This is a genomic window from Citrobacter sp. Cpo037 (assembly GCF_030332945.1).
GTDB classification, from domain to species: Bacteria; Pseudomonadota; Gammaproteobacteria; order Enterobacterales; family Enterobacteriaceae; genus Citrobacter; species Citrobacter portucalensis.
Genome location: NZ_JAOWGW010000081.1, coordinates 212,947 through 258,199, shown reverse-complemented (window position 1 = coordinate 258,199; position 45,253 = coordinate 212,947). Strand labels below are relative to the sequence as shown.

Here is a 45,253-nt window from a genome sequence, read left to right as displayed (position 1 = left end):
ATCACACACAGCGCCATCCGAAAAATCGGAGGTGAGGCTATGACCAGAATGAGCACCATTTACAGCAGACTTTCATATGGATCAGGAACCACGCTTGCCGGCTGCGGTGTATCAGCGAAGGCATATGCCGAAACAGCTAAAACAGCAAAAGAGGTGTCCTGGATGTTGGCCGACAGAATTGCAGGGTTAAGCCTGAGCGACTGGGCAATTATTGTCGGTATCGCATGCACCGTTATCACCTGTGCAGTGAACTGGTATTTCCGCTGGAAAGAACGGGAGGATCGGCGCAATGGCTATGCCACCAAAGCTGAAGAATAAACTGAGTGCAGCGGTCGTTGGTTTAATTCTTGCGGGGGCTTCCGCGCCCGTGATTCTCGATCAGTTTCTGGATGAGAAAGAAGGCAACAGTCTGACCGCATACAAGGATGGCTCCGGCATCTGGACTATTTGCCGTGGCGCCACGATGGTTGATGGTAAGCCAGTAGTTCAGGGCATGAAGCTGTCTGCTGAGAAATGCGATCAGGTAAACGCCATTGAGCGTGATAAGGCACTGGCGTGGGTTGACCGAAATATCAAAGTACCACTGACCGAACCACAGAAAGCCGGGATCGCGTCTTTCTGCCCATATAACATCGGTCCCGGAAAATGTTTCCCATCTACGTTCTATAAGCGAATAAATGCTGGCGACCGTGAAGGTGCCTGTGAAGCGATCCGCTGGTGGATAAAAGACGGTGGTCGCGATTGTCGTCTGACCAAAGGGCAGAAGAACGGTTGCTATGGTCAGGTTGAACGGCGAGACCAGGAAAGCGCGTTGACGTGCTGGGGGATAGACCAGTGAGCCTGCGCTATCAGTTCATTGTTATTTTGTTGCTGGTGGCCGTTGCATTCTTCGCGGGTAGTGTATGGAGCAGCCGCGGTTGGGAAAAGAAGTGGGCCGAGCGTGACAGCGTAGAATCATCGCAAACAGCGAACGCACAGACCGCCGCTCGCATGATTGAACAAGGGCGTATTATTGCCCGTGATGAGGCTGTAAAAGATGCACAAGCACAAGCCGCTAAATCCGCTGCCACTGCTGCTGGCCTGTCTGCCACTGTTAACCAGCTGCGTACCGAAGCAACAAAGCTTGCCACTCGCCTGGACGCCGCAAAGCACACCGCAGATCTTGCCACTGCCGTCAGAAGCAAAACAGCCGGAGCCGACGCCGCAGTGCTCGCCGACATGCTCGGACGCCTTGCAGAAGAAGCTCGATATTATGCTGAGCGATCTGACGAAAGCTACCGGGCAGGAATGACGTGTGAGCGCATTTACGACTCAGTGAGGCAGTCAAACAACAACAGGGTTAGAAGATGAACGCAGAAAACCTAAGTGAAGCGTATTACCTCAATAACGATATAAAAGAACTACAACTTCAGAAAAGCATACTGGAAAGTGGTGCCGGACTTGGTGTGACAATCCAGTCTACCTATCAGGATAACGCCTTTCTTGATGCCATACGCCCGCATGCAGTGGCTGAACTTGATCGCCGTATTGTGGAGAAGAAAAAAAACCTCTCCACTCTGGGTGTTACATTCTCTTAAATGAGAACAACAATAAAAGGTTATGTCTGCTTTGCCACATTCTGAGAGTATGAGTTTTATTTGGTAGTCAATCAGTTACTTTATTGGTTTGCTTTCCGATGGAAGATAGATGTTTCCACAGAAGGGGCAAATTAACGTTATATTGTTTTTTATTCTCGACAGACTGTGCTTTGACTGGCGGGAGCAATGAGGACAAGTACTTTTCACATGGCGTAAAGTACGCATCTTGATATCTTTGAGTATCGACATGTTGATTGTCCTGGTGGGCGGTTAACAACCATACACCACATGTTGGCTAATAGCTTCTTTTATAACCGTTACGATGTAGTCGTTAGCCATAATCAATCAAGCCTCGCAATAGCGGGGCTTTTTAACAACTGAGGAATGAGCATTACAGTAGTTCTTACAGCTAAGCAGATTGAAGACCTGGCTGCCTTCGCAAAAGAAGATGGCCAGCCACAATATACCATCACTACCGGAACAATCCCTGAGTTCGAAGCGGATGATGGCGAGGTTATCCCTGAGTACACCGGGCTGATTGCCTATTCCGAGTCGCTAGAGCATAGCGTTCTACAGCTCGATAACTAACGAATCAACATAACTTTCCATCCGCCATGACACCACAATGCTCGTAGACATGCCAGGAAGCCTGGCAGAAGAAGCTCGATACCATGCTGAACGCGCTGATGAAAACTACCGAGCAGGAATGACATGTGAGCGGATTTATGAGTCCGTAAAAATACTAACAATGAACCGTAGAGGAAAAATAATAGCTCTATAAATTAAGATGTTGACGGTTTTCGTGGATAAATTTGTGAATTTTTACTATGAAGGAAATACGACTCTTCCTTGAGTCAAAATCCCTGACAACTTAGGGTGATAGATAAAGGTCTTACGCAGCATGACATAATTTTCGATTTAAGCTATTTAAATTAATTTTTAAGATCAAAACCCACTGAGATTTACTTACAAAACTAAACCTTGCTATGTCTGGTTAATCATGCGTTAATGAATGTCTGGTTTGTAACGAATTTATCTGAAGCAGTCGCTGTAATAATTTTATTCCTTGTTCCTGTTGAGATTTCCTTGTTAGCTTTTCTCTCTGATAATTTTTTTTCGGACCATTCTGCCCAAGGGCTTACTCAATAAAGGTAATGTTTATGTCTAATAAAATGACTGGTTTAGTTAAATGGTTTAATCCTGAAAAAGGTTTTGGTTTTATCACTCCAAAAGATGGTAGTAAAGATGTGTTTGTTCACTTCTCTGCTATCCAGAGTAATGATTTCAAGACGTTGAATGAGAATCAGGAAGTTGAATTTAGTGTTGAACAGGGACCTAAAGGCCCCACGGCAGTTAATGTCGTGGCTGTATAAGGTAACTGTTATTACTAATAATATTCACTTCAGATGTCCGTGTTGCCACGGATCTCAGTACCGAACGTCAAACTTTGATGTTACTGAAAAAAATCCTTTCGGAGCAAAATGTATTTTTTGCAAATCAACAATGATTACATTTGATAATATTGCACTGTACATTCGTTCTGGTCAGTCTTCGTTAGAATTCAGAAAATAAATTTCAGGCTCCTTATGGAGCCTTTTTTGTATGCTGAACCGACAATCTCTGTAAGAGACATCACGGTAAAATTATGAAAAAAGTCATCGTTTTTTTTAATGCAGAACCAGCAGTTGTTGTAACCGTAATGAAAGGTATTACTACGATAATGCGTGAGTTTCCCAATGGGGAAAAAGCACACCTACCCGTGATGTCAGCGGGATTTCCATCTCTGACAGGAGACCATAAAATAGTTTATGTAGCCTCTGATCGTGATGTCAGTTCAGAAGAGATCCTCGAGGCAGCCTCGAAGCTTTTGAAATGAGATCTGGTTGTTTCGTGACCGACCCGGATTTTAGTACAGTGGTTTGTGTGGTCGCGAGCTCTTTTGCATGAAGATTGTACTGCAAACTATTGATAATTGAGTCTTTCTATTCTATCTTTTAAACATATCAGCGCTTATACAAGTGCTCTACGGGGAATGTAACATGCCTGGCGTTGATACGTTAGAGATCAAGAGAGGTAAACAATGAACGTCGAAGATTTAAAAAGAAAAACTGAAGCGGATATTTCTGAATTCATCACAAAAAAAATTATTGAACTCAAAAAAAAGACAGGAAAAGAAGTTTCCGATATCCAGTTTAATGCTCGTGAAAAAATGACTGGGCTTGAAAGCTATGATATTAAAATCACATTAATCTAATTGTTATAAGACTCAGTTCGAGTGAAAAAGCATTATCTTGAAAGGTAATGCTTTTTTATTTCTGTCATAAAATTTAGAACGTTGTCAAAGCCTTCACTTCTAACCACAGATTTTCTGCTTACCTTTTAACGGGTCCTCCTTGACGATTCTGACCATCGAGGGGCAGCAGCGGCGCGGGATTTGGAGCATTTTTGATTCTTCACGCAACCATTTCAGCATTTGATGCTGATGACGGAACACTATCCCCGAATACACTGGGTTTGTTGCATTCTCTGATTCAAAAGAACACGGTGTGCTTCAACTTGGCTGAGCAGGCATTACAGCAGACATTCACTGAGTGCCTGCGACAAAGTTAAATGGCATCAAGCATGCGATGATGATTGATTAATAATTGAGCTATGCATGGTATAATAAGCCCCATTCATTGAAAGGTTAACCACCATGTCATTTTTCGATTATGCAATGCAGCGTGTTGGGCTTGCAGCCAATACGACTGTCATGTGCCCGATATGCGGACATAAATCCACACACTCGACCACGAAAGTACGCCAACAACAGGCGTTACTTTGCCCTAAATGTAAATCGCTGTTTGTCATTCACAGATAACATGCGACCTGCTGAATATAACCGCCTACGGGCGGTTTTTTATTGCCATCACAAAGGCCACTTTCGAGTGGCTTTTTTAATGGTCATCACGACGGGTATTACAGCAGGAATTACTGAGTGCCTGCGATAATGCTCAATATTTTTATCGGAGTGAATATGCCACCGCGCACACCGAAGGCCGGCCTGAAAGGGGCGATACAAAAAAGGGAAAAAATGAAAAGACATAAGCGAAATAAAAAAGCCACCACATCTGCAAATGTGATGGCTGGCATTCGGATTAATTCAGGTTGGCTGAATAAGTTAGCCGCAGATATTACTAAAATAATTAATGAAGCATGTCCCTAATCTCATCTGAGATATCTCTTGGCCCTGCAGGCTGAGGCGCAACCAACCGGGTCGGAAGTCTCTCGAAGAAACCACCACCACCATGATGATGAAAACCCCGGTTATTTTTATAACTATTGAAGTTACTGTCGGTAGTGAGAAGGATGTTGCACTGGTGCGAGCAGTCAACAACAACGACATCACCTGCATTCAGGTGCATTCGTTTGTGAAGAAATTGCATAAGTCTCCTTATCAAGAGGCAATCAGCACTCCTCTCAAGGCTGGTACGCCAACGTCCCACCGCTGACGGGCTGAGCCATTACCTTACCCAGACTCAACGATAAGTAACATCCTGATATTCAGACAGTAACTGTAATCGATAATGCTGAAGAATAGGCAGTAAATACAGGTGACTGATATGGCAACACTGAAGGATTTATCAAACCAGTTAAAGCAACTGCAAAAGCAAATCCCGTTTGCCACAGCTCAGGCGATGACAAAAGTTGTACGCCAGATTGAGTTGGCTCAGAAGACGGCATTCGAACGACATCTGGAGAGCCCCACGCCGTTTACCGTTAAATCAGTTGGTTCGGTGGCGGCAAGAAAGAACAATCTGACCGCAAAGGTTTTTGTCCGTGATACCGCTGCTGGTTATCTGGAACCATTCGAGTTTGGCGGAGAGCACAAGCTCAATAGCCAGGCTCTATTAAATCCCAAGAACGTTAAGCTAAACAAATACGGCAACATGCCGCGTAATAAGCTCTCACAGCTTAAAGCAAAGGAAAATGTATTCGTAGGTGAGGTTGATGGCGTTAACGCTGTCTGGCAGCGTAAGAAGCCGATGAAAGCTAAGAAGCGACGGGCCAAACGTTCCGCTAACGGGACGCGAAGACCGAAACGCAAACAGCGTTCTCCAAAGCTTTTGATCCGGTTTGGTGATGCGCTACCTGTGACTCCAGTGCTGGGGTATATGGATAGGGCCCGTACCATGGCGAACGCACTGCTACCGTCTGCTTTAAATCAGGCGATAGCAGAAGCCATCAGGACGGCAAAATAAAAGCAGTAACTTATAAGTTAATTTCGCAAGCTTTTATGAAGCTGTTTACTGCAGTTGTCGATCCAGAAACATTGGCTGACATGGAATGCTGGTTTCCGCCATCCTTTGTTTGCACACCAACTAACACTTTGGATTTCGCCCCCTGAAGCTGCTTAAGCACTGTTTTCAGTTGGTCCGTGTCATCCGATTGAATCTGGAGGCTCTGAACATTACGTCTTGAAAGGGTAGCATCGAGCTTCACTGCGGTATTCCCGTCGACCTTCATTATCAGGTCCATTGGTACCTCTGATAGTGATTCGGTGCTTTTATCCATTTCAACGTATGCCGCCGATAGCTTTTCTTTAGTGCAGTCAAACACAATGGCGCCATTGTCGGATGAAACCTCGCCAAGCATCATTGCTTTCTTACCACCAGAGAAAAGGTCATCTTCAGTATTAGTTACCCACTGGGCATGAGCAATTGGTGATGCCAGCACTGCGGCTACGAAAGTTATTTTGATTATATTGTTACCCATTACATTCTCCTTGTATTGAATAGGAATAATCATAGTCGGAGCGAATGGTCGAAGCCATTAAAAAAATGGGTCCTTCCTGAGACTTTTGTAAGGCACGGGCATTGCGCGCCGCGGTGTTTTCCTAGCTACAACTTTCAGATTTGTGTCCCATGTCCCACCTCTGGCGATCATTACGGACACCTCGCCAGCTCTGGCTATTCCAGTTTATTCCAGTGGGACATTCTGGTGGGACATGGCAAAAATGTCCCAGGCGAATGTCCCACCCCAGAAAATGTCCCAGGTGATGTCCCATGACCACGATGAACCAGAGTCAGTACGCACAACATTCAGGTGTGGATCGCAAAACAATTGGTCGGTGGATTAAAGCCGGGCGCTTCATTGTGATGGACGGAGACCTGATTGACGTAGAGGCCAGCGATGCGGCATTGAAGAAAAACCGCGATGGCAAAGACCCGCGCGCCTCGAACGCGAAGAAAAAGAAAACTCCCGTCGTTAGCGATAACGATGATGACGGTGATGAAATCAATAAAACTGTCCGCCAGATAATGCTCACTGAAGGGGCAGATCTTTCGAGAGAGGAAGCGGGACGTATCCGCGAGAATTACATGGCCCTGCAGGCAAAGCTGCAGTATGAAAAAGACAGCGGCCAGCTTATTGAGCTGACAGCAGCCGAGGAGGTTTTATTCAACGCCTTTCGCCAACAGCGTGATGCCTGGCTTAACTGGCCGTCCAGGGTGGCGCCGCTAATGGCTGCTGATCTGGATGTACCGGCGGACAGGATGACAGAGGTGCTGATTGAACATGTCCACAAACACATCTCAGTCCTCGGAGAGCCAGAGTTTAACCCGGCAGAAGATTGAGCGTCTTGAATTAAGCGTCCGCAAAGGCTGGACACCCCCGCCGCGTATCAGTGTGCCGCAGTGGGCAGATGACTATCGTAAGCTGGCAAAAGAGGCTGGGAGCACTTCGGGAAACTGGGAAACATCGACGGTAGAAATTGCCCGCGGACCGATGCTTGCCGCGACGGAGTCCGGGGTTCATATCATCACTGTAATGTGCTGTACCCAGTTGATGAAGACAGCACTGCTGGAAAACCTTTTTGGCTATTTTGCCCACCTCGATCCTTGTCCGATACTGCTGCTGCAGCCGAAAGAAGAAGCCGCTGAACAGTTTTCGAAAGAGCGTATTAGCCCGCTGGTAAGGGTGACGCCGGTACTGCGTAAAATCATCGGTGATTCGAAACAGAAAAGCTCGAAAGAAACCATTCTTTACAAGGCGTTCACTGGCGGATTTCTGGCGCTGGCGGGTGCTGGTAGCCCTGATAACCTTGCGCGTCGTCCGATTCGTGTCCTGCTGGCGGATGAAGTGGACAAGTACCCGATAACCCGCGAAGGCGATCCAATTGCGCTGGCCGAAGAGCGTACAGCGACATTTGGCCTGACCTGGCTGTCTGTACGCGCCTGTTCGCCGACGGTGGAGGATGAGAGCCGCATTGCTGACAGCTACGCCGACTCCGATCAGCGCCGGGCATCTGTGGTTTGCCCGCACTGTGGCCACCGCCAGTTCCCCGACTTTTTCAAACACGTTCAGTGGCCGAAAGAGGGAGATAAACACCTGACTAAATCGGCGATGCTCTATTGCGAATGCTGTGGTAGTGGCTGGTCCGAAGGACAGCGCCTCAGAGCTCTGCAAACTATTCGATGGCATCAGACGCGCCCATTTGAGTGCTGCGGGGAGCGGCACTCACCGCTGATGGATTATGACCTTGCCTGGCGGGCGGCAGACGAGGGCAGCGTTGAAAAGGTCTGGCAATGGTCAGAGTCGGAACGGCATGCGGTCTATCGCGCAATCTGCCCCTCCTGTGGAAAGGAGGCAGTCGATAACCACCACGCGGGGTACCAGGCATCCAAGCTTTTCAGCCCCTGGCAAAAAGATAAGCCGTCGGATATTGCGAAAAAATATATCGATGCGAAGGGCGATCCGGATAAGGAACAGGCGTGGTGGAATACCCAGATGGGGCTTCCGCACCGACCTAATCATGGGAAACAGCTCCCTGTTGATGTTCTGCTGGCGCGCCGGGAAATATTTCCGGCCGTCGTTCCGGACGGGGTGGCATTGTTAACAGCTGGAGTTGATACCCAGGACGATCGCTTCGAAATTACGATCACCGGCTGGGGGAGAGATGAAGAATCGTGGTCGGTCGCGCATGACGTTATTTATGGTGACCTTGAGACGGAAGAACCCTGGAAGCGACTGGATGCATACCTGAAACAGATCTGGCGACGTGGTGACGGGCGCGGCCTGAATATCATGGCAACGTGCATGGACTCCGGCGGCCACCATACGCAGAAGGTATACGAATTCGCCAAAGAGCGTCTTGGCCGTCGTGTCTGGGCAATTAAGGGGGAGTCTGCACAGGGAGGCAAACGCAATCCTGTCTGGCCGACCAAACGACCATCATCGAAAAGCAAAGCCAGTTTCCGCCCTGTCATTCTGGGGGTTAACTCAGCGAAAGACGTGATACGCGGTCGCCTGCATCTTGAGCCACCCAAACCTGGCGCCGCCGCTGCGGGTTATATGCATTTTCCTGACGATCGCGATCTCGGGTACTTCAATCAGCTGCTGGCGGAGCGACTGGTTTACAAAGTCATTTCCGGGCAGCGGTACAGTATCTGGGAAGCAATACCAGGACGAGCTAACGAAGCGCTTGACTGCCTCGTTTACAGCTATGCCGCGCTGTGCGGTCTCAAACATATGGGGTTAAAACTCAACGTCCGGGCCGCCAACCTCGAAGCCGATCCGGATAAGTTCCTGCCAGCGCCAGTTGGACAGGAAGAAAAAATCAATTACGAGCTGCCCGGTGCGGTTATTGAAGAACCAGCGCCGGTCAAACGTAAGCGAATATCGCAACTCCTGCCGAAATAAGGAAAATCATGTTCAACCGGAACACCAGCCTGCTTGCCGGCGCAATGACTGACGATCAGCTCAGGGATGCGCTTGCGAAAGCTCAGCAGGCGTACATTGATTTAGCAACCGGGAGCCACGGTGTTTCGTTTTCCTATACGCAGGGAGACGGGACGCGATCAGTGTCCTATCAGCAAAGCACCCTGGCTGATCTGCTGGCCCTGATTCAACTTCTGCAGGCGCAACTGGGGATTATCTCTCGTCCCCGGAAACCAGCGAGGTTTAGATTCTGATGAATAAAGTACAGATACTGGGCTCTGATGGGCAGCCGTTGCGACAGCAGCGTCCCTCTATGCTGGTGGGGGGGAGCCGCGTACCTTATGACGCAGCTGACTCTTTCAGCGATCAACTGGCGAACTGGCAACCCGCGCTGTGGTCCCCGGACAATGAAATTAACATTTACCGGGATCGCATCGTGTCCCGCGCACGCGATCTGGTCCGTAATGACGGCTGGGCAAACGGTGCGGTCACACGTCTGCTGGATAATGCGGTTGGTGCCAACTTCCGCCCCATCATGAAACCCGATTACCGTGTTCTCAGAATGATCACCGGAAACAAGGCGTTTGATGCGTCCTGGGCGGAAGAGTACGGAAAAGCACTGGACGGGCACTGGCGGACCTGGAGTAACGATCCTGGCCGGTATTGTGATGTTGAACGAAAACTCACCGTGTCGCAGATGTTACGCCTGGGATTTCGTCACAAGCTTATTGACGGGGATGCTCTGGCCATTCTCCAGTACAGAACTGACAGGCTTGGTCCCGGAAGAGGGCGTTACGCCACCACGGTACAGATTGTCGATCCTGACCGCCTCAGTAATCCTCAGCAGAATTTCGATATGCCAAATGTCCGTGGTGGCGTTGAAATTGATGCGGACGGTGCGCCGGTTGCTTACCACATCAGGGAGGCCCATATCGGTGACTGGTGGAGCGGGGCTAAAACCATGACGTGGCAGCGTATCCCGCGTGAAACTGACTGGGGCCGCCCGCATGTGGTTCACGATTTTGATCATGAGCGTGGCGCGCAGCACCGCGGTAACGGCATCCTGACTCCGGTTATTCAGCGTCTGAAAATGCTGGTGAAGTATGACCAGAGTGAGCTTGAGGCAGCAATTCTTAATGCCATATTTGCCGCTTACATTGAGTCACCCTATGACCCTGCGATGGTTCAGTCTGCCCTGGGCGAGACCTATGACGAGTCGGAGTTAGGCACTTATCAGGACGGGCGTGTTGAGTTCCATAACGATCGGCGTCTGACACTTCAGAATGGTGCCCGAATGCCCATTCTTTATCCTGGTGAGAAAATCACGACGGTTAACGCGGCGCGGCCCTACAGCAATTTTGAAGTCTTCGAATCTGCTGTTCTCCGTAATTTTTCTTCAGGAACAGGGTTGTCCCCACAGCAGGTCACCCAGGACTGGTCTGACGTTAACTACAGCTCTGCACGCTCCTCGTTGCTGGAGGCATGGAAAACACTGACTCGCCGCCGGGACGATTTTTCTACCGGCTTCGCTCAGCCCATTCTCACCGCCTTTGTTGAAGAAGTTCACGACAATGAGGATTTACCCCTGCCCGCAGGCGCACCTGATTTTGTTGACGCCAGAGCCGCGTATTCTCGCGCGCGCTGGATGGGGCCAGGGCGCGGCTGGGTGGATCCGGTTGCAGAGAAAAAAGGCGCCATTCTTGGTCTGGATGCCGGACTTTCCACCCTCGAGATTGAGGTGGGTGAAAACGTCGGTGAAGACTGGGAAGAAGTGCTTGATCAGCGCCAGAGAGAAATTGAGTCATGTCTTAAACGCAGATTACCGCTTCCGAGCTGGGCACAGGCTGACCAGTTTGCGAGCCAGACCATTACCGATCCGGAGGAAAAGTGAATCTACCCCATCTGGCCCAGCGATTATTTAACACCCCGCTGGCGCTGCACCCGAGTAAAGCCGAAGTCATCATGGCATCCGTAATGGACCGATTTGGTATCAGTAAAATCGAATCTTCTCTTGCCATGGAGGATGACTGGTACGGATATGACGATAACCGGGGACGTGAATCCCGTAGTGATCCGGGTTATGACAATGTGCTGGGTGTCGCCGTCATCCCGATATGCGGAACGCTGGTGCAAAAACTGGGCAGTCTGCGTCCGTACAGTGGAATGACAGGGTATGACGGCATTCGTCAGGCGTTTCTTACTGCGATGGAAGATCCCGACATTTCGGGCATTTGCCTGGATATCGACTCACCCGGTGGCGAGGTCGCTGGATGCTTCGATCTGGTTGATGTCATTTACGGCTCCCGGGGGAAAAAGCCTATCCATGCCATTCTGACGGAAAGCGCTTATTCCGCTGCGTATGCCATTGCCAGTGCAGCGGACCGGATTTCTGTTCCGCGCACCGGCGGAGTGGGTTCTGTGGGTGTGATCACCATGCACCTTGACTGGACGCAGCGGATTAAAGATGACGGTCTTAAAGTTACGATCATCACCTATGGATCCCGCAAGGCTGAAGGTTCGCCGCTGAGAGAGTTGTCAGATGAAGCGCTGGCCGCCATCCAGCAGGACATTAACACCATGGGCGAATTGTTTGTGAACACTGTTGCCAGAAACCGGGGGATTAGCGCAAAGGTTATAAAAAGTACCCAGGCCGCCTGTTTTATGGCTGCTGATGGCGTTGAAATTGGACTGGCTGATGAGGTGTGTCCTCCTGACGCTGCGTTCAAAAACTTACTTGAAAAAACAGGAGCCTGAAATGGCAAAGAAAAAGACGTTTAGTTTTGCTCACCTCATTGGTCTTGGCCCTTCCGCTTCTGAGGAAGAAGAGGATAAAAAAGCCAAAAAAGCGAAAGCCCGTCGCGCGGAAGAGGACGAGCGCGAAGATGATGCCGATGATGATGAGCGCGACGACGACGCGGAAGAAGACGAACGCGACGATGATGCTGAAGATGACGGCGATGATCCGGATGCGTCAGAAGATGATGATTCTGAAGACGACGGCGACGACGATCGCAAAGAGAGTAAGGCGGTAAAAAATGCACGCGCTGCTGAGCGTAAACGCTGCGCCCGTATTTTCGGCAGTAAGCATGCAGCTGCGAATCCTTCACTGGCCGCGTCACTGGCTTTCAATACCGGGATGAGTTCTGCGGCAGCAATTAATGTCCTAGCCTCTTCGGCTCCGGCCGCAGCCGCATCTCAGCCATCCCGTAAACGCTCTCTCGATCAGCGTATGCAGGAAAGCCACCAGGTCCGGCTTAATCCGGATAGCGGACAGAAAGAGACCGGAAAGTCTGCGCTGGTAAGTAAAATGACCAGCCTCTACAACTCCACAAGAGGAGAGAAATAATGGATCAGTTTGGTCAGAATGCGTTTGCGCCTGGCATGAAGAGCGCGCTGTTTGTTCCGGATCAGCTTGTCGCTGGCACGCTCCAGCTGGTGACTGACACCGGGATCATTACGGGCGGTGCCTTTAAGCGTGGTACTGTCCTGGGCCTGGTGGCTGCCAGCGGGAAATACACGCAATGTGTGAAAACGGCTGTAGATGGCAGTCAGTTACCCGTTGCTATTCTGGTTGATGATGTTGATGCATCGTCTTCCGATCAGAACGGCGGCCTGTATCTGATGGGGGAATTCAACCAGCACCGAATTATTTTTGATAACTCCTGGACGACCGCTGACCTGAAAAAAGCGCTCCGACCGCTGGCTATCTTCCTGAAAGACAGTGACCAGGCACCTGTAACCACCTCCTGATTTCCCCCACGGCTCTCCTGACGAATGCTTTAACCGGCAGGGGCTGGCTCGTTTAAATTTTTTGCCAGCTGCGGCTGGCACTATCAAGAGACTGAATATGGAAAATATTTTTGATACCAGCGTGCTGGTGCAGGTTGTTCCTAACCTGAAAACCAGTCAGAACTGGCTGCTCGATCGCTTCTTCCCGAATGTCGTGACTTACGAGACTGAAGAAGTGGCGATTGATGTTGATGTCGGCCTGCGTCGTATGGCGCCGTTCGTCTCCCCGCTGGTGGAAGGTAAGCTGGTCGAATCCCGTAAATACCAGACCAATACCTTCAAACCGGCATACATCAAAGATAAGCGCGCGCCGGACCTGCGCAAACCTATCCGCCGCCAGATTGGTGAGCGTATTGGCGGGGAATATACCGCTGCCGAGCGCGAAATGCTGAACCTTCAGTTTGAAATGACTGACCAGATTGACATGATCAACCGTCGTCTGGAATGGATGGCGGCGAGTGCGCTGGTGTCTGGGACCGTAACCGTCGCCGGGGAGGGCTATGAAACTAAGGTGGTGGATTTCGGGCGTGCTTCGGATCTGACCATCACTCTTAGCGGCTCGGATAAATGGCCACTGACCGTTGCAGCTGGCGCTACCAATACCCAGCCATCAGATGACATTGAAATCTGGCAGACTACTTTCCTGAAAGAGTCCGGCTCTGTCGCCACGGATCTGGTCTTTACGAATAAGTCATGGCGTGCATTCCGACTGGATACCACCATCAAGGATAACGCCATTACATTCCCGGCGCTGAGCCCGTTTGGTAACCAGATTAACGCCGGCCCACAGGTAATGAAGGGCGCAATTTATAAAGGGCGCTGGGGTAACTTTGACCTCTGGTTATATAACGACTGGTTTATTGACCCGCTGGACAACGTCGAGAAGCCTATGATCCCCGATGGCGCTGTCATTATGAGTGGTGCCGATCTGATGGGTACCCGCGCCTTTGGCGTTATCCTGGACCCGGCTTTCAACTACGGTCCGCTGGCTTATGCGCCAAAATCCTGGGTGAAAGAAGATCCAGCCCAGCGTCTTATCCTGATGCAATCCTCCCCGCTGGTTATTCCGAGCCGGGTAAATGCATCCCTCTGCGCAACGGTGGTCTGATATGGCAAAACAACCTAATACCGGGCTGGCTGATGATCTGAATGCAGAAGGATCTGCCAAAGACGGCCTGAGCGTTGACGACCTGAATGCTGGCGATAACACCCAGGAAAAACAGCCTTTGAGCAAAACAGATGATGCCGAATTGTCTGTTGATGACGATGGTGGTGACGAAAAATCCGGAGACACTGAATCGCAGGAGTATGTGGTGTTGAAAGGGAATTGCATTCGTCATGACGGGGAGATGTACCGCGAAAATATGCGCATCCCTGTAACCGGCAAAGATGCTGAGCGTCTTCTGCAGTCCGGCGTTATTGCTGATGTTGATGTGCTTCGTAAGCGAGTTCTTGCTTCTCAGCCATCAGTTTCAGTTACGACAGGGTAATGACATGGGCGTGGACTGGGATTCTCATCTTCTGAGTCCGCTGCATGATGTCTTTGGCGATGAGCACGAGTACCGTCCACGTAACGGTACTCCTTTTACAATTAACGGGATTTTTGACCGTGGTTATGCGCAGGTTGCTGAAAACCTTGATGGCGATTCAGAAATTAACACCTCCAGCCCGATGTTGGGTGTGCGCGATGCTGAATTTCGCAAGCTGGGTAAATCGCAACCTGCTGTATCTGACCGGGTATTTATAAAGACGGTCGGTGGTCACATCATCAATCAGTTATTTGTTGTGTCAAACGTCGAACCCGACAGTCATGGCGGATCTCGTCTTGTCCTCAATGTGGTAAAACCGCGATGAATTCAGCAGCGATACGGCAAATGGTTGTCACTGCACTAACCGGGACAACCAGCGCGGGCGACCGCGTATTCTCTCCACGCGACTGGTCAACTTCACCAGATATGTATCCTGTGTTGTTGGTTCAGACGCCTTTTGAACAGAAAAAATCACAGGGGCGTAATACCCCTGCTTTTACCACCCTCACCACTGTCAGGATCACTGGGCGCGTTCAGGAGTATGACGGCGATACAGTGGATGATGGAGCCATGCGGGCAGAGCTGGCGCTTGAAAGCCTTCGCGAGCAGGTGGAGCGCGCGGTGATCAACAGCTACGAACTGACGCGGAATATTCAGAAATACGCGGAAGTTCGTTCAACCATCAATGTTGATTCAGAAGGAGAGGCCCATATGGGGCAGCTTCTTTTCGAGATCGACATAGAGCATTACCAGGGGCCGGAAGATTTTTATCCTGTCCAGTCGGTTCCCCTTGAGGGCATGGATATTGCGGTCGACATGCCAGACGGCACAGTTAAACCGGGTATCAGCCTCAATCTTCAGGAGTAATCCATGTTTGTTAAGCCGAACAACGGGCTCAGCGTTCGCTGCCCCGTCAAGGGCATCCCATTGCCTAAAGAGGGTGCTGAAGTACCTGACAATATTTTCTGGCGTCGCCGTCTGAGCGATGGGGACGTGATCCTCTCTAAAAAGGATGAGGGCGCGCCAGAGAAACAATCATTACCTAAAAAAGCGGGAGAAAATGAATGACCGTACCTTTCGCTCGTGTTCCCGATAACCTGCGGGTAGGGCTTTTCTTCGTTGAGTTTGATAACTCAATGGCGAATAACGCCACTGCCACGCAGCGCACCCTGCTTATCGGTGGGATGCTCAGTACCGGCTCAACCCCCCCTGGTATTCCGCAGCGAGTTTCCTCTTCGGATACCGTCGGTGAGCTGACAGGAAAAGGGGGAATTCTGCAGGCCATGATGGCGGCGTATCAGAAAAATGATACCGCAGCCGAAGTCTGGATCCTGCCGCTGGAGGAAGACTCCGATTCCATGGTGGCTGCAACCGGCACCATTAAAGTGAGCAGCGCACCGACGGCAACCGGAGTGATCTCCCTTTATATTGCTGGTGAGCGCATTCAGTTGACCGTTGTAGCAACAGATACGGTGGCAGCGATCGCCACCTCTCTGGCCGCGGCGATTAACGCAAAAACCACGCTACCTGTAACCGCCAGTGCGACTACGGATACCGTAACCCTGACCGCGAAGAATCTTGGTGCTACGGGTAATGGGATCGACATTCGCCTGAACTTCCTCGGCTTACCTGGAGGCGAGTCCACACCTGCAGGCCTGGAACTGACGATTACTGCTATGTCTAACGGAGTCGGGGCTCCGGATATTACCGGCACGCTGGCAAACCTGCAGGATCGAACATTCGATTTCATCATCAACCCTTACGACGATACAACCTCGTTGAATGTGATGAAGGAGTTCCTGTCAGACACTGGCGGTCGCTGGGCATGGGACAAGCAGCTTTATGGCCATTCCTTTGGTACCACCACCGGGACTTACGCCCAGCTCGGTACCAAAGGTGAGCTGCGCAATAACCAGCATGAGACCCTGCTGGGCGTAAATAAATCGCCGTCCCCTTCCTGGGCATGGTCTGCAGCTTACACCGGCGCAGCTGCGGTGAGTCTGCGTAATGACCCCGGCCGCCCGCTACAGTCGCTCGCTGTTCAGGGGGTGCTTGCGCCAGAACTGCAGGATCGCTTTGAGCTGACCGAGCGTAACAATCTGCTGTACAGCGGCATTTCGACATTTACGGTCGATGACGATGGCACGGTGCGCATTGAAAACCTGATCACCACCTACCAGAAAAACAGCTATGGCGATGCAGATGACAGTTATCTGGAAGTGGAGACGCTGTTCAGCCTGATGTTTGTGACCCGCTACCTGCGCACAGCGGTGACCAGCAAGTTTGGCCGTATGAAGCTTGCTGCGGATGGAACCCGATTTGCACCTGGCGCGGCGATCGTCACGCCAAACATTATCAAGGCCGATCAGATTGCCGAGTACCAGACTCTGGTATGGAACGGTTATGCGCAGGATGCGGAGGCATTCGCAAAAAATATCATCGTCGAGCAGAACGCCAAAAATCCGAACCGCGTCGATGTGCTGTGGCCGGGAACCCTCATGAACCAGTTGCGCATTTTCGCGCTGCTCAATCAGTTCCGCACTCGGGCTGAATCAACAGGAGCTTAAACGATGGCAGGTGATACTACTAACCGCCTGGCGGGAACCGCCTATGTCACTGTTAACGGTGTGACGGTAATGGTGGAGGGCTCGTTTAAATACCAGGCTGCCACCGTAAACCGTACCACCCTGACAGGGATGGATGGTGTGCACGGATATAAGGAAAAACCTGTGGCGCCATACATTTCTGCCCGACTGCGTGACAGTGGCGGAACGAATGTGCAGGGCTTTAACCAGCAGACGAACGTCAACGTGATCGCCGAGCTGGCTAACGGGAAAACTATCATTGGCCGTTCACTCTGGACGGTCAACGTCCAGGAAGTGGAAAGCGAAGATGCAGTATTTGATGTTCGCTGGGAAGGCCGCGACGTAACGGAGAACTAAGATGGCTGAGATTGAACGCGTTAAAACCATTCCATTAACCGTAGCGCTGGATGATGCTGCGGAGAAGACCACTTATACGCAGCTGGAGCTGAAAGCACCCACGCTAAGCCAGGCTGAGCAGTTTTATGAGAAACAGGCTGCGTCAACGTCGCTCGCGGCGATGCGCCTGCTTATTGCGCTGGTTTCCGGTACGCGTGAAAGCGTACTGCAGCCGATGGATTTTCTCGACTTCCGTAAGTGTGAGGAGTATCTGCTCAGTTTTTTGACCTGGAAGCCCTAACAGCCTGGCAAGAAGCAGCCGCTGACGTCACGTTTTACTTTCGATGGACAGAAGATAGGGCGTGGGGAATGACCCGCGCCCGATTGAAATGGTGGATAGCCCAGGCATCCCGGATCAACAAACTCAGGAAACCTGAAGACGATGAGTAATGTCTTTGATTTTGAGCTGGTGGCAAATGATCAGGTCAGTGATGTTATTGACCGTATCAATGAAGCTATCCGTGGGCTTGAACCTAAACTCGATAGAACGAAAGAAGGGCTTCAGTTAGGTGGGCAGGAAACAGTTGATGGGCTGAATGGCTTTATTTCACGTTTTGAAAATCTGTCTAAAACGGCCAGGGACAACGTGCAGCTTATCGGGGATATGGTTCCTCCCTTGAAAATGGTTGGGGAGCTATCTGGTAAGTTGGGTTCACTCGGTATTGCTGGTGCTGCAGGGTACGGGCTTAAACAGGTGGCCTACGGTTTTCGCGAAGCGTCCAGGGAAGCGTATAACCTGGACGTTTCATCAAAGAATGCCGGTATGCGTGTAGACGATTTTTCCCGTCTTGCTGGAGCGATGCGCATCCTTGGCGCTGATAGTGAAAGTGCCAATGCTTCTATCGATGGTATGGCGAAAACGCTGAAAGAAGCCGCCAGTGGCGCGAATGGGCAGGTACTTGGTGCGCTCGCACAGATCGGTGTTCAGATACAGAAAAATAATGATGGTTCTGTTGATACGCTAAAAACATTACAGGAGATTGCTCGTGTCTTCCCTTCGTTGCGGCCTGAGCAACAAAAGTCCGTAGCGGATGCTCTTGGGCTGACGCCAGAAATGTTGGCGTTAATGCGTGAAGGTGAGCGCATGAAAACGCTGCTGGCTAAATCTGATGAGTTTGGTCTGACTGTGGATCCGGCACTAAATCAGCAATTGAGTGAAGTGAACGGCACTATGAATGAGCTCAGCGCATCCTGGGATGGTCTGTGGCAACGTTCAAAAAACAAGGCACTTAAGACCATTCTTTCGGATGGTTCAGTCAAAGACGGCCTTGAAGGTGTTACCGATCTGTTCACTAATGGTGATTTTACTGGGCTGTCTCATGCTCTCGGTTTTATCAACAGCAATGATGCTGAGAAACTACGGCGCATTCAGAACGATAAGGAACTTTATAACAGCTTACCCCGCAGTGAACGTGGGCAGGTTGACGCGGGTTTCATGACTGATGCTGTAAGAAAGCGGTACGATGCGAATTACCGCGCGACCGATTCTGCGATTCAATTGCAGAATGACTTATCCGCTATCAGCCAGCCACAATCCAACGTTGCACGCGGCAATGTTCCTTACGGGGAAACAAGGAATAACGCAATTGGCTTCAGAAATAATAATCCCGGTAATTTGAGGGTTGCAGCAAACGCAACGGGTAAAAATGGCGGATTTTCTACCTTTGCGAATGATGCCGACGGAAGAACTGCAATGGCGAGACAGCTGATGTTGTATGGTGACAGGGGGAATAATACTCTGGATGGGATTATTCATACCTATGCTCCGCAATCAGAGAATAATACTCGTGCATATATTGACTCCGTCTCAAAAGCCACTGGATATGGAGCCAAAGAGCAAGTAAATCTGCACGATCCGGAAACATTAAAAACGATAATGGCAGCCATGATTAAACATGAGAATGGCGCACAACCTTATACTGAGGAACAACTGCTAAACGCCATCCAGACCGCCATTACTGATGATCGGTGGTCAGGGAAGAGAAATCCGGATGTGCTGGCCCAGCAGCGGTATGACATTATCTCTGGATCACGCGGCGTGGATCAAGAACCCACGATACTCAGAACACAACAAGGGAAAAGTGATGAAGTTGCCCTTAGTGAAAATCTGGCGCGGTCGTTTAAGGAGGCCATGTCTGATCAGTCTCTCAAGCTTGAAATCACGATGGTCAATGATAAGGGGGAGCGTAAAACCTATAATGCGGAAAATAATGGCAGAATAACAACGGCCATGAATTACTGATCACTGTCGTCATTTCGTTAAGGAAGAAGTTATGAATGAAAAAGTTTTTGGAGCAAAAGCCATTTAGACTCCAAAGGTTTTTGCGCTTGTTTACCTGGTAATTGGCATTTACCTCGTTTTTTCTGTTGTCTCAATGAATTTCACGGCGATTACGATATCGGTGGTAAGTGCATTGCTTTTACGTGTGCTTTATGAGTTCCTAATGAACTCATTCAAGGCGACTGAGCATCTTTACAGGATCGCCGAATCTCTTGACCGTAATGGATCCAGCGATAAATAGATAAGTCATTTCAGTGCATATGTAAACCGCCGACATGGCGGTTTTTTTATTTCCGGAGGCGTGATGCCGTCAATTATCCAGGACGCAATAACTTCTCTTTTGGGGGGAGATACCAGCGATGACTGGCAGGGGCAGTTACGGCCCAGCTCATTCAGAGGTGTACCATTTGCCATTGTTGCTGAGGAAGGGAGCCACGGCCGACGCCAGGCGGTACATGAATATCCCTACCGTGATACAGCCTGGATAGAGGATATCGGGCGGGCAACACGGCGATTTGTTATTCGCGGTTTCTTGATCCAGAACAGCCAGGTTTACGGCGGCGGCGATGCTATCACACAGCGCCAGTCACTGATTGAAGCCTGTGAACAAAAAGGTAGCGGTACGCTTGTCCATCCGACACTGGGCGAATTAACGGTTTCCATCCCTGAGAATGGTTTGCGTATTTCCGGTTCGATGGAGAACGGGCGAGTATTTGAATTTACCCTGATGGCAATTGAATCAGGGCTTAAAGTGTTTGCTGTCACGGGCAGTACCGTTGCAGGCGCCACGGTGAAAACCAACTATCTGAAACTGGTCAGCACTGCTGTGCTGAGCACGATTGCCAGGGTTAAGAGTGAAATCCGCGGTGTCACACAGGCTATAAACACCATCAGAGGCACGGTCACGTTCTGGACTAACATGGTTGACAGCACCATCAGTCAGGTCACGAATCTCAGCAATGTCCTGAACTCCACGTTCGGGAATACCCGGTACGGACGTTACAGTAAAGGCTCTGTGGGCGGTAGTTCTTCTGCTGTTGCTGGCAAATCGTCAGTTGCTGATGTGGATGATGAGAGAGCACTGGCTGACAAGGTAACAGCCCAGTCGGTAATGGACCGGAAAAATGTTACCGACAGGTCGAGCCAGCTTAGCAGCTCCAACACACCTGATGAGTTTGTCCAGGGCGTCGCCGACGTGGTAAACGCAATTCTTAACAGCGCCGGCAGCGTTAATGACCGAATCACAGCGCTGGAAAAACTGGCTAATTCAATCAGCACGGAGTACCAGCAGTCCGACAGCAGCAAAGCGATTTCGGCGACCATGAACACGCTGATTGTTGTGCTATGTACTGGTGCCATGACCAGTGCCGCTGCGGACTCCAGACCAGCCAGTACAGACGAGGCAGAAGAGTTAACTCAACGAGTTTCTGTGCAACTTGATACGGCGCTGGTTCTGGCTGGAGACCGCGCGGACGATGATATGTATAACGCGCTTCTCGCCGTCAGATCGGCATTCCTTTCTACGATGAGTGAGCGTGCTTCTGGTCTGAGCGAGCTTCTGCAGGTTACTACCGCTCAGCCGCTTCCGGCGCTGACGCTGGCAAACCGATTATATCAGGATGCCACCCGTGCAGATGAACTGGTACACGAAGCGCGCGTACCGCATCCGGCGTTTATGCCGACAACCATGAAGGTACTGAGGCAATGAATGCAGACAGCGATCTGGATGTTGTTTCTTTGACGGTCGACGGCAAAATCATCGAGGGGTGGGATTCTGTCCGGGTAACGCGGGGTATTGAGCGTTTTCCCTCTGATTTCGATCTTGGGCTAATGGATTACTTCCCTGGCAACGAAGATCGTCAACTCGTTGAAGAGGGAATGTCTTGTGAAGTTCGTATCGGAGATGATCTGACACTGACGGGATATGTTGATGACTGGGAACCCGCACTATCGCGCTCCCGCCATGAGGTCCGCGCCACGGGCAGGAGCAAATGTCAGGACCTGGTGGATTGCTCAGCTGAGTGGCCTAACAACGTCATTAATGCCAGTAATGCACTTGAAATTGCTTCTCGCCTGGCATCCTACTACGGCATCACCGTAACCACGGATGTTGATGAACTTGTGAAGGTACCCCAGTTCACTCTGAACTGGGGTGAGTCTCCGCAAGAAGTCATCGATCGGGTGGCCAGATGGTCTGCTCTGCTTTACTACGATCAGCCCGATGGAAACCTGTTACTGACTCGGGTGGGAACACGTCGTGCGGCGAGTGGGATAGCCGAAGGGGTAAATGTCGAGCAGGCATACTACCGCAAATCGATGGCTGACAGGTTTTCAGATTATGTCGGTGTATCAATGAGCGTTTCTCCAATTGCAGGGTATTCGCCTGATACGGCCTATGACGCTGTGACTCTGGCAACGGCGAGAGATCCGGAGGCCGCCCGTATGCGGTACCGAAAACATATATCGATTGTGGAAAGTACCCTGATGGCTACTCAACAGGCACAAAGTGCGATCGACTGGGAAATGAACCGGCGGTACGGACGTTCAAAACAGCTCTCGGTAACCATCGATTCCTGGCGGGATAAAGACGGGAAACTGTGGGAACCAAACACATTGATCCCCGTTGATCTTCCCACCTTACGGTTGCCGGAGACTGAATTGCTACTGGCAGAAGTCACCTATATGCGCGATGACTACGGCACCCATGCACGCATGACGCTGATGCCGCCTGAAGCATTCGCCGTTCAGCCATATGCCTTCTACCAGAACCTGGCGGGATTCAATACATGAAGCAACTATTTAAACATGCAGCGACTAGGATCGCCGGCATGCTGGGGATTGGCCGGATCACGGCTATGAAAGATGGTGGGGTGGTGCAGTCAATCCAGTACCAGACTCCGCTGGAGGTGGCCAGCGCACCGCGGATGGCTGAATTTGGTTTTTCATCCGGCCTGCCGTCAGGGACTGACGTGGTTCTGGCTTTTATTGGCGGTGATCGTTCCAGCGCGGTGGTAATTGCGTCCAACCATCAGGGGTTCCGTCATACAGGCCTGAAAGCGGGCGAAACGGTCATGTATAACCAGTGGGGTCTTAATATTCTCCTGACGGAGAAGGGGATCTTCCTGGATGCAAAGGGCCAGAATGTTGAGGTCAATAACGCCACTAACGTGACCATCAATGCCAGCCAGGGGATTCTTGCAAATACCCCGATCCTGAGGTGCACGGGTGACATTGTTGATAACTGTGAAACCAATACCCGAACACTGAAAGAGCTGCGGGATGCACATAATGACCATGATCATGTGGTTAAAAATGCCCAGAGTGGCAATGACAATATCCGCAGCCAAAAAACAGAGGATCAGGTGACATGAGTGACATCGCTTCATTCTGGAATGTGGATGAGATGTTTGCTGACTGGCAGAAAGGGCTGGGCGAACTCACCACGGGGAACGATTTACAGACTGCAATACTGGACAGCCTGTTTACTGACAGGCTGGCGCGCGCTGACGATGATTATGAGGATAGCGATCGCCGCGGCTGGTGGGGGGATTCTGGGGAGGAATCCCAACTGGGATCCCGGCTGTGGCTGCTACGGCGGAAAAAACTGACCCCGGATGTAGCAAAAAAAGCGGAGGAATACTCGAGTGAAGCGCTCAACTGGTTAAAGGTTGATGGCGTTGTCAGCGAGGTTATTCCTGTTGCCAGGATCGTCCTGCCTGACCGGCTCAATCTCATTATCCGCTATCAGGCACCGGGGAAGGACTGGCAGGAATTCAGGTTTTACTGGATATGGGAGCAACGTTAATATGCCGTTTAAACGACCGACGCTGAGCGAACTCCGCGACGGAAACCGGAAATTTATGCAGGCGGAGCTTGAGGATGTTGGTGCGCTCCTGCGCTTCGCGAACCTGAAGGTACTGGCTGACATGGATGCGGGGATGGGGCATCTGCATTACGCCTACCTTGACTATATTGCCCTGCAGACAAACCCGTTTACCTCTACCGATGAGTATCTCGCCGGGTGGATGGCCCTTAAGCAGGTATTCAGAAAACCAGCTGCAGCGGCGAAGTCGCCTGCGGTACAGGCTAGTGGCAGTGTTGACAGTATTATCCCTGTTGGCTCGATCATTAACCGCGGGGACGGATACCAGTACCGGACGGATGCAGATCTTAAAATTCAGGCAGATGGATTTGGTATCGTCGCGGTGACGGCCATCCTGCCGGATATTACCAGTGATGTAACGGGTGGAGGCGCGCGCGGTAACGCTGATGCCGGGACCATAATGACCCTGGACGCGAATATTGCTGGCGTGGATCCACAGGTAACGTTACTGTCTGCTGCGACCGGCGGAGCCGATATTGAAACGGAAGAGGACTTTCGCAGTCGTGGCTTGCTGGCATGGCAGAATCCGCCTCAGGGTGGAAGCGACGCCGATTATAAAAAATGGGCGCTTGAGGTTTCGGGCGTCACCCGCGCGTGGGTAAAGCGGCGTCTGAACGGGGCCGGGACCGTTGGCGTGTATATCATGTGTGATCGGAATAACAATGGTGGGTTTCCGGTCGGTACCGATGGAATATCCCAACTTGAGGACTGGGGGGCTGTTAAAGCCACCGGAGACCAGCTCGCTGTCGCCGACCACATCTATCCGCAGCAGACAGGCACTGCCATTGTTTTCGTATGTTCCCCGATCAAGAAAGTCATCAATATTGAAATCTCTGGTATCAAAAATGCCGACAGCACCACAGTTCAGGGTATAAAAGACGCGCTGACGGCGCTGTTTTTTGATGAGGCTAACCCTGATGGTTCCGGGAAAGTTTACCTCTCTGATATTAACGGGAGTATCGGCGGTGTTAGTGGCACGACGGGCTATATCCTTAACTCTCCGATGGCCAATATCACCTTTGCTGTTGGCGAAATTCCGGTGCTTGGCGGGGTGAATTTTGTATGAGCCTCTTTTCAAAAAATGATTATGCCGGTGCGCTTGGCGCGTTGCTGCCGACGGGCAGGGCGTGGCCCAGATCGCAAAAAACGGTACAGGCTGCGGTATTACGGGCACTGGGCAGCGCGTTTCAGCGTTCTGACAACGATGCGCAAAGCCTGATTACTGGTGCTTTTCCCCCTACAGCGACGGTAATGTTGTCAGAATGGGAAAGCTCTCTGGGGTTACCAGATGATTGTGCGATTGGTGAATCCGGTGGCGTCAGCGATCGCCAGCGCGCCGTGGTAGCAAAGTTAATCAGCACCGGCGGCCTGAACCGCGATTATTACATCCGGGTGGCTGCAGCTCTTGGTTATACCATCACTATCACACAGTTCCGGCCCGCTATGAGTGGCATGTCAGTATGCGGTGATGCGCTTAACGGTGACGAGTGGCCATTTACCTGGCGGATAAATGCGCCACAAACAACGATCAAGTATTCGCTTGCTGGCGCGTCCTACTGCGGAGATCCGCTCGCATCGTGGGGCAATAAACAACTGGAGTGTTCAATCAACAAAATTGCCCCATCCCATCTGAACATCATTTTCAATTATTCATAACTGATATTTCCCCCTCTGATTTTATCGCTTAACACTAAGTGAGGATTAACTATGCTCCGAATCGGGCAAGTCGAAGCCACTGCAACGCAGGATGGCAAATATACTGATGGAAGTGTTGCTGGTGGTATTGCCGCAACGAGGCTGCGGGCAGCAGCGTTTAACGCCATGCAGGAAGAGTTAGCGCATATCGTAGAGTCAGCAGGATTGGCGCTCGACATTAACGATATGACTCAGGTTTTAAAAGCCATTCAAAAACTCACACTGAGCCGTGCAAACCCATTTGCCGATATCAAATCAGATGGCACTGTGCAAACGGCTCTCTCAAACCTTGGAATTGACAGGGTGGAGCAGCTCAATAACGAAACGAAAATTTATGCTGGGGATGATCACTCCATATTTTTATCAATAAGAATTGATGGCCTGTGGGGTATTTACGATCCACTACATGGCTTTATTCCTCTGGGTATTGAGCAGGGTGGAACAGGGGCCAGAGATGCAGGCGGGGCAAGGACTAATCTTGGCCTTGGCAGAGTTGAGCAGCGGGCAGGTGAAACGGTAATTTATTGCGACGATAAAAAAACTGCATATTTTACAGCACGCGAAGATAATCAGTGGGGGCTTTTTGACGGCGTAAAATTCGTACCATTGGGCATTGGGCAGGGTGGAACAGGTGCAGGTGATGCAGCAGGAGCAAGGACTAATCTTGGCCTGGGTAACAGCTCGACGAAAAACACCGGTACAACTGCCAATACTGTTGCGGCGGGTGATGACTCCCGGTTCAGTCTTATGCTTGGCGTGGGGCAGAGCTGGCAGAATGTCACGGCTAACAGATTCTCAGGCACGGTGTATACAAACAACACTGGAAAACCTATTCAGGTATTCGCGTTATGGAATGACACTCCGCCGACGGGCTGGGGATACGGAGTTGGGACGCTGACCTTCTCAGGCCCCTACGACGCGAGCGGGTTGGCTCTGGGCTTTTTAAGCCTTGTCGTTCCTGCTGGAGATACATATTTCATGAGAAACACAAATATCAGTCACTGGTGGGAGTTGCGTTAATGCAATATTTCAAAAACGAAAGCGGAACTGTCTATGCGTATGAGGATGACGTTGCTCCTGAATTAATCATTAATGGACTGATAACAATAACTGAGGTCGAGGCTATGGCGTTGTCGAATCCTCCGCCAACCACTGAACAACTGTTAGAGCAGGCGGAGGCCGAGCGCTCGCGTCGTCGTGTTATTGCTGACGGTGAAATTGAGTGGCGGCAGGATGCTGTTGATGCTGGAATTGCTACGGACGAAGAAGCCGCCGACCTTGCAGCATGGCGAAAATACCGGGTGCTGCTGATGCGTGTTGACCCAGTCAACCCTGTCTGGCCTGAGATGCCAATATAGGAACGTTAACGAAAATGAATATCCGCCACAGCGTAATCAAGACGTAACTGTGGCGGGCATTGAAAATCTTTACTCACTCACTAACCAGAATTCAGCCTCTTCAAACATTTCCTGAACAATACGACTTATCAGTTCCTTCTCATGATTGCTAGCGTCAGTGTTGATCGCCGGCAGTGTCATCATCGGTTTAACCCGAACATCAGCGTCGGGGAAAATCCGGTGAACCCTCTTACTCAATTCGCCCAGGATGATATCTTTCGCACCGGGCAGACCATCAAAATTCCTTTTGTCATAAACGAGTTCCACGAACATTGCTCATTGCTCCTTTACTGGATGGATATACAGTATTTATACTGTGTTTTTATCCGGTATTCAAGAGAGGGCGTAAACATGGGCTTTCCTTCACCTGCGGCAGATTATGTTGAAACACGAATCTCCCTCGATCAGCAGCTAATCAGTCAGCCCGCAGCGACTTATTTCATGCGGGCATCGCGTTCACATTTCAGGGAAGGGATAATCCAGGGAGCGTTGCTTGTTGTGGATGCGTCACTTACTGCCTGCGATGGTTCACTGCTGATATGTGCAATCGACGGGGAATTCAGGATCAAGCGATATAGAACTCACCCTCAGCCCCACTTGGTTAATCTGGAGAACGGGAGAAGAGAGGCGCTGCCAGTAGATGATGACGGCTACAGTTCTGCACCCGCTATATTCGGGGTTATCACGTACATCATTAATGATGCCAGGAATGCGGAGTTTGATGACTGCCCGGTGATGTGAGCACATCACTGTTAAGTGAAGTATGAAGTGTGGTTACGTGGTTGAGGTTAATTATCATTTCTGTCTGGATTGTTAGACAAACCAATCCCTACTTTTACCGCAGCGAACAACATGATGCACAGAGTGGTAATCACGGCAAATACCAATGAGAGACTAGTAATCATAGGGCTTCTTAATGTCAGATGAATTCTATTGTCAGACAACTGTATAGAGAAAAGGTTCCTGGCAATTATCGTGCTTGCTACTCAAGAGGATATTACAATCCGATAGATCGTAGTTGGCTGGTGATCTGTCGATAGTTTCACCCCAATAATTCCCCGGAGTTTCCCCGTACAGAAAACAGACATAAAAAAACCAGCCGTAACAGGCTGGTTCTTAAAGGATTTTTGGTCGGCACGAGAGGATTTGAACCTCCGACCCCCGACACCCCATGACGGTGCGCAACCATTTCAATGGCAGCTATGTGCCAGGAGCGGACGTTATGAAAAGAGTAATGAGTAATTTCGAGTAGTGGCATTAGTACTCAAATGAAGCACCAGTCATAGCTTTTAAAAACTTACAAAGGTCATCCCCTGCATCCTCAATAGTATGAAAACTAACAGAGTCTACACATCCCGATTCACGCTCATTAAGACGCGCAATGAATAGCGGTGTTGGATCTTGTCCTGTTAGGCTTCTGAACCTGACAGCATCAACACGCCAGCGATACATTTCTCCATATCGCTGTACTCCCCTGATGCCTGTACTGGTGTTTTTCGTGGCTTTAATAGAAATTGGCATAACAGATTACCTATGAGCTGAAATGACAGCCATGGCTGCATAGTTGTCGTAGAATTTTACAGAAACTACTTAATCGCTACAGCTTTAATAACCATATTTATTGTCGCTAGCTGCTGTGATTTCATTCCACAGGAAATGGCCGCCCCTCGCTCAAAGCAGACGTTTTTCCTGCCGCATCGTACATTAACGCATAGTTTGTATTAACTCTGGTCATTGATTTTTCACATTCCCAACTGCACGCGTCACGGCATGCCATATAAATTTATCAGCCGGTACGGAACCATCGGCCGCAATTTCCGCAGCTTCTTTCCCTCCAACGTCCTGCCTCATCCATTCGCGAGCAGCATCTGGTGACAGTACCAGTGGCCGCCTGTCGTGAATATCTACCAGTCCTTTGTCTGCAGCAACCGTCACTATCAGGAATCCTTCTGCTTCATCTCCACGTTCGAATGGTGTGCTGCCGATTGCCGCCATGAATATCGGCTGGCCATCGGCTCGATGAATGAAGTAGGGCTGCTTTTTGTCACCTTCCTTTTTCCATTCATACCAGCCATCAGCAAAGCAAATTGCACGACCATGCTGCCAGAGTGGTTTAAACATTCTGCTGGTGGCCGCAGTTTCAGACCGTGCGTTAATGAGCGGCGGTTTATCCCACCAACCGGGGGCATATCCCCAGATAACTGGATCAAGATGCAACTGCTCATCACGTTCGCTAAGAAGCAGAACTTTTGTTCCTGGCGCTACGTTGAATCTTCCGATGGGTTCTGGATCGTATGGAATGTCGCGTTCTGATTCATCAGCGAGAAAGGCGAGGTAGTCTTCACGCGTCATTGACTGTGAAAAACGTCCACACATAGATACCTCCAGTCTTAAGACTGAAAGTATAGGCACTCAATGAATATCTGAGAAGCTAGAGCAATGACGTTTATGGGGCATGCTCGACGGAATTATATAGCTGATTTGTTCTGGAACATGGATGGTTCCTGGTGTTAGCTAAATTCAGTCATGGGGCATGGATGGGGCAAAAGTGGTCTGTGAAGTTCGTTAAAGTTCATTAACTCTGACTTTCATCGATCTCGCTCATCCCTTGTTTTATGCGCTCCTGGACGATCTTTATCGATTTTAAAAACTATGAGTACATATTATGAAAATGTAGCAAAAAGGGTGTTTGTGCCTGAAAAGATGAACATTCTGCGTAGCGCGATTTACGCAACAGGAATAGACTGAAGCCGAGACTCTATTAAAGATGCTAAAGGTTTTTTTATGACACAACAGCCACAAGCCAAATACCGTCACGACTATCGTGCGCCGGATTACCAGATTACTGATATTGACTTGACCTTTGACCTGGATGCTGAAAAAACCGTGGTCACCGCAGTGAGCCAGGCTGTCCGTCATGGCGCGTCCGATGTGCCCCTGCGCCTGAATGGCGAAGATCTGACCCTGGTGTCGATCCACGTGAACGACGAGCCGTGGACAGAGTATAAAGAAGAAGAGGGCGCTCTGGTCATTAGTCAGTTGCCGGAACGTTTTACGCTGCGTATCGTGAATGAAATTAGCCCGGCGGCCAATACCGCGCTGGAAGGGCTGTACAAGTCTGGCGACGCGCTGTGCACCCAGTGTGAAGCGGAAGGTTTCCGCCATATTACCTGGTATCTCGACAGACCTGATGTCCTGGCGCGTTTTACCACCAAAATTATCGCCGATAAAACCCAATATCCGTTCCTGCTCTCCAACGGTAACCGTGTGGCGCAGGGCGAACTGGAAAATGGTCGTCACTGGGTACAGTGGCAGGATCCGTTCCCGAAACCGTGCTATTTGTTTGCGCTGGTGGCCGGTGATTTTGACGTCCTGCGCGACACTTTTACTACCCGTTCCGGGCGTGAAGTGGCGCTGGAACTTTACGTCGATCGCGGTAATCTGGATCGCGCGCCGTGGGCGATGACCTCGCTAAAAAACTCCATGAAATGGGATGAAGAGCGCTTTGGCCTCGAGTATGACCTCGACATCTATATGATTGTCGCCGTGGATTTCTTCAACATGGGCGCGATGGAGAATAAAGGTCTGAACATCTTTAACTCCAAATATGTGCTGGCACGTACCGATACCGCCACTGATAAAGACTACCTCGATATTGAGCGCGTTATCGGTCATGAGTATTTTCACAACTGGACCGGCAACCGTGTGACCTGCCGTGACTGGTTCCAGTTGAGCCTGAAAGAAGGCTTAACCGTGTTCCGCGATCAAGAGTTCAGTTCCGATCTCGGCTCACGCGCGGTAAACCGCATCAGCAATGTGCGCACCATGCGTGGTCTGCAGTTTGCTGAAGATGCCAGCCCGATGGCGCATCCTATCCGTCCGGATATGGTCATTGAAATGAACAACTTCTATACCCTGACCGTGTATGAAAAGGGCGCTGAAGTGATTCGTATGATCCACACCCTGCTCGGTGAGGCTAACTTCCAGAAAGGGATGCAATTGTACTTTGAGCGTCATGACGGCAGTGCTGCAACCTGTGATGATTTCGTGCAGGCGATGGAAGATGCTTCTAACGTTGATCTCTCCCATTTCCGCCGCTGGTACAGTCAGTCCGGTACGCCGATTCTGACCGTGCGTGATGACTACAATCCGTCAACTGAGCAGTACACGCTGACGATCAGCCAGCGCACGCCGGCCACGCCGGATCAGGCCGAAAAACAGCCGCTGCATATTCCTTTCGCCCTCGAGTTGTATGACAACGAAGGGAAAGTGATCCCGCTACAAAAAGGCGGGCACCCGGTGAATTCTGTACTCAACGTCACCCAGGCAGAGCAGACGTTTGTCTTTGATAACGTCTACTTCCAGCCGGTTCCGGCGCTGCTGTGCGAATTCTCCGCGCCGGTAAAACTGGAATACAAATGGAGCGATCAGCAGCTGACCTTCCTGATGCGTCATGCGCGTAACGATTTCTCTCGTTGGGACGCGGCGCAAAGCCTGCTGGCGACCTATATTAAGCTTAACGTTGCCCGTCATCAGCAGGGACAACCGCTGTCGCTGCCGGTACACGTGGCTGATGCATTCCGCGCAATTTTACTGGATGAGAAAATCGATCCGGCGCTGGCGGCAGAGATCCTGACGCTGCCTTCAGTAAATGAAATAGCTGAACTGTTCGACATCATCGATCCGGTGGCGATAACCGAAGTACGCGAAGCATTAACCCGCACGCTGGCGGTCGAACTGGCAGATGAATTCCTCGCCATCTATAACGCTAACCATCTTGATGAGTACCGCGTTGAGCATGCCGATATTGGCAAGCGTACGCTGCGTAACGCCTGCCTGCGTTTCCTGGCCTTTGGCGAAACCCATCTGGCTGACACGCTGGTAAGCAAGCAGTATCGTGAAGCGAACAATATGACCGATGCGCTGGCGGCGCTATCCGCGGCAGTAGCGGCGCAGCTGCCATGTCGCGACGCGCTAATGCAAGAGTATGATGATAAGTGGCATCATGACGGTCTGGTGATGGACAAATGGTTTATCCTGCAATCCACCAGCCCGGCGAAAAACGTGCTGGAAACCGTACGCGGCCTGCTGAAGCATCGCTCTTTCAGTATGAGTAACCCGAACCGAATCCGTTCGCTGATCGGTGCCTTTGCAGGTAGCAACCCGGCGGCATTCCATGCGGAAGATGGTAGTGGATATCAGTTCCTGGTCGACATGTTGACTGAGCTTAATAGTCGTAACCCGCAGGTGGCGTCACGTCTGATTGAGCCGCTGATTCGCTTAAAACGTTATGATGCAAAACGTCAGGCGAAAATGCGTGCGGCGCTGGAACAGCTGAAAGGTCTGGAGAATCTCTCAGGCGATCTGTTCGAGAAGATCTCTAAAGCGTTAGCCTGATAATATTGCCGGATGGGTCCGGCCTACCATTCACGCGTAGGCCGGATAAGCGGTAGCGCCATCCGGCATTTTTAACCCTGCTTGCGTAACTGAACTTCATTGTCGCCACGCTGCATAACCCGGTTCAACACTTCCGCTTCCAGATCGGCTAACCGTCCCGATCCCAAACGGCGGGGGCGCTGAATATCCACCGTAAGATCCAGTCCGATTTTTCCGTCCTCAATCAGCAACACGCGATCGGCCATTGCCACCGCTTCACTGACGTCATGAGTGACCAGCAGTACGGTAAAGCCGTGCTCTTGCCATAAAGAGACGATCAGATCCTGCATTTCAAGGCGGGTTAGGGCATCCAGAGCGCCGAGGGGTTCATCCAGCAGCAGCAAACCGGGGCGATGAATTAATGCCCGTGCCAGGGCTACACGCTGTTTTTGTCCACCGGATAGCGCAGCCGGCCATTCGTGAGCACGACTCTCCAGCCCAACGGCGGCCAGCGCATCTCGGGCCGCATCGCGCCACTGACCTTTCAGACCCAGGCCCACATTATCGATAACCGTCTTCCATGGCAGCAGACGCGCATCCTGGAACATCATACGCGTATCATCCTGAATTTCCGCCAGTGGGGTGGTTCCGGCAAGTAATGCGCCTGAGGTCGGCGATTCCAGCCCTGCCAGCAGACGCAGCAACGTACTTTTACCACCGCCGCTGCGGCCAACCACGGCAACAAACTGTCCGGCCGGAATATGCAAATCTAATTGATTGAGCACTGTATTGACGGCGTATTGTTTTGTCACGGCGCTCAGCAACAGCGGTGTACCCTGGTTCAGGCGAGCGGTATTCATACGGTAGCCTCCTTTACATGATAAGCCGGATGCCAGCGTAGCCAGACTCGCTCCAGCAGTTGGGCGCTGACGTCGGCAAGTTTGCCGAGCAGGGCGTAGAGAATAATGGCCACCACGACCACATCGGTTTGCAGAAATTCGCGGGCGTTCATCGCCAGGTAACCAATACCGGCATTGGCAGAAATGGTTTCCGCCACAATCAGCGTCAGCCACATCAGCCCGAGAGCAAAACGCACGCCGACCATAATCGAGGGCAGGGCGCCGGGGAGGATCACATGAACAAACAGTGAAAAGCCGGATAATCCATAGCTGCGCGCCATTTCTACCAGTGCACGATCGATACTACGAATCCCATGCCAGGTGTTGATGTAAATTGGGAACAGCGTGCCCAACGCCACGAGAAAGATCTTGGCGGATTCATCAATGCCGAACCACAAAATCACCAGCGGGATCAGCGCCAGATGCGGTACGTTACGCAGCATCTGCACCGAGGTATCAAGCAGGCGTTCTCCCCAACGCGAAAGACCGCTGATAAGTCCCAGTGTCAGGCCAATCGATCCACCGATGGAGAATCCGATCAACGCGCGCCAGGAACTGATGGCCAGATGCTGCCAAAGCTCGCCACTGGCGGAAAGCGTCCAGAAGGCTTCGACAACGCCCTCCGGTGAGGGCAGGATGCGGGTGGACAGCCAGCCCATTGATGATGCGAGCTGCCAGAGCGCCACCAGACCTACCGGTAAAAACCAGGGCGCGAGGCGTAATAACCACCTGTTTTTCGGCGTTGCCATTTGCAGCTCCTTAGCTTTGCGCGACTTTGCCCGGGATAAATTCGTTTGCCACCGCTTCGCCTTGTTGTTGCAGGTGTTGCGGCTGCGGAATTTCCGGTATAGCAACATCCAGATGCGGAAACAGCAGCTCGCCAACCTTGTATGCCTCTTCCAAATGTGGGTATCCGGACAACACAAAGCTGTCGATTCCCAGCGCGGCATACTCGTTGATACGCGCCGCGACAGTCGGACCATCTCCGACCAGCGCGGTACCCGCGCCACCGCGTACCAGTCCAACGCCTGCCCACAGGTTCGGACTAATTTCCAATTTGTCGCGTTTACCATTGTGCAGTGCAGCCATTCGCTGCTGACCAACCGAATCCGTTCTTGAGAAGGCGTCCTGGGCTTTGGCAATGGTGTCGTCATCCAGGTGGGCTATCAGACGATCCGCTGCCTGCCACGCCTCGTGGGTTGTCTCCCGTACGATCACATGCAGACGAATACCAAAGCGGATCTTGCGCCCGAGCGCCGCTGCTTTGGCCCGCACCTGTTCAATCTTCGCTTTCACCTGTTCCGGCGGCTCGCCCCAGGTCAGATAGAGATCAACCTGCTCGGCAGCAAGGTCTTGTGCGACATCAGACGAGCCGCCGAAATAAAGCGGTGGCCGGGGTTGTTGTACGGGAGGGAAAAGCAGCTTCGCGCCGCGGACATGAATATGTTTGCCGTTGAAATCCACCGTTTCACCTTGCAGCAAGCGCCGCCAGACCTGAGTAAATTCAGCAGAGGCTTCATATCGTTCTGTGTGATCGAGGAACACGCCGTCACCTGCCAGCTCCTGTGGATCGCTGCCGGTCACCAGGTTAAATAACGCCCGGCCATTTGAGAGTCTGTCGAGCGTCGCAGCCTGACGTGCGGCAACCGTTGGCGAGGTGACGCTTGGGCGCAGCGCGACCAGAAACTTTAATCTCTGGGTGACCGGGATCATCGAAGCGGCGACCAGCCAGGCATCTTCGCAAGAGCGACCGGTTGGGATCAGGACGCCGGTAAATCCAAGACGATCGGCCGTTTGCGCGATTAGTTGCAGATAACTGTGATCGACCGGGCGCGAACCTTCTTCCGTTCCAAGATAATGACCGTCACCGTGGGTGGGTAAAAACCAGAACATATTCAGACTCATAATTTTTCTCCTGCCTGCTGAGTGGGTTGCCAGATACGCTGGCGAATATCGATTTTTTTCGGCACCAAACGGTTGTCATAAAACAGATCGGCGGTTTGTTGTTGCAGGGCAGCAACGGAGGCGTTGACTGGCACAATGGTGGTTGGCGGACGGTGATCCAGATAAGACGCAATCACCGGTTCGGGCAGCCCCATGGTTTTGGCCAGCAGGGTAATGCTTTGCTGGCGCTGGTTGAGCGTTAACGCATCGGCCTGGCTAAAGGTATCCAGTACGCCAAGTACAAAAGCGCTATTTTTCTCGGCATAAGGACGGGCGGCGAGATAAAACGAACCGGTTTGCTTGAGGTCTGAGCCGTCCTTCAGTACGCGTACATCACCTTGCAGTAACGCGGCGGAATAATAGGGATCCCAGATAGCCCACGCATCAACGTTCCCTTGCTGAAAGGCCGCTCGCGCATCGGCGGGAGTCAGATACGTCGGTTGAATATCGGTAAATTTCAGTCCGGCCTGTTGCAGCGCCCGGAGCAGTAAATTGTGAGCGCTGGAGCCTTTCTGGAAGGCGACTTTATGTCCTTTAAGCTGCGCGACGCTCTGGATCGGGCTATTTTTTGGCACCAGAATCACTTCGGCTTTCGGTTTGGGCGGCTCGACGCCCACGTAAACCAGATCGGCCCCGGCTGCCTGGGCGAAAATCGGCGGAATGTCACCGGTACTGCCGAGATCGATACTGCCGATATTGAGCGCTTCCAGCATTTGCGGTCCAGCCGGGAATTCGACCCACGAGATTTTAGTCTGCGGATAGCGTTTCTCGAGTAGCTGATGGCTTTTGGCCAGCACCATACTGACGCTTCCTTTCTGGTAACCAATACGCAGAGCATCGGGGGCCGATTCTGCGGCATGCCCCAGAGTTGACAGCGACAACAACCCGGTCAGTGCCAGCCATGACGTGTGACGCCTGAGAAAATCAAGCATGAGCGGCACCTCGCAGGGTGTTCAGTTGAGGAAGTTGGACATCGCGACGATGCAACGCCAGCCAGAAGGTATCGAGCGCACTGTCCAGACGCTGCTGAAGGTTGGGCGTAAACTGAGGTTTATGTTGATAATCAATTACCTGTGAATCATCAGCAAACACACCGTGCAGGATCTCCTGGGCCTTTAATGCGCTCAGTACCGGTTTCAGCGCGTAATCGACGGCAAGTAAATGCGCCACGCTGCCGCCGGTCGCCAGCGGCAAAACCACTTTCCCTTCCAGCGCCCGCTCGGGGAGTAGATCGAGCAGGGTTTTCAGGGCGCCAGAGTAAGCGGCTTTATAGACTGGTGTTGCGACAATCAGCCCGTCTGCATCCTGCAATTGTTCGATAAATGTGTTCAGCGCTGGACTGTCGAAACGAGCATAGATCAGGTCTTCCGGGGAAAAATTGTGTAGGTTCCAGTGAAAGACTTCGACATCCTGACCGTGAAGTTTTTCTCGGGCATATTCCAGTAACGCACTGGATCGAGAGGGAAAGCGAGGGCTCCCCGCCAGAGTGATGACGCGCATAATTTCATTCTCCCCTTATAACTAATTGTTTGCTTTTGGTTAACATCGATAACAATTTGAGCAGTCTGGCAGAGAGATTTTGTTTATCGAAATGATTTATACGGCATAGAAAAGTTGGAAATTGAATAAAAAGGCAGAGGCAAGGAAAACGATTGCTATTTATTGCCGCAGGTCAATTCCCTTTTTGCTCGCGATAGCACATAATACGCCCCCGGTTTGCACACCGGGAATCCAGGAGAGTTCATGTACTACCCCTTCGTTCGTAAAGCCCTTTTTCAGCTCGATCCAGAGCGCGCTCATGAATTGACATTCCAGCAATTACGTCGCATTACCGGCACACCGCTTGAAGCGCTTGTGCGCCAGAAAGTACCGGCAAAACCGGTTACCTGTATGGGGTTGACGTTTAAAAATCCGCTCGGACTTGCTGCCGGACTGGATAAAGACGGGGAGTGCATTGATGCGCTCGGCGCGATGGGATTTGGTTCCATTGAGATTGGTACCGTGACGCCACGCCCTCAGCCGGGTAACGATAAACCGCGTCTGTTCCGTCTGGTCGATGCAGAAGGTCTGATCAACCGCATGGGGTTTAATAACCACGGGGTTGATAACCTGGTTGAGAACGTTAAAAAATCGCATTTTGACGGTATTCTGGGTATTAATATTGGTAAGAACAAAGATACCCCAGTAGAGAACGGCAAAGATGACTATCTGATTTGTATGGAAAAAGTCTATGCTTATGCTGGTTATATCGCGATTAATATCTCTTCACCGAATACGCCGGGATTACGTACGCTGCAATACGGCGAAGCGCTGGACGATCTCCTGACGGCAATTAAAAATAAGCAAAACGATCTGCAAGCGATCCACCATAAATATGTTCCGGTGGCGGTAAAGATCGCGCCGGATCTTTCTGTGGAAGAACTGATCCAGGTCGCCGATAGTTTAGTTCGTCATAATATTGATGGCGTAATTGCGACTAACACCACCCTCGATCGTTCTCTTGTTCAGGGAATGAAAAATTGCGATCAAATGGGTGGTCTGAGCGGTCGACCGTTACAATTAAAAAGTACAGAAATTATTCGCCAGTTGTCTCAGGAATTAAAAGGTCAGCTGCCGATTATTGGCGTTGGTGGTATCGACTCGGTGATTGCTGCACGTGAGAAAATAGCTGCTGGTGCAACCCTCGTACAGATTTATTCGGGCTTTATTTTTAAAGGTCCGCCGTTGATAAAAGAAATCGTCAGCAATATCTGAATGCTACCTTAATCACAAACCAGGGCTTTATTTCTAGCCCTGGTTGTTTTATATTCCTTTACTGTTGCTTATTTAAACATTCTGAGCTTTTATTATTAGGGCAATAAACGAAGCGGCAAAAGGATACTGTCGTAACGGTGATGATTAAGGAAAGGAGAGAAACTGATGCGAATTAAACCCGACGATAACTGGCGCTGGTATTATGATGAAGAGCACGATCGTATGATGCTCGATTTAGCCAATGGCATGTTATTCCGTTCGCGTTTTGCTCGTAAAATGCTCACTCCTGATGCATTTTCTCCGTCTGGTTTTTGTGTTGATGACGCCGCGCTTTATTTTTCCTTTGAAGAAAAATGTCGCTACCTGGATTTAGCCAAAGAACAAAAAGCGGAACTGGTGCTTAATGCGCTGGTGGCGATTCGTTATCTCAAACCGCAAATGCCAAAAAGCTGGCACTTTGTCGCACACGGTATTAACTGGTCGCCGGTCGTGGGTGACGCAGCCTGTGTTGATTTAAGCGATACCGATGAACAGGTAAACCTGTTAGTGGTTGAGCCGGGTGAAAACGCCGCGCTTTGCCTGCTTGCGCAACCTGGCGTGGTTATCGCCGGGCGTACGATGCAGCTTGGCGATGCGATTAAAATAATGAATGACAGACTGAAACCGCAGGCCATTGTTGACAGTTTCAGCCTTGAGCAGGCGGTTTAGCTCTCCAGTCTGATTGCCGTTTTGGGAACACAGCTACAGCACAGAATCGTTCCGTCGTCCCCCATCGCTGATTTCTTCAACGGGCTAACTTCACCTTCTACCAGTCGAATTCGACAGCATCCGCAAATGCCTGCCCGGCATGAATAGGGAACCCGGATACCCTGGTTCTCCAACTGCTCAAGCAATACCTGCTGATTATTTCCGCGAAAGGTCTGTCCCTGCCAGTCAATAAGCACCGTGGCATCAGGTTGTTGTTCGGGTGTAGTTTCGTCTGATTCAGCCGCGCTGTACGCTCTGGCGGGGCCGGTTGCCAAAATTTCTACCTCATCGCCGACGCGAATAACGCCACTGTTACGCGCGATAAGATTCTGACCGAAATCGACATCGCCGTTATCTATCGCAGTACGGAAGGTTTGCAATGTGGCAAGCGGTTCACCGGATGGATGTTTCTGGCCTTTTTCCGGGCTAACTGTCGTGAAAATACAGCGGCTACAGGGTTTTGCTACATCAAAAATGACGTCGCCAATACGAATCACTTTCCAGGTATCTTCTTCCCAGGCACCAGCTCCCGAAACCACTATATTGGGGCGAAACTGTTCCATTTTGACGCTTGCCGGACAGCGCTGTTGCAGATCGCGCAGGGATGCTTCGTTGGTCAGCAGATAGGGATAACCATCAGCGAAGGATAAAGGAACATCAACATGGCGTTTTACACGGCGCGTCAGCTGCGGGCCGACCCAGCGTAACTGCACTTCACGGGAGAAAAAGCCGCTAAGCCACTGGTTGATAGCCGCTGGCGCAACACGCGCGGTAAAATGGTTTCCCCATACTTCTGTTGGTGCATCCTGAGGAGCGAAATCGGCAAATCGTACGAGCGCACTGCTGCCGTCTGGCGCCGTAAGATGCAGCCCATCGTGGAATGGGGAAGGCGTAAAACGGACCATTTGTGGGAACTGGCGGGCGGTTATGAATGTTCCGTCAGGTTCAGTGATCATAAATATGCGATCAAAGGCGAGACCGCTAATATCTGCCAGGGCATGCGTAAGCCCAATGCCGCGCATTGATTTAACCGGATGAATAAAAAGTCGGGTTAACGTGACCACTGTACAGCCCCTCGAATGAAAATAAGCCTTCAACTTTATGACATACAGCCCATATTAGCTATAATGCGCAGCAATTTTCTCGGAGTAAAAGTGACATTATGAATTCTCTGTTTGCCAGTACGGCCCGCGGGCTGGAAGAGCTGTTAAAAACTGAACTGGAAAACCTCGGCGCGCTGGAGTGTCAGGTCGTTCAGGGTGGGGTCCATTTTAAGGGCGACACGCGGCTTGTTTACCAGAGCCTGATGTGGAGCCGCCTGGCCTCGCGCATTATCCTGCCGATGGGAGAGTGCAAGGTCTACAGCGATCTTGATCTGTACCTCGGCGTTCAGGCAATCGACTGGACAGAGATATTTAACCCTGGTGCTACGTTTGCCGTCCATTTTAGCGGACTGAACGAGACCATTCGTAACAGCCAGTACGGCGCGCTGAAGGTCAAGGATGCGATTGTCGATGCCTTTACCCGCAAAAATATGCCGCGTCCGAATGTGGATCGTGAATCTCCGGATCTGCGCATCAACGTCTGGTTGAACAAAGATACTGCCAGCATTGCGCTCGATCTGAGCGGTGACGGTTTGCATCAGCGTGGCTATCGCGATCGCGCGGGTCAGGCACCGATTAAAGAGACGCTGGCCGCGGCAATTGTTATGCGTTCTGGCTGGCAGCCGGGAACCCCGTTACTCGATCCGATGTGTGGTTCCGGCACGCTGCTGATTGAAGCGGCAATGTGGGCGACCGATCGCGCGCCGGGTCTGCACCGTGGATACTGGGGCTTCAGCGGTTGGGCGCAACACGACGAAGCCGTCTGGCAAGAAGTTAAAGCCGAAGCGCAGGTGCGTGCGCGTAAGGGACTGGCTGACTATACCTCGCATTTTTATGGATCCGATAGCGATGCGCGCGTGATTGAAAAAGCGCGTAGTAATGCTCGCCGCGCCGGTATCGCCGATCTGATGACGTTTGACGTGAAAGATGTCGCCAAATTGAGCAATCCGCTGCCGAAAGGACCCTATGGGACAGTTATCAGTAACCCGCCTTACGGCGAACGTCTGGATAGCGAACCGGCGCTGATTGCCCTGCACAGCCTGCTGGGCCGTACGATGAAAAACCAGTTTGGCGGCTGGAATTTGTCGCTGTTCAGCGCCTCGCCGGATCTGCTCAGCAGCCTGCAATTACGTGCCGACAAGCAGTTCAAAGCGAAAAACGGGCCGCTGGATTGTGTGCAGAAGAATTATCACGTCGCAGAGACCACTGCGGACAGCAAGCCTGCTACGGTAGCGGAAGATTATGCCAACCGCCTGCGCAAGAATATTAAGAAGCTGGAAAAATGGGCGCGTCAGGAAGGCATTGAATGCTATCGCCTGTATGACGCTGACCTGCCGGAATACAACGTTGCAGTAGATCGTTACGGTGATTGGGTCGTGGTTCAGGAATACGCCCCGCCGAAGACGGTTGATGCGCAAAAAGCACGTCAACGCCTGTTCGACATCATTGCCGCCACGCTGTCAGTACTGGAAATCGCGCCAAACAAACTGGTGCTGAAAACCCGTGAGCGACAGAAAGGCAAGAATCAGTATCAGAAGATGAATGAGAAGGGTGAATTCATTGAGGTAAGCGAGTACAACGCGCGCCTGTGGGTGAACCTGACTGACTACCTTGATACGGGTTTATTCCTCGACCACCGTATTGCGCGCCGCATGCTGGGGCAGATGAGTAAAGGTAAGGACTTCCTCAACCTGTTTTCCTATACCGGAAGCGCTAGCGTACATGCAGGATTGGGCGGTGCGCGTAGTACTACGACGGTCGATATGTCGCGTACCTATCTGGAATGGGCGGAACGCAACTTGCGTCTGAACGGCCTGAGCGGTCGCGCTCACCGTTTAATTCAGGCCGATTGCCTGGGCTGGCTGCGTGATGCGAATGAACAGTTTGATCTGATTTTCATCGATCCGCCGACGTTCTCTAACTCAAAACGTATGGAAGATTCGTTTGATGTGCAGCGCGATCATCTGGCGCTGATGAAAGATCTGAAACGTCTGTTGCGTAAAGACGGCACGATCATGTTCTCCAACAACAAACGTGGGTTCCGTATGGATCTCGACGGTTTGGCTGAACTGGAATTGAAAGCACAAGAAATTACCCAAAAAACGCTTTCCCAGGATTTTGCCCGTAACCGTCAGATCCACAATTGCTGGCTGATTACCGCAGCCTGAAAGGATAAATAAATGTCATTGATCAGTATGCATGGTGCATGGCTGTCGTTCAGCGATGCGCCGCTTCTTGATAATGCAGAACTGCATATCGAAGATAACGAACGCGTCTGTCTGGTTGGCCGTAACGGCGCAGGTAAATCGACGCTGATGAAGATCCTGAACCGTGAGCAGGGGCTTGACGACGGGCGTATCATTTATGAGCAGGATCTGGTTGTGGCGCGTCTGCAACAGGATCCGCCGCGTAATGTTGAGGGCAGCGTGTATGATTTCGTTGCCGAGGGTATCGAAGAGCAGGCCGAGTATCTCAAGCGTTATCACGATATTTCGCGTCTGGTGATGACTGATCCGAGCGACAGAAATCTGAATGAGATGGCGCGGGTTCAGGAAATGCTCGATCATCACAATCTGTGGCAGCTCGAAAGCCGTATTAATGAAGTGCTGGAGCAGTTGGGGCTGGATCCAAACGCCGCACTTTCTTCGCTTTCAGGCGGTTGGCTGCGTAAAGCGGCGCTGGGCCGCGCGTTAGTGAGTAATCCGCGTGTACTGCTGCTGGATGAACCAACGAACCACCTGGATATTGAAACCATCGACTGGCTGGAAGGGTTCCTGAAATCCTTCAATGGGACAATCATCTTCATTTCCCATGACCGTTCATTTATACGCAATATGGCGACACGTATCGTCGACCTCGATCGTGGCAAGCTGGTGACTTATCCGGGGAATTACGATCAGTATCTGCTGGAGAAAGAAGAAGCGCTGCGCGTAGAAGAGTTACAAAATGCAGAGTTTGACCGCAAGCTGGCGCAGGAAGAGGTCTGGATCCGTCAGGGGATCAAAGCGCGCCGTACCCGCAACGAAGGCCGCGTGCGCGCACTGAAAGCCATGCGTCGCGAGCGTGGCGAACGCCGCGAAGTGATGGGCACGGCGAAGATGCAGGTCGAAGAGGCGAGCCGTTCAGGCAAGATTGTTTTCGAAATGGAGAACGTGGATTACCAGGTTGATGGAAAGCAGCTGGTAAAAGATTTCTCCGCACAGGTACAACGTAGCGACAAAATTGCGCTAATCGGACCGAACGGCTGCGGCAAAACAACGCTGCTGAAGTTGATGTTAGGCCAGCTTCAGGCTGACAGTGGACGCATTCACGTCGGCACCAAGCTGGAAGTGGCCTATTTCGATCAGCACCGCGCCGAACTGGATCCAGATAAAACCGTGATGGACAACCTGGCTGAAGGTAAGCAAGAGGTGATGGTTAACGGTAAACCTCGCCATGTGCTGGGTTATCTGCAGGATTTCCTGTTCCATCCGAAACGCGCGATGACGCCAGTGCGTGCGCTTTCTGGTGGGGAACGAAATCGCCTGCTGTTGGCGCGTCTTTTTCTGAAACCCAGCAATCTTTTGATTCTCGATGAACCAACGAACGATCTTGACGTCGAAACGCTGGAACTGCTTGAAGAACTAATTGATAGCTATCAGGGGACTGTACTGCTGGTAAGCCACGACCGTCAGTTTGTGGATAATACTGTAACTGAATGCTGGATCTTCGAAGGCGGCGGTAAAATTGGTCGTTATGTCGGTGGTTATCATGATGCGCGCAGCCAGCAATCTCAGTATGTGGCGTTTAAACAACCGGTCACGAAAAAAACAGAGGAAGCCGTTGCTCCTAAAGCAGAAATTGTCAAACGTGGCACGAGCAAACTAAGCTATAAACTGCAGCGCGAACTCGAGCAACTCCCCGCGCAGCTTGAAGAACTGGAAGCTAAACTGGAAAGGCTACAAGCGCAGGTTGCTGACGCCGCTTTTTTCAGTCAGCCACATGAGCAAACACAACAGGTATTAGCTAGTCTGAACGAAGCGGAACAAGAACTTGAGCAAGCCTTTGAGCGCTGGGAGTATCTTGAGTCTTTGAAGAACGGCGCATAATTTAAAGGAGCACATATGTGCGAACATCACCATGCCGCGAAGCATATTTTGTGCTCGCAGTGTGACATGCTGGTGGCGTTACCTCGCCTTGAGCATGGTCAGAAAGCGGCATGTCCACGATGTGGCACTACGTTAACGGTGGAGTGGGACGCGCCGCGGCAGCGTCCTACCGCCTATGTTTTAGCAGCATTATTCATGCTGCTTCTGTCAAACCTCTTCCCCTTTGTGAATATGAACGTTGCAGGGGTGAGCAGCGAAGTCACGTTGCTGGAGATCCCCAGCGTTCTCTTTTCTGAAGACTACGCCAGTCTCGGCACCTTCTTTTTATTATTCGTGCAGTTGGTCCCCGCGTTTTGCCTGCTGACTATCCTGCTGCTGGTGAATCGGGTGCAGATGCCCGCAAGACTTAAGGCGGGTCTTGCACGCGTCCTGTTCCAGTTAAAAAGCTGGGGGATGGCGGAAATCTTCCTCGCCGGCGTGCTGGTCAGCTTCGTTAAGCTCATGGCTTACGGCGATATCGGCGTGGGCAGCAGCTTTATTCCGTGGTGCTTCTTTTGCGTTTTGCAACTGCGCGCATTCCAGTGCGTTGACCGTCGCTGGCTGTGGGATGATATTGCGCCAATGCCAGTGATTAAGCAGGAGTTAAAACCTGGTGTGCCCGGCATTCGACAGGGACTGCGTTCCTGCTCTTGCTGCACTGCGATACTTCCCGCTAATGAACGGGTGTGCCCGCGCTGCCAGACGAAAGGCCATGTGCGGCGTAAAAACAGTCTGCAATGGACGTTGGCATTACTGTTTACGTCAATCATGCTTTATCTTCCTGCCAATATTTTGCCGATTATGATTACCGATCTGCTCGGGTCAAAGCTGCCATCAACGATACTTGAGGGGGTGGTTTTAATCTGGAGCGAAGGCTCTTATCCGGTGGCTGCGGTTATTTTTATCGCCAGTATTATGGTGCCGACGTTGAAAATGATCGCCATTGCCTGGCTATGCTGGGATGCCAAAGGGCACGGCAAACGCGACAGCGAACGTATGCACCTGATTTATGAAGTTGTGGAATTTGTCGGTCGCTGGTCAATGATCGACGTCTTTGTGATTGCGGTACTCTCTGCGCTGGTGCGCATGGGAGGGTTAATGAACATTTATCCTGCAATGGGTGCTTTGATGTTTGCTTTAGTCGTCATTATGACAATGTTTTCAGCGATGACATTTGATCCGCGTCTGTCGTGGGATCGTGAACCAGAACCAGGCCATGAGGAGTCCTGACAGCATGGAATCTAAAAGTGGGGAAGCCAAAGTGCAAAAGGTAAAAAACTGGTCGCCCGTGTGGATATTCCCTATCGTCACTGCACTCATTGGCGCGTGGGTACTGTTTTATCACTACAGTCATCAGGGGCCACAGGTCACGCTTATTACCACCAATGCCGAAGGTATTGAAGGGGGCAAAACGACGATTAAAAGCCGCAGCGTGGATGTCGGTATCGTCGAGAGCGCAACCCTGACTGATGA

Annotated in this window: 56 protein-coding genes, 1 tRNA gene and 2 pseudogenes (1 of these 59 cut by a window edge); 45 read left to right on the top strand and 14 right to left on the bottom strand. The window is 51.2% G+C overall.

Annotation, left to right across the window (positions count from 1 at the left end):
• Positions 1-39: 39 nt before the first annotated feature.
• From OGX94_RS23890 to OGX94_RS23875, 4 genes are read left to right on the top strand one after another with little or no spacing between them, the layout of a single operon-like run.
• Positions 40-318: a phage holin gene (locus OGX94_RS23890; protein WP_016150433.1), complete on the top strand. Its 279-nt coding sequence runs from the start codon at positions 40-42 to the stop codon at positions 316-318.
• Entirely contained in the window at positions 290-838 is a 549-nt protein-coding gene (locus OGX94_RS23885; RefSeq protein WP_115601849.1) for a lysozyme, read from the top strand. The genes OGX94_RS23890 and OGX94_RS23885 overlap by 29 nt, the downstream gene beginning before the upstream one ends.
• Positions 835-1,350, top strand: coding sequence for a DUF2514 domain-containing protein (locus OGX94_RS23880; RefSeq protein ID WP_142710296.1), 516 nt, complete (start codon positions 835-837; stop codon positions 1,348-1,350). Before OGX94_RS23885 ends, OGX94_RS23880 begins: the two co-directional genes overlap by 4 nt.
• Positions 1,347-1,577 (top strand): hypothetical protein, encoded by a 231-nt coding sequence (locus OGX94_RS23875; RefSeq protein WP_000990801.1) that lies wholly within the window; start codon positions 1,347-1,349, stop codon positions 1,575-1,577. The genes OGX94_RS23880 and OGX94_RS23875 overlap by 4 nt, the downstream gene beginning before the upstream one ends.
• Positions 1,578-1,652: 75 nt before the next feature.
• On the opposite strand, the gene OGX94_RS23870 is transcribed toward OGX94_RS23875, so the two are convergent.
• The gene (locus OGX94_RS23870; protein WP_213083834.1) at positions 1,653-1,826 is read right to left on the bottom strand and encodes a YnfU family zinc-binding protein; all 174 of its coding nucleotides are present in this window, start codon (positions 1,824-1,826) and stop codon (positions 1,653-1,655) included.
• A gap of 141 nt (positions 1,827-1,967) precedes the next feature.
• Between OGX94_RS23870 and OGX94_RS23865 the strand changes: the two genes are divergently transcribed.
• From OGX94_RS23865 to OGX94_RS23835, 8 genes and pseudogenes are all read left to right on the top strand, one after another.
• Positions 1,968-2,165 (top strand): hypothetical protein, encoded by a 198-nt coding sequence (locus OGX94_RS23865; protein ID WP_024174517.1) that lies wholly within the window; start codon positions 1,968-1,970, stop codon positions 2,163-2,165.
• A 28-nt stretch (positions 2,166-2,193) separates the two neighbouring features.
• Positions 2,194-2,358 (top strand): annotated as a pseudogene (locus OGX94_RS23860) (DUF2514 family protein); the annotation flags it as partial.
• Positions 2,359-2,737: 379 nt separating this feature from the next.
• Positions 2,738-2,950: a cold shock protein CspG gene (gene cspG, locus OGX94_RS23855; protein WP_000066494.1), complete on the top strand. Its 213-nt coding sequence runs from the start codon at positions 2,738-2,740 to the stop codon at positions 2,948-2,950.
• Positions 2,951-2,960: 10 nt separating this feature from the next.
• Positions 2,961-3,149 carry a cold shock small protein YmcF gene (gene ymcF, locus OGX94_RS23850; protein WP_057069020.1) on the top strand — a complete coding sequence of 63 codons (189 nt, stop codon included), beginning with the start codon at positions 2,961-2,963 and terminating at the stop codon, positions 3,147-3,149.
• Between the two features lie 73 nt (positions 3,150-3,222).
• A complete protein-coding gene (locus tag OGX94_RS23845; RefSeq protein ID WP_000756041.1) occupies positions 3,223-3,453 on the top strand; it encodes a hypothetical protein in 231 nt (76 codons plus the stop codon).
• Between the two features lie 204 nt (positions 3,454-3,657).
• The gene (locus OGX94_RS23840) at positions 3,658-3,831 is read left to right on the top strand and encodes a GnsA/GnsB family addiction module toxin (RefSeq protein WP_001100119.1); all 174 of its coding nucleotides are present in this window, start codon (positions 3,658-3,660) and stop codon (positions 3,829-3,831) included.
• Positions 3,832-4,272: 441 nt separating this feature from the next.
• On the top strand, positions 4,273-4,437 hold the full coding sequence (locus tag OGX94_RS24880) for a YnfU family zinc-binding protein (RefSeq protein ID WP_213090494.1): 165 nt from the start codon (positions 4,273-4,275) through the stop codon (positions 4,435-4,437).
• A 117-nt stretch (positions 4,438-4,554) separates the two neighbouring features.
• Positions 4,555-4,782, top strand: coding sequence for a hypothetical protein (locus tag OGX94_RS23835; protein WP_088902172.1), 228 nt, complete (start codon positions 4,555-4,557; stop codon positions 4,780-4,782).
• On the opposite strand, the gene OGX94_RS23830 is transcribed toward OGX94_RS23835, so the two are convergent.
• Positions 4,763-4,981 carry a DUF1883 domain-containing protein gene (locus tag OGX94_RS23830; protein WP_232034713.1) on the bottom strand — a complete coding sequence of 73 codons (219 nt, stop codon included), beginning with the start codon at positions 4,979-4,981 and terminating at the stop codon, positions 4,763-4,765. The genes OGX94_RS23835 and OGX94_RS23830 overlap by 20 nt on opposite strands.
• 198 nt (positions 4,982-5,179) lie before the next feature.
• On the opposite strand from OGX94_RS23830, the gene OGX94_RS23825 reads away from it, so the two are divergent.
• Positions 5,180-5,818 carry a hypothetical protein gene (locus tag OGX94_RS23825; RefSeq protein ID WP_072667361.1) on the top strand — a complete coding sequence of 213 codons (639 nt, stop codon included), beginning with the start codon at positions 5,180-5,182 and terminating at the stop codon, positions 5,816-5,818.
• A gap of 10 nt (positions 5,819-5,828) precedes the next feature.
• On the opposite strand, the gene OGX94_RS23820 is transcribed toward OGX94_RS23825, so the two are convergent.
• Entirely contained in the window at positions 5,829-6,332 is a 504-nt protein-coding gene (locus OGX94_RS23820) for a hypothetical protein (protein WP_032652440.1), read from the bottom strand.
• Between the two features lie 290 nt (positions 6,333-6,622).
• Here OGX94_RS23820 and OGX94_RS23815 point away from each other — a divergent pair, with 290 nt between their 5' ends.
• The 24 genes and pseudogenes from OGX94_RS23815 to OGX94_RS23700 all read left to right on the top strand — a co-directional run bounded on the left by OGX94_RS23815 (position 6,623) and on the right by OGX94_RS23700 (position 26,791).
• Positions 6,623-7,192 (top strand): hypothetical protein, encoded by a 570-nt coding sequence (locus OGX94_RS23815; protein ID WP_000210383.1) that lies wholly within the window; start codon positions 6,623-6,625, stop codon positions 7,190-7,192.
• Positions 7,134-9,257: a phage terminase large subunit family protein gene (locus OGX94_RS23810; protein WP_016239512.1), complete on the top strand. Its 2,124-nt coding sequence runs from the start codon at positions 7,134-7,136 to the stop codon at positions 9,255-9,257. The genes OGX94_RS23815 and OGX94_RS23810 overlap by 59 nt, the downstream gene beginning before the upstream one ends.
• An 8-nt stretch (positions 9,258-9,265) precedes the next feature.
• Positions 9,266-9,529: a gpW family head-tail joining protein gene (gene gpW / locus OGX94_RS23805; RefSeq protein WP_000483309.1), complete on the top strand. Its 264-nt coding sequence runs from the start codon at positions 9,266-9,268 to the stop codon at positions 9,527-9,529.
• Positions 9,529-11,166: a phage portal protein gene (locus OGX94_RS23800; RefSeq protein WP_257661558.1), complete on the top strand. Its 1,638-nt coding sequence runs from the start codon at positions 9,529-9,531 to the stop codon at positions 11,164-11,166. The genes gpW and OGX94_RS23800 overlap by 1 nt, the downstream gene beginning before the upstream one ends.
• Positions 11,163-12,029 (top strand): S49 family peptidase, encoded by an 867-nt coding sequence (locus OGX94_RS23795; RefSeq protein ID WP_001052909.1) that lies wholly within the window; start codon positions 11,163-11,165, stop codon positions 12,027-12,029. The genes OGX94_RS23800 and OGX94_RS23795 overlap by 4 nt, the downstream gene beginning before the upstream one ends.
• A 1-nt stretch (position 12,030) precedes the next feature.
• Positions 12,031-12,621 (top strand): hypothetical protein, encoded by a 591-nt coding sequence (locus tag OGX94_RS23790; protein ID WP_032652432.1) that lies wholly within the window; start codon positions 12,031-12,033, stop codon positions 12,619-12,621.
• The gene (locus OGX94_RS23785; protein WP_149385096.1) at positions 12,621-13,025 is read left to right on the top strand and encodes a head decoration protein; all 405 of its coding nucleotides are present in this window, start codon (positions 12,621-12,623) and stop codon (positions 13,023-13,025) included. The genes OGX94_RS23790 and OGX94_RS23785 overlap by 1 nt, the downstream gene beginning before the upstream one ends.
• A gap of 97 nt (positions 13,026-13,122) precedes the next feature.
• On the top strand, positions 13,123-14,172 hold the full coding sequence (locus OGX94_RS23780) for a major capsid protein (protein WP_001472190.1): 1,050 nt from the start codon (positions 13,123-13,125) through the stop codon (positions 14,170-14,172).
• A gap of 1 nt (position 14,173) precedes the next feature.
• Entirely contained in the window at positions 14,174-14,554 is a 381-nt protein-coding gene (locus tag OGX94_RS23775; RefSeq protein ID WP_001118869.1) for a hypothetical protein, read from the top strand.
• Positions 14,555-14,558: 4 nt separating this feature from the next.
• Complete coding sequence (locus OGX94_RS23770; protein ID WP_000537794.1) at positions 14,559-14,918, top strand: head-tail joining protein; 360 nt, start codon at positions 14,559-14,561, stop codon at positions 14,916-14,918.
• The gene (locus OGX94_RS23765) at positions 14,915-15,460 is read left to right on the top strand and encodes a hypothetical protein (protein ID WP_001083242.1); all 546 of its coding nucleotides are present in this window, start codon (positions 14,915-14,917) and stop codon (positions 15,458-15,460) included. Before OGX94_RS23770 ends, OGX94_RS23765 begins: the two co-directional genes overlap by 4 nt.
• Positions 15,461-15,463: 3 nt before the next feature.
• Positions 15,464-15,661: a DUF2635 domain-containing protein gene (locus OGX94_RS23760; protein ID WP_000497745.1), complete on the top strand. Its 198-nt coding sequence runs from the start codon at positions 15,464-15,466 to the stop codon at positions 15,659-15,661.
• Positions 15,658-17,160 carry a phage tail sheath subtilisin-like domain-containing protein gene (locus OGX94_RS23755; protein ID WP_257661559.1) on the top strand — a complete coding sequence of 501 codons (1,503 nt, stop codon included), beginning with the start codon at positions 15,658-15,660 and terminating at the stop codon, positions 17,158-17,160. Before OGX94_RS23760 ends, OGX94_RS23755 begins: the two co-directional genes overlap by 4 nt.
• A gap of 3 nt (positions 17,161-17,163) precedes the next feature.
• Complete coding sequence (locus tag OGX94_RS23750) at positions 17,164-17,535, top strand: phage tail tube protein (RefSeq protein WP_000896638.1); 372 nt, start codon at positions 17,164-17,166, stop codon at positions 17,533-17,535.
• 1 nt (position 17,536) lies between these two features.
• Positions 17,537-17,815: a phage tail assembly protein gene (locus tag OGX94_RS23745; RefSeq protein WP_000807719.1), complete on the top strand. Its 279-nt coding sequence runs from the start codon at positions 17,537-17,539 to the stop codon at positions 17,813-17,815.
• Positions 17,816-17,956: 141 nt separating this feature from the next.
• The gene (locus OGX94_RS23740; RefSeq protein ID WP_257661560.1) at positions 17,957-19,816 is read left to right on the top strand and encodes a hypothetical protein; all 1,860 of its coding nucleotides are present in this window, start codon (positions 17,957-17,959) and stop codon (positions 19,814-19,816) included.
• Between the two features lie 343 nt (positions 19,817-20,159).
• Positions 20,160-21,563: a DNA circularization protein gene (locus OGX94_RS23735; protein ID WP_286570059.1), complete on the top strand. Its 1,404-nt coding sequence runs from the start codon at positions 20,160-20,162 to the stop codon at positions 21,561-21,563.
• Positions 21,560-22,645 carry a phage baseplate assembly protein gene (locus OGX94_RS23730; RefSeq protein WP_001515585.1) on the top strand — a complete coding sequence of 362 codons (1,086 nt, stop codon included), beginning with the start codon at positions 21,560-21,562 and terminating at the stop codon, positions 22,643-22,645. The genes OGX94_RS23735 and OGX94_RS23730 overlap by 4 nt, the downstream gene beginning before the upstream one ends.
• Positions 22,642-23,226 carry a phage baseplate assembly protein domain-containing protein gene (locus OGX94_RS23725; protein WP_023568807.1) on the top strand — a complete coding sequence of 195 codons (585 nt, stop codon included), beginning with the start codon at positions 22,642-22,644 and terminating at the stop codon, positions 23,224-23,226. Before OGX94_RS23730 ends, OGX94_RS23725 begins: the two co-directional genes overlap by 4 nt.
• On the top strand, positions 23,223-23,660 hold the full coding sequence (locus OGX94_RS23720; protein WP_001279799.1) for a phage GP46 family protein: 438 nt from the start codon (positions 23,223-23,225) through the stop codon (positions 23,658-23,660). Before OGX94_RS23725 ends, OGX94_RS23720 begins: the two co-directional genes overlap by 4 nt.
• A 1-nt stretch (position 23,661) precedes the next feature.
• A complete protein-coding gene (locus OGX94_RS23715) occupies positions 23,662-24,804 on the top strand; it encodes a baseplate J/gp47 family protein (RefSeq protein ID WP_257661562.1) in 1,143 nt (380 codons plus the stop codon).
• A complete protein-coding gene (locus OGX94_RS23710; protein ID WP_001515583.1) occupies positions 24,801-25,394 on the top strand; it encodes a YmfQ family protein in 594 nt (197 codons plus the stop codon). The genes OGX94_RS23715 and OGX94_RS23710 overlap by 4 nt, the downstream gene beginning before the upstream one ends.
• A gap of 51 nt (positions 25,395-25,445) precedes the next feature.
• Positions 25,446-25,730 (top strand): annotated as a pseudogene (locus tag OGX94_RS24875) (hypothetical protein); the annotation flags it as partial.
• Between the two features lie 827 nt (positions 25,731-26,557).
• Positions 26,558-26,791: a tail fiber assembly protein gene (locus OGX94_RS23700; protein WP_353622360.1), complete on the top strand. Its 234-nt coding sequence runs from the start codon at positions 26,558-26,560 to the stop codon at positions 26,789-26,791.
• A 69-nt stretch (positions 26,792-26,860) separates the two neighbouring features.
• Here the strand turns inward: OGX94_RS23700 and OGX94_RS23695 are convergent, their stop codons facing one another.
• Complete coding sequence (locus OGX94_RS23695) at positions 26,861-27,103, bottom strand: DinI-like family protein (protein ID WP_257661565.1); 243 nt, start codon at positions 27,101-27,103, stop codon at positions 26,861-26,863.
• Between the two features lie 78 nt (positions 27,104-27,181).
• Here OGX94_RS23695 and OGX94_RS23690 point away from each other — a divergent pair, with 78 nt between their 5' ends.
• Entirely contained in the window at positions 27,182-27,571 is a 390-nt protein-coding gene (locus OGX94_RS23690; protein WP_191235002.1) for a HumD family translesion DNA polymerase, read from the top strand.
• A 47-nt stretch (positions 27,572-27,618) separates the two neighbouring features.
• Here OGX94_RS23690 and OGX94_RS24870 read toward each other — a convergent pair whose 3' ends face one another.
• The 4 genes from OGX94_RS24870 to OGX94_RS23675 form a co-directional block, all read right to left on the bottom strand.
• The gene (locus OGX94_RS24870; RefSeq protein WP_352446998.1) at positions 27,619-27,735 is read right to left on the bottom strand and encodes a YnaM/YnfT family protein; all 117 of its coding nucleotides are present in this window, start codon (positions 27,733-27,735) and stop codon (positions 27,619-27,621) included.
• A 223-nt stretch (positions 27,736-27,958) separates the two neighbouring features.
• A tRNA-Pro gene (locus OGX94_RS23685) sits at positions 27,959-28,040 on the bottom strand.
• Positions 28,041-28,087: 47 nt separating this feature from the next.
• Complete coding sequence (locus OGX94_RS23680) at positions 28,088-28,351, bottom strand: hypothetical protein (protein ID WP_128317703.1); 264 nt, start codon at positions 28,349-28,351, stop codon at positions 28,088-28,090.
• 210 nt (positions 28,352-28,561) lie between these two features.
• The gene (locus OGX94_RS23675) at positions 28,562-29,206 is read right to left on the bottom strand and encodes an SOS response-associated peptidase (RefSeq protein WP_257661566.1); all 645 of its coding nucleotides are present in this window, start codon (positions 29,204-29,206) and stop codon (positions 28,562-28,564) included.
• 408 nt (positions 29,207-29,614) lie between these two features.
• On the opposite strand from OGX94_RS23675, the gene pepN reads away from it, so the two are divergent.
• Entirely contained in the window at positions 29,615-32,227 is a 2,613-nt protein-coding gene (gene pepN, locus OGX94_RS23670) for an aminopeptidase N (RefSeq protein WP_257661567.1), read from the top strand.
• Positions 32,228-32,298: 71 nt separating this feature from the next.
• Here the strand turns inward: pepN and ssuB are convergent, their stop codons facing one another.
• Genes ssuB through ssuE form a run of 5 tightly spaced genes read right to left on the bottom strand, consistent with a single transcriptional unit; the run spans position 32,299 to position 36,549 of the window.
• The gene (ssuB, locus tag OGX94_RS23665; protein ID WP_063940611.1) at positions 32,299-33,066 is read right to left on the bottom strand and encodes an aliphatic sulfonates ABC transporter ATP-binding protein; all 768 of its coding nucleotides are present in this window, start codon (positions 33,064-33,066) and stop codon (positions 32,299-32,301) included.
• Positions 33,063-33,854: an aliphatic sulfonate ABC transporter permease SsuC gene (gene ssuC, locus OGX94_RS23660; protein WP_149335623.1), complete on the bottom strand. Its 792-nt coding sequence runs from the start codon at positions 33,852-33,854 to the stop codon at positions 33,063-33,065. Before ssuC ends, ssuB begins: the two co-directional genes overlap by 4 nt.
• A gap of 10 nt (positions 33,855-33,864) precedes the next feature.
• On the bottom strand, positions 33,865-35,010 hold the full coding sequence (gene ssuD / locus OGX94_RS23655; RefSeq protein WP_257661568.1) for an FMNH2-dependent alkanesulfonate monooxygenase: 1,146 nt from the start codon (positions 35,008-35,010) through the stop codon (positions 33,865-33,867).
• Positions 35,007-35,981, bottom strand: coding sequence for a sulfonate ABC transporter substrate-binding protein (locus OGX94_RS23650; protein WP_126956782.1), 975 nt, complete (start codon positions 35,979-35,981; stop codon positions 35,007-35,009). The genes ssuD and OGX94_RS23650 overlap by 4 nt, the downstream gene beginning before the upstream one ends.
• A complete protein-coding gene (ssuE, locus tag OGX94_RS23645) occupies positions 35,974-36,549 on the bottom strand; it encodes an NADPH-dependent FMN reductase (protein WP_003831971.1) in 576 nt (191 codons plus the stop codon). Before ssuE ends, OGX94_RS23650 begins: the two co-directional genes overlap by 8 nt.
• Positions 36,550-36,792: 243 nt before the next feature.
• Between ssuE and pyrD the strand changes: the two genes are divergently transcribed.
• A complete protein-coding gene (gene pyrD, locus OGX94_RS23640; protein ID WP_003831973.1) occupies positions 36,793-37,803 on the top strand; it encodes a quinone-dependent dihydroorotate dehydrogenase in 1,011 nt (336 codons plus the stop codon).
• A 165-nt stretch (positions 37,804-37,968) separates the two neighbouring features.
• Positions 37,969-38,511, top strand: coding sequence for a cell division protein ZapC (gene zapC / locus OGX94_RS23635; RefSeq protein WP_149335621.1), 543 nt, complete (start codon positions 37,969-37,971; stop codon positions 38,509-38,511).
• Here the strand turns inward: zapC and OGX94_RS23630 are convergent.
• Positions 38,508-39,614 (bottom strand): YcbX family protein, encoded by a 1,107-nt coding sequence (locus tag OGX94_RS23630; RefSeq protein WP_286570046.1) that lies wholly within the window; start codon positions 39,612-39,614, stop codon positions 38,508-38,510. The genes zapC and OGX94_RS23630 overlap by 4 nt on opposite strands.
• A 98-nt stretch (positions 39,615-39,712) precedes the next feature.
• Between OGX94_RS23630 and rlmKL the strand changes: the two genes are divergently transcribed.
• The 4 genes in view from rlmKL to pqiB are tightly spaced (at most 15 nt apart) and all read left to right on the top strand, a layout consistent with a single transcriptional unit that may run on beyond the window.
• Positions 39,713-41,821 carry a bifunctional 23S rRNA (guanine(2069)-N(7))-methyltransferase RlmK/23S rRNA (guanine(2445)-N(2))-methyltransferase RlmL gene (gene rlmKL, locus OGX94_RS23625; RefSeq protein ID WP_063940605.1) on the top strand — a complete coding sequence of 703 codons (2,109 nt, stop codon included), beginning with the start codon at positions 39,713-39,715 and terminating at the stop codon, positions 41,819-41,821.
• Positions 41,822-41,833: 12 nt separating this feature from the next.
• Positions 41,834-43,741 (top strand): ABC transporter ATP-binding protein, encoded by a 1,908-nt coding sequence (locus OGX94_RS23620; protein WP_003831978.1) that lies wholly within the window; start codon positions 41,834-41,836, stop codon positions 43,739-43,741.
• A gap of 15 nt (positions 43,742-43,756) precedes the next feature.
• Entirely contained in the window at positions 43,757-45,010 is a 1,254-nt protein-coding gene (gene pqiA, locus OGX94_RS23615; protein ID WP_257661570.1) for a membrane integrity-associated transporter subunit PqiA, read from the top strand.
• A gap of 4 nt (positions 45,011-45,014) precedes the next feature.
• Positions 45,015-45,253 carry the 5' portion of an intermembrane transport protein PqiB gene (gene pqiB, locus OGX94_RS23610; protein WP_003831983.1) on the top strand. Its footprint extends 1,402 nt past the window's final position, so 239 of the gene's 1,641 nt are visible here — the first part of the coding sequence; the start codon lies at positions 45,015-45,017; its stop codon lies beyond the right edge, outside the window.

What these genes read in the sequence shown, in the direction of transcription:
- OGX94_RS23890 (WP_016150433.1), top strand. Translation starts at nt 40, where the DNA reads ATGACCAGAATGAGCACCATTTACAGCAGACTTTCATATGGATCAGGA.
- OGX94_RS23885 (WP_115601849.1), top strand. Translation starts at nt 290, where the DNA reads ATGGCTATGCCACCAAAGCTGAAGAATAAACTGAGTGCAGCGGTCGTT.
- OGX94_RS23875 (WP_000990801.1), top strand. Translation starts at nt 1,347, where the DNA reads ATGAACGCAGAAAACCTAAGTGAAGCGTATTACCTCAATAACGATATA.
- OGX94_RS23870 (WP_213083834.1), bottom strand. Translation starts at nt 1,826, where the DNA reads ATGTCGATACTCAAAGATATCAAGATGCGTACTTTACGCCATGTGAAA.
- cspG (WP_000066494.1), top strand. Translation starts at nt 2,738, where the DNA reads ATGTCTAATAAAATGACTGGTTTAGTTAAATGGTTTAATCCTGAAAAA.
- OGX94_RS23845 (WP_000756041.1), top strand. Translation starts at nt 3,223, where the DNA reads ATGAAAAAAGTCATCGTTTTTTTTAATGCAGAACCAGCAGTTGTTGTA.
- OGX94_RS23840 (WP_001100119.1), top strand. Translation starts at nt 3,658, where the DNA reads ATGAACGTCGAAGATTTAAAAAGAAAAACTGAAGCGGATATTTCTGAA.
- OGX94_RS24880 (WP_213090494.1), top strand. Translation starts at nt 4,273, where the DNA reads ATGTCATTTTTCGATTATGCAATGCAGCGTGTTGGGCTTGCAGCCAAT.
- OGX94_RS23830 (WP_232034713.1), bottom strand. Translation starts at nt 4,981, where the DNA reads ATGCACCTGAATGCAGGTGATGTCGTTGTTGTTGACTGCTCGCACCAG.
- OGX94_RS23825 (WP_072667361.1), top strand. Translation starts at nt 5,180, where the DNA reads ATGGCAACACTGAAGGATTTATCAAACCAGTTAAAGCAACTGCAAAAG.
- OGX94_RS23820 (WP_032652440.1), bottom strand. Translation starts at nt 6,332, where the DNA reads ATGGGTAACAATATAATCAAAATAACTTTCGTAGCCGCAGTGCTGGCA.
- OGX94_RS23815 (WP_000210383.1), top strand. Translation starts at nt 6,623, where the DNA reads ATGACCACGATGAACCAGAGTCAGTACGCACAACATTCAGGTGTGGAT.
- OGX94_RS23810 (WP_016239512.1), top strand. Translation starts at nt 7,134, where the DNA reads ATGTCCACAAACACATCTCAGTCCTCGGAGAGCCAGAGTTTAACCCGG.
- gpW (WP_000483309.1), top strand. Translation starts at nt 9,266, where the DNA reads ATGTTCAACCGGAACACCAGCCTGCTTGCCGGCGCAATGACTGACGAT.
- OGX94_RS23800 (WP_257661558.1), top strand. Translation starts at nt 9,529, where the DNA reads ATGAATAAAGTACAGATACTGGGCTCTGATGGGCAGCCGTTGCGACAG.
- OGX94_RS23790 (WP_032652432.1), top strand. Translation starts at nt 12,031, where the DNA reads ATGGCAAAGAAAAAGACGTTTAGTTTTGCTCACCTCATTGGTCTTGGC.
- OGX94_RS23785 (WP_149385096.1), top strand. Translation starts at nt 12,621, where the DNA reads ATGGATCAGTTTGGTCAGAATGCGTTTGCGCCTGGCATGAAGAGCGCG.
- OGX94_RS23780 (WP_001472190.1), top strand. Translation starts at nt 13,123, where the DNA reads ATGGAAAATATTTTTGATACCAGCGTGCTGGTGCAGGTTGTTCCTAAC.
- OGX94_RS23775 (WP_001118869.1), top strand. Translation starts at nt 14,174, where the DNA reads ATGGCAAAACAACCTAATACCGGGCTGGCTGATGATCTGAATGCAGAA.
- OGX94_RS23770 (WP_000537794.1), top strand. Translation starts at nt 14,559, where the DNA reads ATGGGCGTGGACTGGGATTCTCATCTTCTGAGTCCGCTGCATGATGTC.
- OGX94_RS23765 (WP_001083242.1), top strand. Translation starts at nt 14,915, where the DNA reads ATGAATTCAGCAGCGATACGGCAAATGGTTGTCACTGCACTAACCGGG.
- OGX94_RS23760 (WP_000497745.1), top strand. Translation starts at nt 15,464, where the DNA reads ATGTTTGTTAAGCCGAACAACGGGCTCAGCGTTCGCTGCCCCGTCAAG.
- OGX94_RS23755 (WP_257661559.1), top strand. Translation starts at nt 15,658, where the DNA reads ATGACCGTACCTTTCGCTCGTGTTCCCGATAACCTGCGGGTAGGGCTT.
- OGX94_RS23750 (WP_000896638.1), top strand. Translation starts at nt 17,164, where the DNA reads ATGGCAGGTGATACTACTAACCGCCTGGCGGGAACCGCCTATGTCACT.
- OGX94_RS23745 (WP_000807719.1), top strand. Translation starts at nt 17,537, where the DNA reads ATGGCTGAGATTGAACGCGTTAAAACCATTCCATTAACCGTAGCGCTG.
- OGX94_RS23740 (WP_257661560.1), top strand. Translation starts at nt 17,957, where the DNA reads ATGAGTAATGTCTTTGATTTTGAGCTGGTGGCAAATGATCAGGTCAGT.
- OGX94_RS23735 (WP_286570059.1), top strand. Translation starts at nt 20,160, where the DNA reads ATGCCGTCAATTATCCAGGACGCAATAACTTCTCTTTTGGGGGGAGAT.
- OGX94_RS23730 (WP_001515585.1), top strand. Translation starts at nt 21,560, where the DNA reads ATGAATGCAGACAGCGATCTGGATGTTGTTTCTTTGACGGTCGACGGC.
- OGX94_RS23725 (WP_023568807.1), top strand. Translation starts at nt 22,642, where the DNA reads ATGAAGCAACTATTTAAACATGCAGCGACTAGGATCGCCGGCATGCTG.
- OGX94_RS23720 (WP_001279799.1), top strand. Translation starts at nt 23,223, where the DNA reads ATGAGTGACATCGCTTCATTCTGGAATGTGGATGAGATGTTTGCTGAC.
- OGX94_RS23715 (WP_257661562.1), top strand. Translation starts at nt 23,662, where the DNA reads ATGCCGTTTAAACGACCGACGCTGAGCGAACTCCGCGACGGAAACCGG.
- OGX94_RS23710 (WP_001515583.1), top strand. Translation starts at nt 24,801, where the DNA reads ATGAGCCTCTTTTCAAAAAATGATTATGCCGGTGCGCTTGGCGCGTTG.
- OGX94_RS23700 (WP_353622360.1), top strand. Translation starts at nt 26,558, where the DNA reads ATGGCGTTGTCGAATCCTCCGCCAACCACTGAACAACTGTTAGAGCAG.
- OGX94_RS23695 (WP_257661565.1), bottom strand. Translation starts at nt 27,103, where the DNA reads ATGTTCGTGGAACTCGTTTATGACAAAAGGAATTTTGATGGTCTGCCC.
- OGX94_RS23690 (WP_191235002.1), top strand. Translation starts at nt 27,182, where the DNA reads ATGGGCTTTCCTTCACCTGCGGCAGATTATGTTGAAACACGAATCTCC.
- OGX94_RS24870 (WP_352446998.1), bottom strand. Translation starts at nt 27,735, where the DNA reads ATGATTACTAGTCTCTCATTGGTATTTGCCGTGATTACCACTCTGTGC.
- OGX94_RS23680 (WP_128317703.1), bottom strand. Translation starts at nt 28,351, where the DNA reads ATGCCAATTTCTATTAAAGCCACGAAAAACACCAGTACAGGCATCAGG.
- OGX94_RS23675 (WP_257661566.1), bottom strand. Translation starts at nt 29,206, where the DNA reads ATGTGTGGACGTTTTTCACAGTCAATGACGCGTGAAGACTACCTCGCC.
- pepN (WP_257661567.1), top strand. Translation starts at nt 29,615, where the DNA reads ATGACACAACAGCCACAAGCCAAATACCGTCACGACTATCGTGCGCCG.
- ssuB (WP_063940611.1), bottom strand. Translation starts at nt 33,066, where the DNA reads ATGAATACCGCTCGCCTGAACCAGGGTACACCGCTGTTGCTGAGCGCC.
- ssuC (WP_149335623.1), bottom strand. Translation starts at nt 33,854, where the DNA reads ATGGCAACGCCGAAAAACAGGTGGTTATTACGCCTCGCGCCCTGGTTT.
- ssuD (WP_257661568.1), bottom strand. Translation starts at nt 35,010, where the DNA reads ATGAGTCTGAATATGTTCTGGTTTTTACCCACCCACGGTGACGGTCAT.
- OGX94_RS23650 (WP_126956782.1), bottom strand. Translation starts at nt 35,981, where the DNA reads ATGCTTGATTTTCTCAGGCGTCACACGTCATGGCTGGCACTGACCGGG.
- ssuE (WP_003831971.1), bottom strand. Translation starts at nt 36,549, where the DNA reads ATGCGCGTCATCACTCTGGCGGGGAGCCCTCGCTTTCCCTCTCGATCC.
- pyrD (WP_003831973.1), top strand. Translation starts at nt 36,793, where the DNA reads ATGTACTACCCCTTCGTTCGTAAAGCCCTTTTTCAGCTCGATCCAGAG.
- zapC (WP_149335621.1), top strand. Translation starts at nt 37,969, where the DNA reads ATGCGAATTAAACCCGACGATAACTGGCGCTGGTATTATGATGAAGAG.
- rlmKL (WP_063940605.1), top strand. Translation starts at nt 39,713, where the DNA reads ATGAATTCTCTGTTTGCCAGTACGGCCCGCGGGCTGGAAGAGCTGTTA.
- OGX94_RS23620 (WP_003831978.1), top strand. Translation starts at nt 41,834, where the DNA reads ATGTCATTGATCAGTATGCATGGTGCATGGCTGTCGTTCAGCGATGCG.
- pqiA (WP_257661570.1), top strand. Translation starts at nt 43,757, where the DNA reads ATGTGCGAACATCACCATGCCGCGAAGCATATTTTGTGCTCGCAGTGT.